General features: G+C 70.4%; 55 protein-coding genes and 2 tRNA genes (2 of these 57 only partly in view). 24 read left to right on the plus strand and 33 right to left on the minus strand.

Going from position 1 to position 56,966, the window contains the following annotated elements; all coding sequences use genetic code 11:
- Together OG570_RS11000 and OG570_RS11005 are read right to left on the minus strand one after the other, a co-directional pair.
- Positions 1–701, minus strand: partial view of an ABC transporter ATP-binding protein gene (locus tag OG570_RS11000; protein ID WP_326956437.1) — the 5' portion only. The gene continues 100 nt to the left of window position 1, outside the view; only the first 701 of its 801 coding nucleotides appear in the window; the start codon lies at positions 699–701; the stop codon falls past the left edge of the window.
- Entirely contained in the window at positions 698–1,342 is a 645-nt protein-coding gene (locus OG570_RS11005; protein ID WP_247059691.1) for an aminodeoxychorismate/anthranilate synthase component II, read from the minus strand. Before OG570_RS11005 ends, OG570_RS11000 begins: the two co-directional genes overlap by 4 nt.
- Before the next feature lie 111 nt (positions 1,343–1,453).
- On the opposite strand from OG570_RS11005, the gene OG570_RS11010 reads away from it, so the two are divergent.
- Entirely contained in the window at positions 1,454–2,773 is a 1,320-nt protein-coding gene (locus OG570_RS11010) for an FAD-dependent oxidoreductase (RefSeq protein WP_326959975.1), read from the plus strand.
- 218 nt (positions 2,774–2,991) lie between these two features.
- Here the strand turns inward: OG570_RS11010 and OG570_RS11015 are convergent, their stop codons facing one another.
- A complete protein-coding gene (locus OG570_RS11015) occupies positions 2,992–3,648 on the minus strand; it encodes a response regulator transcription factor (protein WP_326956438.1) in 657 nt (218 codons plus the stop codon).
- Positions 3,588–5,435 (minus strand): sensor histidine kinase, encoded by a 1,848-nt coding sequence (locus tag OG570_RS11020; protein WP_326956439.1) that lies wholly within the window; start codon positions 5,433–5,435, stop codon positions 3,588–3,590. Before OG570_RS11020 ends, OG570_RS11015 begins: the two co-directional genes overlap by 61 nt.
- 168 nt (positions 5,436–5,603) lie before the next feature.
- On the opposite strand from OG570_RS11020, the gene OG570_RS11025 reads away from it, so the two are divergent.
- From OG570_RS11025 to OG570_RS11035, 3 genes are all read left to right on the plus strand, one after another.
- Positions 5,604–6,314, plus strand: a complete 711-nt coding sequence (locus OG570_RS11025; RefSeq protein ID WP_326956440.1) for an ABC transporter ATP-binding protein — start codon at positions 5,604–5,606, stop codon at positions 6,312–6,314.
- Positions 6,315–6,327: 13 nt separating this feature from the next.
- Entirely contained in the window at positions 6,328–7,062 is a 735-nt protein-coding gene (locus tag OG570_RS11030) for an ABC transporter permease (protein ID WP_326956441.1), read from the plus strand.
- A gap of 100 nt (positions 7,063–7,162) precedes the next feature.
- A complete protein-coding gene (locus OG570_RS11035; protein ID WP_247059684.1) occupies positions 7,163–7,555 on the plus strand; it encodes an SCO5389 family protein in 393 nt (130 codons plus the stop codon).
- 172 nt (positions 7,556–7,727) lie between these two features.
- Here OG570_RS11035 and OG570_RS11040 read toward each other — a convergent pair whose 3' ends face one another.
- Positions 7,728–7,883 carry a hypothetical protein gene (locus tag OG570_RS11040; protein ID WP_247059681.1) on the minus strand — a complete coding sequence of 52 codons (156 nt, stop codon included), beginning with the start codon at positions 7,881–7,883 and terminating at the stop codon, positions 7,728–7,730.
- Positions 7,883–8,941: a class E sortase gene (locus OG570_RS11045; RefSeq protein ID WP_328645564.1), complete on the minus strand. Its 1,059-nt coding sequence runs from the start codon at positions 8,939–8,941 to the stop codon at positions 7,883–7,885. The genes OG570_RS11040 and OG570_RS11045 overlap by 1 nt, the downstream gene beginning before the upstream one ends.
- A 186-nt stretch (positions 8,942–9,127) precedes the next feature.
- Between OG570_RS11045 and crgA the strand changes: the two genes are divergently transcribed.
- A complete protein-coding gene (crgA, locus tag OG570_RS11050; RefSeq protein ID WP_176173814.1) occupies positions 9,128–9,394 on the plus strand; it encodes a cell division protein CrgA in 267 nt (88 codons plus the stop codon).
- Positions 9,395–9,506: 112 nt separating this feature from the next.
- On the plus strand, positions 9,507–9,884 hold the full coding sequence (locus tag OG570_RS11055) for a PH domain-containing protein (protein ID WP_326956442.1): 378 nt from the start codon (positions 9,507–9,509) through the stop codon (positions 9,882–9,884).
- Here OG570_RS11055 and OG570_RS11060 read toward each other — a convergent pair.
- Entirely contained in the window at positions 9,881–10,675 is a 795-nt protein-coding gene (locus OG570_RS11060; RefSeq protein WP_326945454.1) for a rhomboid family intramembrane serine protease, read from the minus strand. The genes OG570_RS11055 and OG570_RS11060 overlap by 4 nt on opposite strands.
- A gap of 195 nt (positions 10,676–10,870) precedes the next feature.
- A complete protein-coding gene (locus tag OG570_RS11065; protein WP_247059678.1) occupies positions 10,871–11,395 on the minus strand; it encodes a peptidylprolyl isomerase in 525 nt (174 codons plus the stop codon).
- A gap of 89 nt (positions 11,396–11,484) precedes the next feature.
- On the opposite strand from OG570_RS11065, the gene OG570_RS11070 reads away from it, so the two are divergent.
- Positions 11,485–12,048, plus strand: a complete 564-nt coding sequence (locus tag OG570_RS11070) for a hypothetical protein (protein WP_326951722.1) — start codon at positions 11,485–11,487, stop codon at positions 12,046–12,048.
- 63 nt (positions 12,049–12,111) lie between these two features.
- Here the strand turns inward: OG570_RS11070 and OG570_RS11075 are convergent, their stop codons facing one another.
- A complete protein-coding gene (locus OG570_RS11075) occupies positions 12,112–12,564 on the minus strand; it encodes a DUF6918 family protein (protein WP_247059677.1) in 453 nt (150 codons plus the stop codon).
- Between the two features lie 147 nt (positions 12,565–12,711).
- A complete protein-coding gene (locus tag OG570_RS11080) occupies positions 12,712–13,245 on the minus strand; it encodes a DUF2020 domain-containing protein (protein WP_247059676.1) in 534 nt (177 codons plus the stop codon).
- A gap of 162 nt (positions 13,246–13,407) precedes the next feature.
- On the opposite strand from OG570_RS11080, the gene OG570_RS11085 reads away from it, so the two are divergent.
- The 5 genes from OG570_RS11085 to OG570_RS11105 all read left to right on the plus strand — a co-directional run bounded on the left by OG570_RS11085 (position 13,408) and on the right by OG570_RS11105 (position 17,804).
- Complete coding sequence (locus OG570_RS11085) at positions 13,408–13,818, plus strand: DoxX family protein (protein ID WP_326945451.1); 411 nt, start codon at positions 13,408–13,410, stop codon at positions 13,816–13,818.
- A 94-nt stretch (positions 13,819–13,912) separates the two neighbouring features.
- Complete coding sequence (locus OG570_RS11090; RefSeq protein WP_326956443.1) at positions 13,913–14,539, plus strand: hypothetical protein; 627 nt, start codon at positions 13,913–13,915, stop codon at positions 14,537–14,539.
- 1 nt (position 14,540) lies between these two features.
- Complete coding sequence (locus OG570_RS11095) at positions 14,541–15,179, plus strand: pyridoxine/pyridoxamine 5'-phosphate oxidase (protein ID WP_326956444.1); 639 nt, start codon at positions 14,541–14,543, stop codon at positions 15,177–15,179.
- 52 nt (positions 15,180–15,231) lie between these two features.
- Complete coding sequence (locus OG570_RS11100; RefSeq protein WP_326956445.1) at positions 15,232–16,359, plus strand: SMP-30/gluconolactonase/LRE family protein; 1,128 nt, start codon at positions 15,232–15,234, stop codon at positions 16,357–16,359.
- A 53-nt stretch (positions 16,360–16,412) separates the two neighbouring features.
- Complete coding sequence (locus OG570_RS11105) at positions 16,413–17,804, plus strand: alpha/beta fold hydrolase (RefSeq protein ID WP_326956446.1); 1,392 nt, start codon at positions 16,413–16,415, stop codon at positions 17,802–17,804.
- A 46-nt stretch (positions 17,805–17,850) separates the two neighbouring features.
- Here the strand turns inward: OG570_RS11105 and OG570_RS11110 are convergent.
- Together OG570_RS11110 and OG570_RS11115 are read right to left on the minus strand one after the other, a co-directional pair.
- Positions 17,851–17,923, minus strand: a tRNA-Ala gene (locus tag OG570_RS11110).
- A 32-nt stretch (positions 17,924–17,955) separates the two neighbouring features.
- A complete protein-coding gene (locus tag OG570_RS11115; protein WP_086679331.1) occupies positions 17,956–18,123 on the minus strand; it encodes a DLW-39 family protein in 168 nt (55 codons plus the stop codon).
- A gap of 341 nt (positions 18,124–18,464) precedes the next feature.
- On the opposite strand from OG570_RS11115, the gene OG570_RS11120 reads away from it, so the two are divergent.
- Both OG570_RS11120 and OG570_RS11125 read left to right on the plus strand, forming a co-directional pair.
- A complete protein-coding gene (locus tag OG570_RS11120) occupies positions 18,465–19,268 on the plus strand; it encodes an SDR family oxidoreductase (RefSeq protein ID WP_326956447.1) in 804 nt (267 codons plus the stop codon).
- A gap of 58 nt (positions 19,269–19,326) precedes the next feature.
- The gene (locus tag OG570_RS11125; RefSeq protein WP_326956448.1) at positions 19,327–20,205 is read left to right on the plus strand and encodes an MmyB family transcriptional regulator; all 879 of its coding nucleotides are present in this window, start codon (positions 19,327–19,329) and stop codon (positions 20,203–20,205) included.
- Between the two features lie 76 nt (positions 20,206–20,281).
- Here OG570_RS11125 and OG570_RS11130 read toward each other — a convergent pair.
- The 9 genes from OG570_RS11130 to dnaA all read right to left on the minus strand — a co-directional run bounded on the left by OG570_RS11130 (position 20,282) and on the right by dnaA (position 32,444).
- A tRNA-Ile gene (locus tag OG570_RS11130) sits at positions 20,282–20,355 on the minus strand.
- A gap of 49 nt (positions 20,356–20,404) precedes the next feature.
- Positions 20,405–21,079 (minus strand): DUF3566 domain-containing protein, encoded by a 675-nt coding sequence (locus tag OG570_RS11135; protein WP_247059658.1) that lies wholly within the window; start codon positions 21,077–21,079, stop codon positions 20,405–20,407.
- 38 nt (positions 21,080–21,117) lie between these two features.
- Positions 21,118–23,712, minus strand: a complete 2,595-nt coding sequence (gene gyrA, locus OG570_RS11140; RefSeq protein WP_326945431.1) for a DNA gyrase subunit A — start codon at positions 23,710–23,712, stop codon at positions 21,118–21,120.
- A 51-nt stretch (positions 23,713–23,763) separates the two neighbouring features.
- Positions 23,764–25,731, minus strand: coding sequence for a DNA topoisomerase (ATP-hydrolyzing) subunit B (gene gyrB / locus OG570_RS11145; protein ID WP_326945430.1), 1,968 nt, complete (start codon positions 25,729–25,731; stop codon positions 23,764–23,766).
- Between the two features lie 197 nt (positions 25,732–25,928).
- Positions 25,929–26,432 carry a DciA family protein gene (locus tag OG570_RS11150; protein WP_247059652.1) on the minus strand — a complete coding sequence of 168 codons (504 nt, stop codon included), beginning with the start codon at positions 26,430–26,432 and terminating at the stop codon, positions 25,929–25,931.
- A 244-nt stretch (positions 26,433–26,676) separates the two neighbouring features.
- Positions 26,677–27,831 (minus strand): DNA replication/repair protein RecF, encoded by a 1,155-nt coding sequence (gene recF, locus OG570_RS11155; protein ID WP_326945429.1) that lies wholly within the window; start codon positions 27,829–27,831, stop codon positions 26,677–26,679.
- A gap of 22 nt (positions 27,832–27,853) precedes the next feature.
- Positions 27,854–28,744 carry a phosphogluconate dehydrogenase (NAD(+)-dependent, decarboxylating) gene (gene gnd / locus OG570_RS11160; protein ID WP_247059649.1) on the minus strand — a complete coding sequence of 297 codons (891 nt, stop codon included), beginning with the start codon at positions 28,742–28,744 and terminating at the stop codon, positions 27,854–27,856.
- Between the two features lie 89 nt (positions 28,745–28,833).
- Positions 28,834–29,967: a DNA polymerase III subunit beta gene (gene dnaN, locus OG570_RS11165; protein WP_247059647.1), complete on the minus strand. Its 1,134-nt coding sequence runs from the start codon at positions 29,965–29,967 to the stop codon at positions 28,834–28,836.
- Between the two features lie 866 nt (positions 29,968–30,833).
- Positions 30,834–32,444, minus strand: a complete 1,611-nt coding sequence (gene dnaA / locus OG570_RS11170; protein ID WP_247059645.1) for a chromosomal replication initiator protein DnaA — start codon at positions 32,442–32,444, stop codon at positions 30,834–30,836.
- A gap of 606 nt (positions 32,445–33,050) precedes the next feature.
- Here dnaA and rpmH point away from each other — a divergent pair.
- From rpmH to OG570_RS11195, 5 genes are read left to right on the plus strand one after another with little or no spacing between them, the layout of a single operon-like run.
- Positions 33,051–33,194, plus strand: a complete 144-nt coding sequence (rpmH, locus tag OG570_RS11175; protein ID WP_247059643.1) for a 50S ribosomal protein L34 — start codon at positions 33,051–33,053, stop codon at positions 33,192–33,194.
- 21 nt (positions 33,195–33,215) lie between these two features.
- On the plus strand, positions 33,216–33,650 hold the full coding sequence (gene rnpA, locus OG570_RS11180; protein ID WP_247059642.1) for a ribonuclease P protein component: 435 nt from the start codon (positions 33,216–33,218) through the stop codon (positions 33,648–33,650).
- A gap of 5 nt (positions 33,651–33,655) precedes the next feature.
- The gene (yidD, locus tag OG570_RS11185; protein ID WP_326956449.1) at positions 33,656–33,991 is read left to right on the plus strand and encodes a membrane protein insertion efficiency factor YidD; all 336 of its coding nucleotides are present in this window, start codon (positions 33,656–33,658) and stop codon (positions 33,989–33,991) included.
- 5 nt (positions 33,992–33,996) lie between these two features.
- Positions 33,997–35,160 (plus strand): membrane protein insertase YidC, encoded by a 1,164-nt coding sequence (yidC, locus tag OG570_RS11190; protein ID WP_326956450.1) that lies wholly within the window; start codon positions 33,997–33,999, stop codon positions 35,158–35,160.
- Between the two features lie 30 nt (positions 35,161–35,190).
- Positions 35,191–35,751, plus strand: coding sequence for a Jag family protein (locus OG570_RS11195; RefSeq protein ID WP_326956451.1), 561 nt, complete (start codon positions 35,191–35,193; stop codon positions 35,749–35,751).
- A 426-nt stretch (positions 35,752–36,177) separates the two neighbouring features.
- On the opposite strand, the gene OG570_RS11200 is transcribed toward OG570_RS11195, so the two are convergent.
- Positions 36,178–36,441, minus strand: coding sequence for a hypothetical protein (locus tag OG570_RS11200; RefSeq protein WP_326956452.1), 264 nt, complete (start codon positions 36,439–36,441; stop codon positions 36,178–36,180).
- A gap of 2,534 nt (positions 36,442–38,975) precedes the next feature.
- On the opposite strand from OG570_RS11200, the gene rsmG reads away from it, so the two are divergent.
- The 3 genes from rsmG (at position 38,976) to OG570_RS11215 (ending at position 41,661) form a co-directional block, all read left to right on the plus strand.
- Entirely contained in the window at positions 38,976–39,656 is a 681-nt protein-coding gene (gene rsmG / locus OG570_RS11205; RefSeq protein WP_247059638.1) for a 16S rRNA (guanine(527)-N(7))-methyltransferase RsmG, read from the plus strand.
- 86 nt (positions 39,657–39,742) lie between these two features.
- Positions 39,743–40,666 carry a ParA family protein gene (locus tag OG570_RS11210; protein WP_442788264.1) on the plus strand — a complete coding sequence of 308 codons (924 nt, stop codon included), beginning with the start codon at positions 39,743–39,745 and terminating at the stop codon, positions 40,664–40,666.
- Positions 40,663–41,661, plus strand: a complete 999-nt coding sequence (locus OG570_RS11215; protein ID WP_326945424.1) for a ParB/RepB/Spo0J family partition protein — start codon at positions 40,663–40,665, stop codon at positions 41,659–41,661. The genes OG570_RS11210 and OG570_RS11215 overlap by 4 nt, the downstream gene beginning before the upstream one ends.
- Before the next feature lie 177 nt (positions 41,662–41,838).
- On the opposite strand, the gene OG570_RS11220 is transcribed toward OG570_RS11215, so the two are convergent.
- Positions 41,839–42,783, minus strand: a complete 945-nt coding sequence (locus tag OG570_RS11220) for a D-alanine--D-alanine ligase family protein (protein WP_247059635.1) — start codon at positions 42,781–42,783, stop codon at positions 41,839–41,841.
- 32 nt (positions 42,784–42,815) lie between these two features.
- Positions 42,816–44,135, minus strand: a complete 1,320-nt coding sequence (locus OG570_RS11225) for an aminotransferase-like domain-containing protein (protein ID WP_326956453.1) — start codon at positions 44,133–44,135, stop codon at positions 42,816–42,818.
- A 212-nt stretch (positions 44,136–44,347) separates the two neighbouring features.
- On the opposite strand from OG570_RS11225, the gene OG570_RS11230 reads away from it, so the two are divergent.
- Positions 44,348–44,992, plus strand: coding sequence for a GNAT family N-acetyltransferase (locus OG570_RS11230; protein ID WP_326945422.1), 645 nt, complete (start codon positions 44,348–44,350; stop codon positions 44,990–44,992).
- Positions 44,993–45,208: 216 nt separating this feature from the next.
- Here the strand turns inward: OG570_RS11230 and OG570_RS11235 are convergent, their stop codons facing one another.
- The 9 genes from OG570_RS11235 to OG570_RS11275 all read right to left on the minus strand — a co-directional run bounded on the left by OG570_RS11235 (position 45,209) and on the right by OG570_RS11275 (position 56,611).
- Positions 45,209–46,357, minus strand: a complete 1,149-nt coding sequence (locus tag OG570_RS11235; protein ID WP_247059629.1) for an N-acetylmuramoyl-L-alanine amidase — start codon at positions 46,355–46,357, stop codon at positions 45,209–45,211.
- Positions 46,358–46,637: 280 nt separating this feature from the next.
- Positions 46,638–46,961 (minus strand): thioredoxin, encoded by a 324-nt coding sequence (gene trxA, locus OG570_RS11240; RefSeq protein ID WP_020642536.1) that lies wholly within the window; start codon positions 46,959–46,961, stop codon positions 46,638–46,640.
- A gap of 34 nt (positions 46,962–46,995) precedes the next feature.
- A complete protein-coding gene (gene trxB / locus OG570_RS11245) occupies positions 46,996–47,988 on the minus strand; it encodes a thioredoxin-disulfide reductase (RefSeq protein WP_247059627.1) in 993 nt (330 codons plus the stop codon).
- A 79-nt stretch (positions 47,989–48,067) separates the two neighbouring features.
- Positions 48,068–48,859, minus strand: coding sequence for a hypothetical protein (locus OG570_RS11250; protein WP_326956454.1), 792 nt, complete (start codon positions 48,857–48,859; stop codon positions 48,068–48,070).
- Positions 48,856–49,479 (minus strand): RNA polymerase sigma factor SigM, encoded by a 624-nt coding sequence (gene sigM / locus OG570_RS11255; protein WP_247059624.1) that lies wholly within the window; start codon positions 49,477–49,479, stop codon positions 48,856–48,858. The genes OG570_RS11250 and sigM overlap by 4 nt, the downstream gene beginning before the upstream one ends.
- 31 nt (positions 49,480–49,510) lie before the next feature.
- Entirely contained in the window at positions 49,511–51,103 is a 1,593-nt protein-coding gene (locus tag OG570_RS11260; RefSeq protein ID WP_442788265.1) for a protein kinase family protein, read from the minus strand.
- 79 nt (positions 51,104–51,182) lie between these two features.
- On the minus strand, positions 51,183–53,054 hold the full coding sequence (gene murJ / locus OG570_RS11265; RefSeq protein ID WP_326951721.1) for a murein biosynthesis integral membrane protein MurJ: 1,872 nt from the start codon (positions 53,052–53,054) through the stop codon (positions 51,183–51,185).
- Positions 53,055–53,918: 864 nt separating this feature from the next.
- Positions 53,919–56,072, minus strand: a complete 2,154-nt coding sequence (locus OG570_RS11270) for a DUF6049 family protein (RefSeq protein WP_326956456.1) — start codon at positions 56,070–56,072, stop codon at positions 53,919–53,921.
- Entirely contained in the window at positions 56,069–56,611 is a 543-nt protein-coding gene (locus tag OG570_RS11275; protein ID WP_247059621.1) for an NUDIX hydrolase, read from the minus strand. Before OG570_RS11275 ends, OG570_RS11270 begins: the two co-directional genes overlap by 4 nt.
- A 99-nt stretch (positions 56,612–56,710) precedes the next feature.
- Between OG570_RS11275 and OG570_RS11280 the strand changes: the two genes are divergently transcribed.
- Positions 56,711–56,966, plus strand: the beginning of a protein-coding gene (locus OG570_RS11280) for a CCA tRNA nucleotidyltransferase (protein ID WP_326956457.1). Its footprint extends 1,187 nt past the window's final position; the window shows 256 of its 1,443 coding nt (coding positions 1–256); the start codon lies at positions 56,711–56,713; the stop codon falls past the right edge of the window.

The following is a 56,966-nucleotide window of genomic DNA, read 5'->3' on the forward strand; positions in this document are numbered from 1 at the left end:
TGCGCGCCTTCGACGACCGCGTGCCGCACGCCGGGCTCGTCCGCCCAGTCGGTGCCGTGCCCGCGCAACACGATCCGGGTGGCCGGCGCGGCGGTTTCGGTGGTTTCTTCGGTGAGCCGGCCGGCGTCCATCAGGTGCACGACGTCGGCGTGGTCGTGCACCACCTGCGGCCGGTGGTCGGTGAACACGACACTCGCGCCGCGCGCCCGCGTCTCGTCGACGAGCTCGCCGAGGATCGCGTGCGTGGCGACGTCGAGCCCGGACCACGGCTCGTCGAGGATCAGCAGGTCCGGCCGTACCAGCACGGCCTGGGCGAGCCCGACCTTCTGCGCGTTGCCCTTGGACAGCGTGCGCAGCGGCGCCGTCGGACCGCCGACGAGCGCGAGCCGCTCGAGCAGCGGGTCGATCGCCGACAGGTCGGTGAGACCGCGGATGCGGCCCATGTGCCGCAGGTAGGCGCGCGCGCCCATCCGCTGGCCGGCCGGGAAGCGGTCCGGCAGGTAGCCGATCCGCGGGCTGCCGGTGACGGTGCCGGTGGTGGCGTGCGAGACGCCGGCCATGATCCGCAGCAGCGTCGACTTGCCGGAGCCGTTGGTGCCGAGGATGCCCACGACCCGCCCGGGTTCGACGCTCAGGTCGACGTCGTGGAGGACGAAGTCCCCGCGCCCGTACCGCTTACCGACGCCCTCGAGCCGGATCACGCAACGGCGGCCTTCTGCAGGGCCTTCGTCGCGCGCTCGAGCTCGGCCACGCGCTTCGGGTCGACGGGGTGCCCGGCCGTGGCCATCCAGTTGGCCAGCATCCGGTGGCCGCCTTCGGTGAGCACGGACTCGGGGTGGAACTGGACGCCTTCCAGCGGCAGCTCGCGGTGGCGCATGCCCATCACGATGCCGGTCGCGGTGCGGCCGGTGACCTCGAAGACGTCGTCCGGGATCGTCTCCGGGAGCACCGTCAAGGAGTGGTAGCGGGTGGCCGTGAATTCTTCCGGCAAGCCTTTCAGGACGCCGACGCCGGCGTGGCGCACCTGGCTCGTCTTGCCGTGCAGCAGTTCGGGAGCGCGGTCGACCGTCGCGCCGTAGACGACGCCGAGCGCCTGGTGGCCGAGGCAGACGCCGAGCATCGGGGTCGACGTCTCGGCGCACTTGCGGATGACGTCCATGCTCTGACCAGCGCGTTCGGGGGTACCGGGGCCGGGTGAGACGAGCACGGCGTCGAACTCGGAGACGCGGTCGAGGTCCACGACGTCGTTGCGCCAGACCGTGCAGTCCGCGCCGAGCTGGGCCAGGTACTGGACCAGGTTGTAGACGAAGCTGTCGTAGTTGTCGACGACCAAGACGCGCATGCGGCGAGCTTACCGGCTCCCACTGGCTGGACCGTACCGCAAATCACATTTTAGGTTAGGGCATCCTAACTTACCGTGGAGGGTGTGAGCCGATCCCTTCGCGTAGCCGTCGTGGGCGCTGGTCCCGCCGGCATCTACGCCGCCGACATCCTGGACAAGTCCGACGCCGACGTCACGATCGACCTGTTCGAGCGGATGCCCGCGCCCTTCGGGCTGATCCGCTACGGCGTCGCGCCCGACCACCCGCGCATCAAGGGCATCGTGACCGCGCTGCACAAGGTGCTGGACAAGCCGAACATCCGGCTGCTGGGCAACATCGACTACGGCACCGACATCAAGCTCGAAGAGCTGCGCGAGTTCTACGACGCGGTGATCTTCTCGACGGGCGCGTCCGCCGACCGCGCGCTGGACATCCCGGGCGTCGACCTCGACGGCAGCTACGGCGCCGCCGACTTCGTCTCCTGGTACGACGGCCACCCGGACGTCCCGCGCACCTGGCCGCTGAACGCGTCTTCGGTCGCGGTGCTCGGCGTCGGCAACGTCGCGCTGGACGTCGCCCGCATCCTCGCGAAGACGGCCGACGAGCTGCTGACCACGGACATCCCGGACAACGTCCACCAGGGCCTCAAGGCGAGCCCGGTGACGGACGTCCACGTGTTCGGCCGCCGCGGCCCGGCGCAGGCGAAGTTCACGCCGCTGGAGCTGCGCGAACTGGACCACTCCCCGAACGTCGAGGTCATCGTCCAGCCCGAGGACATCGAGTTCGACGAGGGCAGCATCACCGCGCTACGGGCGTCGAAGCAGATCGACATGGTCGTGAAGACGTTGCAGGAGTGGGCGATCCGCGACCCGGGTTCCCGCCCTCGCCGCTTGCACCTGCACTTCTTCCACTCGCCCTCAGAGGTCTTGGGCGCCGATGGCCACGTGACGGGCCTCCGCACGGAACGCACGGAACTGACGGGAGACGGAAACGTCCGTGGCACGGGCGAGTTCCACGACTGGGACGTCCAGGCGGTGTACCGCGCGGTGGGCTACCTGTCGTCGCACCTGCCGGAGCTGCCGTTCGACCACGTGAACGGCGTGGTCCCGAACCAGGCGGGCCGCGTGCTGGACCTGGACGAGAACCAGCTCCCGGGCGTCTACGTGACGGGCTGGATCAAGCGCGGCCCGATCGGCCTGATCGGCCACACGAAGGGCGACGCCGCGGAGACGATCACCAGTCTCCTGGCCGACGCCGACACCCTGACGGCCCCGAAGTATCAAGCACCGGACGCGATCCTGGACTTCCTGGCCGCCCGCGGAATCCCGTTCACGACCTGGCAAGGCTGGGCCAAGCTCGACGCCCACGAGAAGTCCCTGGGGCTCGCGGCCGGCCGAGAGCGGATCAAGGTGGTGGAGCGCGAGGAGATGACCCGGGTCTCGCGCGGCTGAGCTTCCCCCAACGCCGTGGCGGCCACCCCCGGGCAGGCCGGACCGGCCGCCACGGACCAGCCCCAACACCCCGATTTTCGGCCCACTCACCTCACAAGACAGCCCCCACCCATCCCTGGGGGGCGTCCCCTGTCCAGCGTATCGGGACCCGGTCGCTCAAAAGGGTGACGCGGGGAATCTGTGGACAACTTGCGCCCTGTGGATGGTCTTGTTGCGCGTCAGCTCGCGCCGAGGTAGGCGAGGACCGCCAGGACGCGGCGGTTCGTGTCGTCCGAAGCCGTGATGGTCAGCTTGGCGAAGATGTTCGCCGTGTGCTTGCCGACTGCTCCTTCGCTGAAGTGCAGCCGCGTGGCGATCGCCGCGTTCGAACAGCCTTCCGCCATCAGGCCCAGTACTTCGCGTTCGCGTGCGGTCAGGGCCGCCAGTGGGTCGGATGGGTTGCCCGCCAACAGCTTGGCGATCACCTCCGGGTCCATCACCGTGCCGCCGGCGGCGACGCGGCGGACCGCGTCGATGAACTGGTCCGCGTTGAACACGCGGTCCTTCAACAGGTAGCCGATCGCGCCGGTGCCGTCGGCCAGCAGCTCGCGCGCGTACAGCTGCTCGACGTGCTGGGACAGCACCAAGATCGGCAAACCCGGAATGTCGCGGCGGACCGCCAACGCCACCTGGATGCCTTCGTCCGTGTTCGTCGGCGGCATCCGAACGTCCACAATGGACACGTCGGGCCGGTGGGAACGCAACGCCGACTCCAGTTCCGGGCCGGTGCCGACCGCCGCTACGACGTCGAAGCCGTGGGCGGCCAAGAGGTGCGTCAGGCCGTCTCGGAGGAGGTACTGGTCTTCGGCGATGACGGCTCTGGGTCGAGCTGGCACGGGATCTCCACGGTCGCCCTCGTCGGCCCGCCGGTCGGGCTGGTCAGCGTCAACCTACCGTCGAAGCCGCCGAGCCGGCGCTCGATCCCGCGCAGGCCCGAGCCGCGCGCCGGGTTCGCGCCGCCCGGGCCGTCGTCAGTCACCGTCAGTGTCAGCACGCCGTCCTCGAACGCGACGTCGATGGTCGCGCGGCGCGAGCCGTGTTTGGCCGCGTTGCCCAGCAGTTCCGACACCGCGAAGTACGCGCACGCCTCCACCGGCTCCTCGACACGCCCGGGCAGCGAGCCGGTGACTTCCGCTTTCACCGGGCTGTCCAGCGCGATCGCGCGCACCGCGTCCAGCAGCCCGCGCTCGGACAGCACCGGCGGGTGGATGCCGCGGATCAGCACCCGCAGCTCGGCGAGCGCCTCCGCCGACGCCGACCTCAGCTCGGCCGCCAGCCGTTTCGCCGCCGCCGGGTCGTGGTCCACCAGCGCTTCGACCGCGCCGAGCTTCATCCCCATCGCGACCAGCCGTGACTGGATCCCGTCGTGCAGGTCGCGCTCGATCCGCCGCAGCTCCGCGGCCTGCGCGACCGTGACGTCCGAACGCGTCTGCTTCAGCCGTTCGACGCGCTGGGCGAGCCGGGACGCCTCGGTCGGCCCCAGCAGCAGGCGGACGAACTCGCCCGTGCGCCGCGCCAGGAACGTCGTCGGGACGAGCCCGAGGAAGAACGCGGCGAGCGCGAGCGGGGTCAAGGCCAGTGCGCCCGCGGTGTCCGACGGCTCCGGCAGGCCGACAATCGAGAACCAGGGCCAGGCCACGCCCCACGTCGCCATGGTCGGCCGCCAGATCCACAGGTCGAGCAGGCCGAGGAAGCCGCCGAACACCAGTACCGCCGTCGGCAGCGCCAGCAGTGCCGAGCTCAGCGGCAGGACGACGGCCGCGAGCACGTCGCGCCAGGTCGCGCGGTCGCGCAGCACCCACCGCGTCCGCGAGAGCTGCATCGGCCACCACGGCTCTTCGTAGAGTTGCTGGCCCACCTGGAAAAGCCCGTCGGGCCGCGGCGTCGGCAAGGGCGGCGGTGGCAGGTACGGGGACAGGATCCGCACACCGGTCCAGTTGCCGACTTCGCGGCGCAGGGTGTTCGCGATGTCCCGGCTCCACCGCACCATCCGCGCCGCCATCGGCGGAGCCACGAGGAACAGGGCCACCGGCCACACCGCGAACGCCGTGAACACCACCGAAAGCGCGAAGATCCCCAGCTGGTGCCCGAGCGAGTCCAGCCGCGCGTGCACCCACCGCAAGGCGCCGATCCTCGTCACCGCGCCGGGACGGCGGCCGAGCCACCAGTGCGTCCAGTGGCCGTAACCGCGCAGCGCCACCGGCCCGCCGAGCAGCGCGAACACCGGTAGCAGCAACGTGACCAGCGGGTTCACCAGCTGCCAGCTGAACTCGCGCTGCGCCGCCGGGTCTTCCATCACCCACGTGAGCCGGCGGCTCCAGCTGATCCAGAACGCGCGCTTGTAGAGCGTGTTGCCGTCGCGGTACCAGCCGTCGCGTTCCCGTTCCGGTGCCGGCGGCTCGGGTCGGTACGGCGGCTCGACCTCGACGCCGCACCAGCGCCCGGACAGCGTCCGGACCGTCGCCGAGCGGTGCCGGGCCCATTCGATCGCGGGGCCGAGGAAGAAGACCAGGCCGAGGCACAGCAACGCGAAGGCGACCAGCTCGACCAGGACGTCGAACCAGCTCAGCAACGCGAACGCCGCGAGCGCGAACGCCCGGCCGACCGCACGCACGTAGGCCATCTCCCACCTCCTGTCCCGTGATCCTCGCCGATCGACGCGCACCCGCGCACTGCCCGCAGCTCCCCGGCCGGGGTGGGCCCAGCCCCACCCCGGCGTCAGCAAAACCCTACTTGAGCTGGGGATTCAGCAGGATTCTCCGGACGCTCCCGAGTTCGTAGCGTTCGAGCCATGCCCCTCATCGAAGTCACCGACCTCCACAAGCGCTACGGCGACCGGGTCGCGGTCGACGGTGTTTCGTTCACCGTCGACCGCGGCGAAATCTTCGGCATCCTCGGCACGAACGGCGCCGGGAAGACCACCACGGTCGAATGCCTCCAGGGCCTGCGCCAGGCCGACGCCGGCACGCTGTCGGTGCTCGGCCTGAACCCCGCGACCGACCGGGCGGCGCTGACCCGCCGCGTCGGCGTCCAGCTCCAGGAGAGCCGGCTGCCCGCGAAGCTGCGGGTGCGCGAGGCGCTGGAGCTGTTCGCCTCCTTCTACGCCGAGCCGGCCGACGTCGACGTCCTGCTCGACCGGCTTGACCTGCGGGAGCACGCCCGCAGCTACTTCGGCAAGCTCTCCGGCGGCCAGAAGCAGCGCGTCTCGATCGCGCTCGCGTTGGTCGGGAACCCGGAGCTGGCGATCCTCGACGAGCTGACCACCGGCCTCGACCCGCACGCCCGCCGCGACACCTGGAAGCTCGTCGAAGCCATCCGCGACGCCGGGGTCACGGTCCTGCTCGTCACGCACTTCATGGACGAAGCCGAACGCCTCTGCGACCGCGTCGCGATCTTCGACGCCGGACGCGTGGTCGCCACCGGCACCCCCGCCGAACTCCGCGCCGCCGCCGGAGAATCCACTTTGGACGACGCGTTCGTGTCCCTGACCGGCCGCGCCTGAGGAGAACCAGATCATGCACACCTTCGCGAAGATCACCGCCACCGAAGCGAAACTGTTCCTGCGCACGCCGATGTGGGCCGTGACCGGGCTGCTGCTGCCGACGGGTGTCCTGCTCGCCGTCGGCCTCATCCCGGGCATGACCGAGCCGAGCGAGATCACCGGTGGGTACCGGTTCATCGACCTGTGGGTGCCGTCGCTGATCGTCATCAGCATCGGCATCCTGGCGCTGCAGTCCATCCCGGCCGCCGTCGCGACCTACCGCGAACAGGGCGTGCTGAGACGCCTGGCCACGACGCCGGTGCACCCGGCGTACCTGCTCGGCGCGCAACTGCTCGTCCACGTCGTGGTCGCGCTGGCCGGCATCGCGCTGACCCTGGGTCTCGCCGCCGCCGTGTTCGACGTCCCGCTGCCGAAGCACCCGCTGGCGTTCGCGGTGACCCTGCTCCTCGGCATCGTCTCGGTGTTCGCGCTCGGCCTGCTCGCCGCGGCGGTGGCCCGGACGGCGAAGAGCGCCGGCGGCATCGCGGCGATCGTGTTCCTGCCGATCATGTTCTTCGGCGGCGTCTACCTGCCGCGGCCGCTGCTGCCCGAGGTGCTGCGCCGGATCGGCGACTACCTCCCGCCGGGCGCCCAGCCGCTGCAGGACGCCTGGGTCGGCCCCGGCGTCCAGCCGCTGCAGCTGGTGGTGCTCGCGGCGTTCGCCGTAATCGGGACGGCATCGGCCGCACGGCTCTTCCGCTGGGAGTGACCGGCCCTTCCGCCATAATGGTGATGATCATCGTTTTCTCTTGTGGCCGGGCCACCCGGCCGGTAGCCAAGAGGGTGGCCCTGCTCAAACTGGAGGTTCGATGTCCCTGGACGTGTCACCCGCGCTGCTGGAGAAGGCCGAGCGCGGGGAGGTCTCCGACGCCGAGTTCGTCACCTGCGTCAAGGAATCCCTGCCCTACGCCTGGGAAGTCATCACCGGCGTCATCGCCGACGCCGAGGGCGCCGCGGACGGCTTCGCCGACAACGAGACGCCGCCGCCGAGCGAGGCCGCCCGCGGCCAGCTGCTGCGGGCGCTGGCGTCGGACGCGATCCGTGGCGGCCTGGAGCGGCACTTCGGCGTCAAGCTGGCGTTCCAGAACTGCCACCGGATCGCCGTGTTCAAGAACTCCGAGCTTGACGGCGACCGCTACCGCGCGTTCGTCTCACCGCGCGGGCAGCTGCTCAACCAGAGCCCGGAGCTGCGGGACTGCTAGCCCGCAGCGCGGGCAGCACCTCGGTGCCGATCCGCGCGCAAGTCCCCTCCGGCGCGCCGGCCGCCTCCACGAGCATCAGCACGTGGGCGACGCCGGTGCGCCGGAGGCTCGGCGCAGCACGTCGCCGTCCGCCTGGCCCGGGAACCGGCCGCTGACCAGGAAGATCCCGAACTCAGTTGACCGCGACCTCGTTGAACCACAGCCGCGGCTCGAGCCACGGGAACACGATGAACATCAGCAGGGCGACCACACCGAGCGCGAGGACGACGGACACCGTCAGCTTCGCCGCGAACGGGCCCGGCAGCTTCCGCCAGAGCCAGCCGTACATCAGGCCTCCCCGATCTTCGAGAGCAGGTCGCCGTAGTCCTTGACCTGGTTCTTCGGCACCTGCTGGGTGAGCACCGAGGTGATGATGAGCCGCTGCTGGGCGGAGAACTGCGGGTGGCACGTCGTGAGCGTGAGCAGCGCGGCCTGCTGGGCCTTCGGCAGCGTCTCGGCGTCCTTGTACGGGACCGGGTTCACCGCGGTGCCCTGGCTGGGCAGCACGACCTTGCGACCGAAGGTCTCGCTGTACGCGCCGCCCTCTTCGGCGTTCGTGTCGCGCAGCGTCGAGACGCCCTTGCACCGCGGGTCGGCGCCCTTGCCGCCGGCCCAGTCCTTCATCTCGTCGTCGTACGGGAGGACCTTGTAGATGTAGAAGTCGGTCGAAGTCTCGATCACGATCTGGTCACAAGATGAGAGGTTGTCCAGATCGTTGAACGGGGCGCCCTTGCCGACGCGGTGGCCGGCGACGGCGAAGTTGCCGGGCTCGCCGGGCAGCGCCGTGCCCTTGTAGTGGCCGGGACCGACTTCGAGCGAGGCGTCGTCGGTGCCTTCCTGGATGGTGAAGTTGTAGTCGACGCCGAACGTCGGGATGTGGATCCGGGCGAACGCCTTGCCGTCGACCAGCTCGGGGTGCAGCGTCCGGTCGTGCTCCCACTCGCCGTTGAGCTGGTCGCTCGCCTCGGACTGCTTGCCCGCCGAGAACAGGTCGGTCACGTACAGCTCGTAGACCATGAACAGCAGCACGACCAGGCCGAGCGTGATGAGGATTTCGCCGGCCGTGCGGATGGCGACGCCGCCCTTGCCCAGCGGGGCCGGGGCGGGTTTCTCCTTGGTCGCGGTGCCGCCCTTCCCGACCGGGGCGAAGACGACGGTCTCTTCGGCCGAGCCAGGCGGTGGGACGGGGCCGGTGTAGCGGCGGGGCGGCGGGCCCTGCGGACGCCGTGGCGGGGGGCCCTGCGGGGCCTGGCCGCGCGGCGGCGTCGGGGGCTGGCGGCGTTGGGGCACCGGCCGCTGTCCGGGGTGTCTGCGCCGGTCGTCATCCGGTCCTTCGCGCGTAGCCACGCAAGCTCCTCTCAAGCCGCGTCGAACCCTGGGTGACGCATGCGTCACGGTCCGGGAAATCCGACCACTCCTGGACGCTGCTTTACTGCGGTCGTTTACGTTAACGTGTGCGGGTGGCGCTGGTTGCGCACCCTAAGCGGGACAGCGCCACCAGACGAGCCCGAAGAGCACCGCGAGGAACACACGATGCCCAAGTCCAAGGTCCGCAAGAAGACCGCTTACACCCCGCCTGCCGACCGGCGTACGCCGGTGAAGGTGCGGGCCGCAGGCCCTACCGGCCTCGCCTGGAAGATCCCGATGTTCGGGTTGATGATCCTGGGCCTGGTGTGGCTGCTGGTGAACTACATCGCCGGGGACAAGATCTCCTGGATGGCCGACCTCGGCAACTGGAACTTCGCCGGCGGGTTCGCGCTGATGATCGCGGGTCTGCTGATGACGATGCGCTGGCGCTGATTATTACTCCGAATGGCGGCTTGACGCCGAATTACACCGGTGTGACTCATCCCCAGTGTGGATAACCCCTGTGGATAACTACCCCACCTCGTGGGCGCCACGGCGAGCCCTTGTGGTATCCGCGTGGGCCGTCACGGCGTTGCTGGTGCTCGGCGTGGTCGTCGACGCCTTGACCGACGACCGCGGCGGCCTGGTGCTGTTCGCCCTGGCGGCGGTGGCCGTCGGCGCCTTCGCGACGCACGCCACGCTCGTCCGGCCCCGGCTGGCCGCCGACGCCGACGGCCTGCTGACCAGGACGCTCGGCGGCACGCAGCGGCTGCCGTGGGCCCAGACCCGCACCCGGCTGCGCACCACGCGCCGGCTGGGCCGCGACGGTGTCACCCTCGAGATCGAGCACGACGACCAGCTGTACGTCTTCGGGTGGCTGGAGCTCGGCGAGGACCCGCGGGACGTCCTGGACGTCCTCAGCTCCCTGCGTGCGCGCGGCTAGACGCAGTTGTAGAGCTGCAACCCGCGGTACGGGACGAGGCCGCACGTCTGGGCGGCGAACTGGCTGTCCTTGTAGACCAGCAGGCCGACGATCGCGACGACGATGATCGCGAGCCCGGTGATCTGCCAGCGCCGCTGGTCGGCCTCCGGCGCGTAGAGCAGCGCGACGGCCACCAGCGCCCCGGTCACCAGGCCGCCGACGTGCGCGTAGATCGAGATGCCCGGGATGCCGAACGTGATGAAGGCGTTCAGGGCGAGGGTGATGATCAGCCCGGTCGGGTTCAGCCGCAGTTTCAGCACGATCACCGCGTACGCGCCCATCAGGCCGAACAGCGCGCCGGACGCGCCGGCGGTCGACTTCTGCGGGTCGTCGAACAGCAGCACCGCGGCGGACGCGCCGAGCATCGAGATGAAGTAGAGCGCCAGGTAGCGGCCGCGGCCGCAGACCTGCTCCAGGGACCGGCCCATCATCCAGAGCGAGAACATGTTGACCGCGACGTGGATCGGCCCGAAGTGCAGGAACCCGCTGGTCAGGACCCGCCACCACTCGCCGCCGCCGAGCGTCGCGCTGCCGTAGAGCTCGCCGTACTGGAAGAAGCTCGAGTAGTCGTTGTTCGTGAGGCTCTTCGCCTGGAACGCCGTGAACAGGAAGACCAGGACGTTCACCGCGAGGATGACCTGCGTGACGAGCACCGACTGGGACAGCCGCGCGCCGAAGACGGTGCGCTGGCCGAAGCCGGCTTCCTGGTAGCCGCGTTGCTGGCGGCGCTGCTGCTGGCTGCCGGCGTGCACGCAGTCGGTGCACTGGAAGCCGACCGGGGCCTCCTGGAGGCAATCCGGGCATGCCGGACGCCCGCACCGGGAACAGCTCAGCCCGGTCGGGCGGTTCGGGTGCCACCAGCACCCGGGCAGTGCGGCCTGGGGATTTGCGGCGGGGTTCGGCGGTTGGCTCACGATAGGAACCAACCTACCGAAACTCCCCGCAGCTCAGCCCTCGTGGTCGATCGTGACCTTCTCGATGACGACGTCGGACAGCGGACGGTCCGCCGGCCCGGTCGAGGCACGGCCGATCGCGTCGACGACGTTGCGCGACTCCTGGTCGGCCACCTCGCCGAAGATCGTGTGCTTGAAGTTCAGGTGGGTGGTCGGCGCCACGGTGATGAAGAACTGCGAGCCGTTGGTGCCGGGCCCGGCGTTCGCCATGGCCAGCAGGTACGGCTTGCTGAACTGCAGCTCCGGGTGGAACTCGTCGCCGAACTTGTAGCCCGGGCCGCCGCGGCCGGTCCCGGTCGGGTCGCCGCCCTGCAGCATGAAGCCGTCGATGACGCGGTGGAAGATCGAGCCGTCGTAGAACGGGCCGGAGTTCGTGCCCGCCGCGTTCGGCTGGGTGTACTCCTTGGTGCCCTCCGCGAGACCGACGAAGTTCGCGACCGTCTTGGGCGCGTGGTCGGGGAGCAGGATCAGGTTGATGTCACCCTGGTTGGTGTGCAGCGTCGCTTTCACGCGCTTCATCGTGCCATCTGCGGCGGCGCGCGGGGAAAAGGGGCACGATAGGTTACGGGCAACAGAGCAGTGTCAAAACGATTGATGAGGTGAAGGCCATGTCCCGGGCGACAGCCCAGGCCGTCGATGCCGCCGACAAGCTTGTCTCCGAAGGAGCCAAGACCGGCCGCCGCGTGCAGAAGCAGCTCGCGAAGAAGACGGAACTGACCCGCAAGGAGCTCAAGAAGAGCTCGAAGGCCGCCCGCAAGGAGGCCCTCGCCCGGCTCTCCGAGCTGCGCAAGCCTGGTCGCAAGGCGAAGAGGGCCGCCATCAAGGCCGCGAAGGCGGCCGGTGACTCGAAGCGTCGCGGCAAGAAGGACTTCAAGTCCGCGAAGAAGGACTTCGCCGCTGCCGTCGTCGAGGCGAAGGCTGCTGCCAAGGGCACCCGCAGCCGTCGTCGCTGGCCGTGGCTGCTCGGGCTGGTCGTGGTCGGCGCCGGTGCCGCCTACGTGCTGCGCTCGAAGCAGGAGCCGCCGGTCGCCCCGGCGCCGCCGAAGGCCACTCCGCCTGCTCCGCCGAAGCCGGCTGAAGCAGTGAAGCCCGCCGCGGCTCCGGCTCCCAAGCCGGCTCCGCAGGCGAACGGCAAGGCGCCGTCCTCGTCGCCTGCCGAAAAGAAGAACTGAAGACGACGCGAAGAGGCCCCCGGGGGTGCACCGGGGGCCTCTTCAGTCGTGCTCAGGTGTTGCTCAGACCGCGGCGGCGTGCTTGTCGACCAGCTGGCCGAGACGGGGCAGCGCCTCTTCGACGTTCTTCTTGCCGTTCGGGCGGAGCTTGCCGTAGACCTTCTTGATGCTGTCGCGGCTGCTGCGCTCCGCGCGCGAGTCGGTGACGCTCAGCAGCGCGTCGGACGCCTCGTCCGAGCGGCTGGTCAGGTAGGCACCGAAGTCGCTGCCGCCCTTGGCGCGGAAGTCGCCGTAGAACGGCTCGAGCGCGCCGACGAAGTCGGGCAGCAGCGTGTCGACGGCCGAGGGGATGATGCCCGGCTTGATCTTCTTGACCGCGGCGAAGCCGGTCTTGACGACGGCACCCGAAACGCCGCCCTTGTCCGAGACCTCAGCGTCCACGAGGCCTTCGAAGTCGCTCACGACAGCCGGGCGACGGCTGGAGTCGAGCAGGATGTCCTTGAGGGTGTCAGCCACGAATCTAGTCCTTTGTCGTTGCAGAGTTGGTGCCCCGCCCCGGGGTGGGGATTCCCCGGCGGCTGCGGTGCGCGAGTCCACGAAGCCTGCGCGTGACGCACAGGGTAATACAAGATCAACTTCACTCACCCGTGTGGCTACGACTACCTAGAGCTTCAGGGCCGTGATGGCCTTCCTCACCACGGAGCGTGCCTTCACGCTCTGCTTCTGGTTGGTCGTCGCGACGATGGCCGCGGTCCCTTTCGAGACCGCGTAGACGGCGCCGTCGTCGGTCGACTGGTAGCCGCCCTTCCACCCCGTCGGGTCGTTGGCCGGGTTGGACGTCTCGACCGGCGCAGCCCTGTTGACCAGCGCCGTTGCGACGCTCGCCGCCCCGACGTACACCTGGACGGTCAGCTGGACCTTGCCGTCCGGGCGGTAGAAGAAGCACGCCGGATGGGGCTGGTCGGCGGACACGCGTACCTTCGAAACGTGCTGCCCGTTCGCGTCGGCCACGAACTGGCTGTCGAGGTACGGGCAGTCCTCGGTCGCCCCCGGCTGGGGATCCGGTGGCAGTTCGGTGCCCGCCGCCGCACCGGCGGACTTGGACGGCGGACTGGGAGTCGCGGTCCCGGACACGATGGTGGCGCTGCAGCCGGCGAGGAGAGCCACGGCGGGCGCGAGAAGTACGAGTCGTCGCATAGCGCGCTCAGTCAATCATGTCCAGTCACACGAGTGAGTGCGGTCGAAAGTTCAAGTACCGCTCAGTATTGGACCAATCACACATTGTGTTCCCTGGAGGCTTAGGGTCTCCTAACCTGGCTGTCACGTTTCTTTCCAACAGCCAGCCCGGGAGACGACGAAATGAAGCTGTTCGACAAGGGTCGAGACCACGTGATGGCGCTCTTCCGCATTGTGTTCGGTTTTCTGTTCCTGTGCCACGGCGCTTCACGGCTTTTCGGCCTCTTCGGGGCCAAAGCGGCGGAATTCGGGTCCTGGCCGACGTGGTGGGCCTCGCTGATCCAGGTGGCGGGCGGGGTGCTGGTGACGATCGGGGTCGCCACCCGGCCCGCCGCGGTGCTCTGCTCCGGTTCGATGGCGTTCGCGTACTTCACCGTGCACCAGAGCGGCGGCCTGCTGCCGGTCGAGAACGGCGGCGAAGCGGCCGTGCTGTTCTGCTGGGGCTTCCTGGTCATCGCGTTCGCCGACCGCGGCCTCTGGTCGGTCGCGGGCGCGTTCCGCCGGGCCCCCGCCCAGCTGGAACCCGCAGCTTGACGCGACCGGCCTGACGGCGTCGGCACCGCCCGGCATGGGAGCATGACCGGGCGGTGTCCGGCCGTGTCCGTCTTCGGCGAGGGAGGTCTCCCGCGTGCTCACCTCCGAGCAGTACCTCGGTGCGGTGGCCGAGCGCATCCAGCGCTCCGGTGGCCGGCTGAACTCCGTGCAGTTCGGGCCCGCGGTCGCCGTGGTCGGCCTGTTCACCGAGTCGGTGATGCTCTCGACGATGAACTACTGCGTGGTCGCCTGCGCCGTCCCGGAGGTCACCGCCGCCGCGCTGTACGACTTCACCAGCCGCGCGACCCAGCACGCCCGCGCGAACGTCATGGGCACCGTCGGCTGGACGGCGGCTTCGGTCGTCATCGCCGGGCTGATCGGCCAGCGCGTCTACCCGGACGCCGCGCAGGCCGCGTCGGCGAAGTCGGGCAACCAGTTCGGCGGCGAGACGCGGATGGTCGCCGTCGACGTCTCGGCCGGGCAGATGTACGCGTTCGTCGGCGGGAAGTTCTGGGGCGCCGCGGTGCAGGGCTCGGTCAACGCGAAGCTGACGTACTGCTTCCCGCAGCCCGCCGAGGTCTACCAGCAGGTGCAGTGGCAAGCGCAGCAACAACAACAGCAGCAACTGCCGCCCGCGCAGCCGGGCCAGCTGCCGCCGCCGGGCTGGCAGCAGCAACAGCCGCACCAGCCGCCGCAGCACCAGCCCCCGTACGGTTACTGACATGGTCGCGTTGCGCGGATGGCCGTCGTTCCCCGAAGAGCTCCCGGCGTTCACGCCGGAAACGGCGTCGCCAGAGCCCCGGGAGCTGTTCCTGGAGTGGCTGACCGAAGCCGGTGAGCACGTGCTGGCGCCGCACGCCGTCACACTGTCCACTGTGGACGCCGATGGTGCGCCGGACGCCCGCGTGGTGATCCTCAAGGACGTCGGCCCCGGCGGCTGGGCGGTCGCCACCAGCTCGGAAAGCCCGAAAGGCCTGCAGCTGCGCAAGGATCCGCGCGCGGCGCTGACGTTCTTCTGGCCCGGCCGCGGCCGGCAGGTGCGGCTGCGCGGGCCGGTCTCCCCCGCCGCGCCCGAGGTGTCCGCCGAGGACTTCCTGGCGCGGCCGCCGGCGTCGCGCGTCGAGGCGTTCATCGGGCACCAGTCGCAGGTGCTGCGCGACCCGGCCGAACTCGACACAGCGGCCGCGGAAGCCGAGCGTTGGGTGGCAGAAAACCCCGGCGTCGCCCCGGAAACCTGGACGCGCTACCTCGTCGACCCGGACGAAGTCGAGTTCTGGCAAGCGAGCCACGACCGCCGGCACGTGCGGTTGCGGTACCGGAAGGCCGACGGCGAATGGGTCCGCGAACGCCTCTGGCCTTGACGCACCAGGGGCGGCGCGGGTAGGCAGGAAATCCGACAAAACGGAGGCCCTGATGCGCCGAACCGTCGTCCTTGCCGCCACCGCCGCGTTGTCCGCCGGGCTGTTGTCCGGCGCGTCCGCCGGTGAAGTGTCCTCATCGCAGCGTCCCGCCGTCTTCGAGACGGTGTTCGCGTCACCGCTCGGCCTCGAAGGCCTCACCACCGACGGCCGCGGAAACCTCTACACACCCGCGCGCGGGGCCGATCCCTGCCCGGTCTACCGCGTCGCGGCCACCGGCGGCCCGGCCGCGGTCGTCGGCACGATCCCCGCGCCGTGCGGCCCGGCCGGGCTGACCTTCGACCGCCGCGGCCGGCTGTACGTCGCGAACGCCGACACCGTCGTGTCGTTCGTGCCGGACGCCGCGAACCCGCCGGCCGCGACGGTGTTCGCCCGCGGCGTCCCCGGCGCGAACGGCCTGGCGTTCGACCGCGCCGGCGCGCTGTGGATCTCCGACGGCGGCACCGGCCAGGGCCGCGTGTGGCGGGCGGGCAGCGACGGCGTCGCCGCCGAGATGTTCCGCGTCCAGCCGCTGGTCAGCGACGTCATCGCGGGTGGCGTCGGCCGGGACGTGCGCGGCTTGCCGCCCGGCACCGTGACGATCACCCCGGCCGGCCGGACCGCCGCGGACACCGCCGGCTCGCAGCACATCGTCGCGAACGGCCTGGCGTTCACCGAGGACGGCACGCTCCTGGTCGCGGACACCGCACGCGGCGCGCTCTGGCGCGTCCCGATGGACCGCGCGGGCCGGCCGCGCGCGGCGACCGGCTGCGACGCCGCGTTCCCCGCGAACACGCTCTGCCTGGACGACCTCGACGTCCAGCACCCGTACCTCGAGGGCGCCGACGGGATCGTCCTCGACCGCGCGGGCAACGTCTGGACGGCGGCGAACGAGCGCAACGCGATCGTGCTGGCCCGGCGCGACGGCCGCGTCGTCGAGTACTTCCGCAACCCGGCCGACGCGGCGACGAAGCTGCGCAACGGCGGGCCGCTGGAGTTCCCGACCAGCCCGGTGCTGCTGCCGGACGGCCGGCTGTGCGTCACGCAGTCCGACGGCAACCGGCGGGACAACTCGTCGAACACGGCGGGCGAGGCCGGCCCCGGGAAAGCCGCGCTGGCGAAGGTTTCCTGCGTCAGCCGGTGAGACGGTCCGTTCGGGGGTTTACGGCGCCGGGGCCGGTGGGGCCATGATGGATCATGCGTTCGAAACTGCTGACCGCCGGGCTGGTCCTGGCGCTGACCGCCGCACTCGGGGGTGTGGCCGCGGCCGACACGCGTCCCGGGGGACGACCGACGCTGACGGACTCGCACCCGTGCCCGGGCCAACCGGGCTTCACGTGCTCGACCCTGACCGTCCCGCTCGACCACACCGGCCGCGTCCCGGGCACGCTGAAGCTGCCGATCGCGGCCGCGGACAACGTCGACGCGCCGAAGGGCGTGCTCCTGTTCCTCACCGGCGGCCCCGGCCAGGGCGGCGTCGGCACCATCACGCGGATCGCCACCCAGCGGCTGCCGGAGGTCGCGAAGGACTACCGGTTCGTCATGCTGGACCAGCGCGGCACCGGCCCGTCGGGGGCGCTCCTGTGCCCGGGCCTGCAAGCGCAGATGGGCAGTTCGGACATCGCGACGCCGACGCCGGACGCCGTCACCGAATGCGCCCGCATCCTCGGTGACACGGCACCGCTCTATTCGACGGACCAGACCGTCGCGGACTTCGACCAGCTGCGGCAGGCGTTGAACGTGCCGAAAATGGTCGTCGACGGCGTCTCGTACGGCTCCTTCACGGCGGCGCGGTACGCGATCGCGCACCCGGGCAACGTCAGCAAGGTCGTGCTGGACTCGGTGCTCCCGCACCACGCGACGGCGTCGGCCTCGCTGTACCTGACCGGCCTCCAGGCCGAGGCCCGCGTCCTGCGGCTGGCCTGCGCGACGCCCCCGGCGTGCGGCTACGACCCGGCCGAGGACCTCGCCTGGGTGGTCCGCCACCGGAGCACGGCGGACGGCGTGAAGATCTTCGACACGATCGTCTCGTACGAGTTCAGCGACCCGTCGTACCGAAACCCGGAGGCTGGCGACATCATCGGCGCCCTCCACCAGGCCCGCGGCGGTTCGAGCGGGCAGCTGGACGACCTGCTGGAGGCGTACAAGTCGGGCGGCGACAACCCGGCGTCGTTCAGCGCGGGCCTCCACGCGGCGACGCTGTGCGCGGACCAGCGCTTCCCTTGGGGCTCGGCGGCGACCCCGGTCTCCCTGCGCCAACCCCTGCTTTCGCTGACGGCGCGGGCGTTGCCACCGCAGGCGACGTGGCCGTACACCACGGCGGTGGCGACGCAGCAGGGGTTCATCCAGAGCTGCCTGCCGTGGCCGGCCGAGCGGCCGGGCTCGAACCCGTCGTCAAGGCTGCCGAACGTCCCGGTGCTGCTGCTGAACGGCGACCACGACCTGTCGACGCCGCTGGAGTGGGCGAAGGAGGAGGCTCGCCAGGCACCGCGGGGGAAGCTGGTGGTGGTCCCGGGAGCATCGCACTCGATCCAGAACCGCGAGCTGGGCCACGCGGGCCGCGACGCGGTGATCGCCTTCCTCGGCTGAACGACCTCAGGGCCAGGTCAATGGATGACCTGGCCCTGAGGGGTTGTGGAGCTGAGGGGAATCGAACCCCTGACCCCCGCCTTGCAAAGGCGGTGCTCTACCAATTGAGCTACAGCCCCGGGTGCGGGCGGCGGACCGCCCGCACGAAGACTCAGTTGTGGGACGCGCCCGCCGGCTTGGCCGGGGTGGTTCCGTTGTTGGAGGGGACCGGAGCGGTCGCCTCGCGCCAGAGGTCGGCCTCGGCCTTCGCCGCCTTGTTGCGCTTGACCACGAACAGGACGCCGCCCGCGATAACCGCGAGTGCCAGCAGCTTCTTCACCGAAGCCCCCTTCTCAGCTTGCTTCCCTTACCCCGCGATGTTACCGGACCGGCCGGGCACGAGATCGACCGGTGCCGCAGCGCCGTGTTCCACGTGGAACCACCGGAACCACCAGTAACCCACGTCACACCCGGCCGGAAATACCGCACCGAGCGCCGTCGTTGTACAAGGTGGTCGACCACCAACTCAGCCCTGCCGGCACTTCTCTTCCCGGCAGGGCTGACCTGTACCCAGGGTCGTGGCTCTCGCAGTACCTGGATCACCAGGATCTCCCAGCCGTCCAGAACGCCTGCCAACCTGGTTGAGCACTGCGGTTTCCACGACAAAAGGAATGACGACCAATGGCGGACGGCCGATTCACCACTCACGCAGACCTTTTCGATCTGAGTGGGAAGCACGCACTTGTCACTGGTGGCACCAGGGGCATCGGGATGATGATCGCGCGCGGCCTTCTGCGGGCGGGCGCCCGCGTCGTCATCAGCTCACGCAATGCGGATTCGTGCGCGGAGGCCCAGGATCTGCTGTCCGAATTCGGCGACGTCAAAGCAATTCCCGCCGACCTTTCCAGGCACGACGAGTGTCGGCGCCTCGCCGATCTTGTCACGGCCGGCTCGGAGCGCTTGGACATCCTCGTCAACAACGCGGGAGCGATGTGGCGCGAGCCGCTGGAGACGTTCCCGGACGAGGCCTGGGACTCAGTGATCGACCTCAATCTCAAGTCGCCGTTCTGGCTGGTGCAGGCGCTGCTCCCCGCACTTCGCCGGGCGGGCACCGCCGACGATCCCGCGCGGGTCGTCAACATCGGCAGTATCGCCGCCATCCACGTCGCCGCGTCGCCCAACTACTCCTACGCCAGCAGCAAAGCGGGACTCCACCAGCTCACCAGGGTGCTCGCCAGGGAACTGGGCCCGCAGCACGTCACCGTGAACGCGGTGGCCCCAGGACCGTTCCCGTCGCAGATGATGGCGTCCACGCTCGACGCCATCGGCGACACGATCGCGGCGAAGGCCCCGCTGCGCCGGCTCGGCCGCGACGACGACATGGCGGGTATCGCCGTGTTCCTCGCCAGCCGGGCCGCGTCCTACCTCACGGGCACCATCATCCCGGTCGACGGCGGTATCGCCACGACCGCAACAGGTACCTAGGCGTCGGGGGTACCAGCAGAACCTCCCTCCGCCTGCGGACAAGGCCTACCGTGACGAGGTGGCCACGATCGATCTGCGCACCGAGATCAAGGAATTCCTGAGCTCCCGCCGCGCGCGGATCACGCCCGAGCGAGCCGGACTGCCCGCCTACGGCGGCAACCGCCGGGTCAAAGGCCTGCGTCGCGAAGAGGTAGCTCTGCTGGCCGGAGTATCGGTCGACTACTACGTGCGCATGGAGCGCGGCGGCCTCGCCGGCACTTCCGACGGAGTGCTCGACGCGTTGGCCGCCGCCCTGCAGCTCGACGAGGCCGAGCGCGATCACCTGCTCCACCTCGCGCGGCAGTCCAGGGCGCCCAGCGTTCCACGCCGCCGGCGACCCGCCTTGACGGTGCGTCCGGCGCTTCACCAGGTGCTCGACGCCATCACCGATGCGCCGGCGTGGATTTGCAACGGCCGTTATGACGTACTGGCCGTGAATCACCTCGCCCGCGCGCTGTATTCACCGGTACTGGCCGACACGCGACGACCGGCGAACACCGCGCGGTTCTTGTACCTGGATCCCGAATCGGCGAGAAAGTTCTTCGTCGACTACGACCGAATCGCCCGCGATACGGCCGCGAAGCTCCGCATGGAAGCCGGCCGCAATCCGCACGACGAGGAGCTGATCGCCCTGGTCGGCGAATTGTCGACGCGCAGTGAACTATTCCGCCAGCGATGGGCTTCCCAGGACGTTCGGCTCCACCGGTCCGGACGCAAGCGTCTGCACCACCCGGTAGTGGGCCAGCTAGACCTGGACGTCGAGTCGATGGAGCTGCCTGCCGAACCGGGCTTGCACCTGACCGTCTACACCGCGCCCACCGGCACGCCGACCGCGGACGGTCTGGCCCTATTGGCGTCGTGGGCGGCCAGCCAGGAGAACCTGGTGCGGCGACAGTGAGTTCGTAGTCAGGCTGTTAGTCACTCAGGTCACGCAAAAGCCCGGCTCGCACATCGCGAACCGGGCTTGACTTGCGTGGGCCTACCAGGACTTGAACCTGGGACCTCTTCGTTATCAGCGAAGCGCTCTAACCACCTGAGCTATAGGCCCTTGAACGAGGAGAACTTTACAGGACCCCCGAGGGGGCCCTGCAACCGGGTTACTCCCGTTCCGACAGCGTGACTTCCAGGCCTCCGGCGAGGTCGGCCGACACGTTGTAGATGAACGCGCTGACCGTGGCCAGTGCCGACACCAGGACGATGTTGATCGCGCCCAGGATGGCCGCGATGCCGAAGACGCGGCCCGCGCTGATCAGCGGTTCGGAGGACGCGTTCGCGCCTTCGCCGCCGACCAGGGAGGAGTACGTGCCGTTCAGCTTGTCCCAGACGCCCATGCCGTCGAGGACCGTGTAGAGGACGCCGACCGCGACCAGCCAGACGAAGAACATTGCGACGCCCAGCACCAGCGACAGCTTCAGGACCGACCACGGGTCGAACCGCTTGACCTGCAGGCTCGCCCGCCGCGGGCCTCGGCCCGGGCGGCGGAGGGCGCTCGGGCGGGCGCGCTGGGTCGACGCCGACGGGATGGCGGCCGCGGACGGCTCGCCTCCCGGCGGGGTGTCGCCGCCGCCGAAGAGGCGGGGGGCGGCGCTGCCGGTCACCACCGGGTGCTCGGCCGGCGAGACGGTTTGCGTCTCGCCGGCCGGGCGCACCTCGTCCGTGGCCAGCCCGACCGTCGCCTCGGCGTCGCCGCCGTCCTTGCCGACCCGCTGCCAGGGCGGGCTCGACGGAGTCCCGTTCGAACCCGCTGCCTCGGGATTCTCGGATGGTGTCACGAAGAGTCAGTCCTTATCCGTGCCGTGGTGGCGCCGTCTCACTGCTCCGGCGGCGCCGTCGTTTCTTCATCCGCGTCTGTGGTTTCGGCCACTGCTTCCGACACTGCTTCCGCAGTGTCGTCCACCGTGACGTCCGCTTCCACGGTGTCGTCACCGTTGGCGACGTCCGAGGGCTCGTCCGCGTTGCGTGCGACCGCGAGAAGAGTGGTGCCTTCGCCGAGATTCATCAGCCGCACCCCCTTCGTCTGCCGACCCGCCTTGCGCACGTCGACCGCCGGCGTGCGGATCACGCCGCCGCTCGAGGTGATCGCGTACAGCTCGTCCTCGGCGTCGACGATGAGCGCCCCCACCAGCCTCCCACGTTTGCGGTCGTGCTGGATGGTGAGCACACCCTTGCCACCGCGACCCTGCACCGGGTAGTCCTCGATCGGCGTGCGCTTCGAGTATCCGCCGTCGGTCGCGACCAGCAGGAACTTGTCCGGCTTGACCACACTGATGCCGAGCAGCTCGTCGCCGTCGTTGAACCGCATGCCGAGCACGCCGGACGTCGGGCGGCCCATCGGCCGCAGCGCCTCGTCGGTCGCGTGGAAGCGGATCGACTGGCCCTCGGCCGACACCAGGAGCAGGTCGTCCTCGGCCGCCGCCAGCACCGCGCCGACCAGTTCGTCGCCCTCGCGCAGGTTGATCGCGATGAGGCCGCCGGAGCGGTTGGAGTCGAAGTCGGTGAGCTTGGTCTTCTTCACCAGGCCGCGCTTGGTGGCGAGCACCAGGTACGGCGCGACCTCGTAGTTCTTGATCTCGATGACCTGGGCGATCTTCTCGTCCGGCTGGAACGCCATGAGGTTCGCCACGTGCTGGCCGCGCGCGTTGCGGTTGGCCTCGGGCAGGTCGTACGTCTTGGTCCGGTAGACGCGGCCCTTGTTCGTGAAGAACAGGATCCAGTCGTGCGTCGAGCAGACGAAGAAGTGCTGGACGATGTCGTCCTGCTTCAGCGTCGCGCCCTGCACGCCCTTGCCGCCGCGCTTCTGCGAGCGGTACAGATCCGTCTTCGTCCGCTTCGCGTACCCCGTGCGGGTGATCGTGACGACGACGTCCTCGACCGCGATGAGCTCTTCGTCGGTGACGTCGCCGTTGAAGGCGATGATCTTCGTGCGCCGGTCGTCGCCGTACTTCTCGACGATCGCCATCAGCTCGTCGCGGATGATCGAGCGCTGCCGCTCGGGCTTCTCGAGGATGTCCTTGAGGTCGGCGATCTCCAGCTCGATCTCGGCCAGCTGGTCGATGATCCGCTGCCGCTCGAGGGCGGCCAGGCGCCGCAGCTGCATGTCGAGGATCGCGGTGGCCTGGATCTCGTCGACGTCCAGGAGCTCCATCAGGGCCGGCCGGGCCTCGTCCGCGGACGGCGACCGCCGGATCAGCGCGATGACCTCGTCGAGCGCGTCGAGCGCCTTGACGTAACCACGCAGGATGTGGGCCCGTTCCTCGGCCTTGCGCAGGCGGAAGCGGGTCCGCCGGACGATGACCTCGACCTGGTGCTTCACGTAGTGCCGGATGATCTGGTCGAGCCGCAGCGTGCGCGGCACGCCGTCGACCAGCGCCAGCATGTTGACACCGAAGTTCTGCTGCAGCTGGGTGTGCTTGAACAGGTTGTTCAGCACGACCTTCGCGACGGCGTCCCGCTTGACCGTGACGACGATCCGCATGCCGGAGCGGCTGTTGGACTCGTCGGCGATGTCGGAGATGCCGGTGAGCTTGCCGTCGCGAACCAGGTTCGCGATGTTCTCGACCAGGTTGTCCGGGTTGACCTGGTACGGCAGCTCGGACACGACCAGGATCGTGCGGCCCTTGACGTCTTCCTCGACCTCGACGACCGCGCGCATCCGGACCGAGCCGCGGCCGGTGCGGTAGGCGTCCTCGATGCCGGACGTGCCGAGGATCATCGCCTTGGTCGGGAAGTCCGGGCCCTTGATCCGCACCAGGAGCGCGGCCAGCAGCTCGTCGTCGTCCGCCTCGGGGTTCTCGAGCGCCCAGACGACGCCCTCGGACACCTCGCGCAGGTTGTGCGGCGGGATGTTCGTCGCCATCCCGACCGCGATCCCGGAACCGCCGTTGACCAGCAGGTTCGGGAAGCGCGACGGCAGGACGTCGGGCTCCTGCGTGCGGCCGTCGTAGTTGTCGCGGAAGTCGACGGTGTCTTCTTCGATGTCCGCCAGCATCTGCATGGCCAGCGGAGCGAGCCGGGACTCGGTGTACCGCATCGCGGCGGCGGGGTCGTTGCCCGACGAGCCGAAGTTGCCCTGGCCGTCGATCAGCGGGTACCGCAGCGACCACGGCTGGGCGAGCCGGACGAGCGCGTCGTAGATCGCCGAGTCGCCGTGCGGGTGGTAGTTGCCCATGACGTCGCCGACGACGCGGGAGCACTTGTTGTACCCGCGGTCCGGCCGGAAGCCGGAGTCGAACATCGAGTAGAGGATCCGGCGGGCGACCGGCTTGAGGCCGTCGCGCACGTCCGGCAGCGCGCGCGACACGATCACGCTCATCGCGTAGTCGATGTACGAGCGCTGCATCTCCTGCTGGATGTCGACCGGTTCGATCCGGTCGTGGTCCGGAGCCGGCGGCAGAGTTTCCGTCATGGGTCCTTCTCGAGTGCGGGGGTCCTAGCGGGACAAACGAACGGGGGACGCCTACACGTCCAAGAAGCGCACGTCCTTGGCGTTGCGCGTGATGAACGAGCGGCGGGCCTCGACGTCCTCGCCCATCAGGACGGAGAACAGGTCGTCGGCCTGGGCGGCGTCGTCCATCGTGACGCGCCCCAGCAGCCGGTTGGCCGGGTCCATCGTGGTCTCCCACAGCTCTTCGGCGTTCATTTCGCCGAGACCCTTGTACCGCTGGATCGCGTCGTCCTTCGGCAGCCGCTTGCCGGCCTCGACGCCCGCGCGGATGACGGCGTCGCGCTCGTTGTCGGAGTACACGTACTCCGGTTCGGCCCGCGGCCACTTGATCTTGTACAGCGGCGGCCGCGACAGGAAGACGTGGCCGTGCTCGATCAGCGGCTTCATGAACCGGAACAGCAGGGTGAGCAGCAGCGTGGTGATGTGCTGGCCGTCGACGTCGGCGTCGGCCATCAGCACGATCTTGTGGTACCGCAGCTTCTCGAGGTCGAACTCGTCGTGGATGCCGGTGCCCAGCGCGGTGATCAGCGACTGGACCTCGGTGTTCTTGAGGACGCGGTCGATGCGGGCCTTCTCGACGTTGATGATCTTGCCGCGGATCGGCAGGATCGCCTGGTACATCGAGTCCCGGCCCTCCTTGGCCGAGCCGCCGGCCGAGTCACCCTCGACGATGTAGAGCTCGCACTCCTCCGGCTTGGTGGAGCGGCAGTCCTTCAGCTTGCCGGGCAGGCCGCCGATGTCGAGCGCGCCCTTGCGGCGGACGAGGTCACGCGCCTTGCGCGCGGCCATCCGGGCCTGCGCCGAGGAGATCGACTTGTTGATGATCGTCTTCGCCTCGGCCGGGTTGCGCTCGAACCAGTCGGCCAGCCACTCGTTCGACTGCTGCTGCACGAACGTCTTCGCCTCGCTGTTGCCCAGCTTGGTCTTCGTCTGGCCCTCGAACTGCGGCTCGCTCAGCTTGATCGAGACGATCGCGGCGAGACCCTCGCGCACGTCGTCACCGGTCAGGTTGGTGTCCTTCTCCTTGAGCAGCTTCTTGTCGCGCGCGTACGTGTTGACGACGCGGGTCAGCGCGGCGCGGAAGCCCTCTTCGTGGGTGCCGCCCTCGTGGGTGTTGATCGTGTTGGCGAACGTGTAGACCGACGGCGTGAACCCGGTGTTCCACTGCATCGCGACCTCGACCTCGAGGCCGGGGCCCTTGGCGTCGAAGGAGATCACGCTGGCGTGGATCGGGTCCTTGCTGCCGTTGATGTGCTTGACGAAGTCCTCGAGCCCACCCGGGTAGCAGTAGACCTTCTCCTTGACCCGGGCGACCTTGCCTTCGGCGTCCGCCTCGGCCTCCTCGTCGGCGACGCGCTCGTCGCGCAGGGACAGCGTCAGTCCCTTGTTGAGGAACGCCATCTCCTGGAGGCGGCGCGAGATCGTCTCGAAGTTGAAGGTGGTGGTCTCGAAGATGCCGCCGTCGGGCCAGAAGGTGATCGTGGTGCCGGTCTCGGACGCCGGCCCGAGGTCGTCGAGCGACCCCGGGATCTGGTCCGTGTACAGCTGGCGCCAGTCGCGGCCGCCGTACTTGACCTCCGCCAGCAGCCGCGTCGACAGCGCGTTGACCACGGAGATGCCGACGCCGTGCAGGCCGCCGGACACCGCGTAGGAGTCGCTGTCGAACTTGCCGCCCGCGTGCAGCTGGGTGAGCACGACCTCGATGGTCGGCTTGTGCTCCTTGGGGTGCATGTCGACCGGGATGCCGCGGCCGTCGTCGACTACCCGCACCCCACCGTCGGCGAGGAGGGTAACCTCGACCTTGGTGGCGTGGCCCGCCATCGCTTCGTCGACCGAGTTGTCGACGACCTCCTGGACGAGGTGGTGCAGCCCGCGTTCACCGGTGGAACCGATGTACATACCGGGGCGCTTGCGGACCGCTTCAAGGCCTTCGAGCACCGTGATCGATGACGCGTTGTACTCGCTCTTGTTCTCGGTCACAGGCCTTGTTTCTCCTCGTCTCGCCCGAGCGGACGCTCGCTCCCCTCCAGTGTACTTGGCCGTGTCCGCTGACATGCGGCAAGGACACCCCTGAACGCGTCACAGACGGACGAAATCGGTCCGAGCCGAGTCTTGACGTATTTCAGCGCGTCTGGATGCGTTCTCGGGGCATTCAACCGAGCAACGCGCAACCCGGGTCAGCCGTACGTGTCACGCGGGCCACGACCCGACACGTGCCGGGGCCCTTTCCGCCAGCTCGGGGCCATCGGACCCTGGATCCGCATGCGCTTGACCACGCCGTTTCCGACTCCCGCCGCGATCTTGGCCAGCAGCTTTCCCTGCAGCAACCGCAGCTGGGTGGCCCACGCCGTGGAGCTGGCGCGGACCGTGAGCTCGCCGTCTTTCAGCGCGACCGGCTGGGCGTGTTCCGCGACGTCTTCGCCGACCAGGCGCGCCCACTGCGCGAAGACGCGCGCGCCGGAGACGCTCTCGTTCCAGCCGCGGTCGCTGACGAGCCGCGAAACGAGCCGGCCGAGGGGCTGGGGATCACGCGCGTCCGCACCCGGTCCCGACCAGCGGCGGCGCCGGGGGTTCTGTCCGCTACTGGCCACGCGGCGGCGCTGCCCCGGCGGGACGCCCCGCTCCTTGGCCTTGGCTTTCGCGGCCTCGAGCGCGGCGTGCGCGAGGTCCCGGCCCGTCATCGCCGCCCCGTTCGGAGCAGTGGAGTTCTCACTCTGCGTACTCGGCGTGGCGTTCCCGGCCGGGTTAACCCCCTTGAGGGGGGTGTCAAGCGGCCGATCCGGCCTTTTGGTCACGCGCGGCGATAACCCGGGTACGGGTTTATCCACACTGTCCACAGGTTTGTCCCCAGATCGGTGGGTAACTCCTGTGTCAGCGGTCACACCGGGTGGTCGAGTCGATCTTGGAGCGCCTTTTTTGCGCTGTTCAGCCACGCGTGACCTCACCATCCGCCACAACGAACCGGCTCCCCGCCAGCTCGCTGGGCACGTCTTCGTCGACGGCGGCCGTCACCAGCACCTGCTCGGCGCTCGCGGCCACCTCGGCCAGCCGGGCCCGGCGCTTGCGGTCCAGCTCGGCGAACACGTCGTCGAGCAGGAGCACCGGCTCACCCGCCTCCCCGCGCAGCAGCTCGTAGCTGCCGAGCCGGAGAGCGAGCGCGAACGACCACGACTCGCCGTGGCTCGCGTACCCCTTGGCCGGCGCCTCGCCCAGGATCAGCTCCAGCTCGTCCCGGTGCGGGCCGACCAAGCTGATCCCCCGCTCCAGCTCGGCTTTGCGAGATTCCCCGAGCGCTTTGAGCAAGACGTCCTTCAAGACATCGGGTTGCGCCCGCTCGCCGTCCGGTACGCCGTACGTCTCCGGCAGCCCTTCACCCAGCGAAGACTTGTACGAGATCTTCGCCGGCCGGGAGTCCGGAGCGACGCCCATGTACGCCGCCGCAGCGTACGGCCCGAGGTCGGCGACGAGGTTCAGGCGCGCGGCCAGCAGCTCCGCGCCGGCCACCGCGAGGTGGTCGTCCCAGACTTCGAGCGTCGACAGCGCGTACGGGTCCTCACGTCCGGTCCGGCGCTTGCCGGCGGTCTTGAGCAGGGCGTTGCGCTGCTTCAGCACCTTCTCGTAGTCCGCACGAACCCCGGCGTACCGCGGCGCGCGCAGCACCAGCAGCTCATCGAGGAACCGGCGTCGCTCGCCAGGGTCACCCCGCACCAGCGCCAGGTCCTCCGGGGAGAACAGCACCGTGCGCAGGATGCCCAGCACGTCCCGCGGCCGGCCGACCGCGCCGCGGTTGACCCGGGCGCGGTTCGCCCGGCCGGCGGTGATCTCGAGCTCGACGGTCAGCTCGCGGTCGTCGTTGACCACCGCGACCCGCACCAGCGCGCGCTCACAGCCGTGCCGGATGAGCGGCGCGTCCGTCGCGACGCGGTGCGAGCCCAGCGTCGCGACGTACCCGATCGCTTCCAGCAGGTTGGTCTTGCCGCGACCGTTCTGGCCGACCAGCACGGTCGGCCCCGGTTCGAGGGCGAGATCGGCCTGGGGCCAGGAGCGGAAGTCGGTGACCTGCAAATGGCGCAGATACACGTGGTTCCTTCCCGGACGGGACCTACCCGCCGACCTTCTTCACGGCGTGCCCGCCGAACTGGTTGCGCAACGCGGCGACCGCGCGCATCGCGGCCGAGTGCTCCTGGCGGGAGGCGAACCGGGCGAACAACGCGGCCGAGATGACCGGCGCCGGCACCGCGTTGTTGATCGCCTCTTCGAGCGTCCACCGGCCTTCGCCGGAGTCCTCGACGTACCCCTCGAGGTCGTCCAGCTCCGGGTCCTCGTCGAGCGCGCGCACGAGCAGGTCGAGCAGCCAGGACCGGACGACGGTGCCACGCTGCCAGCCCTTGATCACGGCGGGCACGTCGTCGACGACCTTCGCGGCCTCGAGCAGCTCGAAGCCTTCGGCGAAGGCCTGCATCATGCCGTACTCGATGCCGTTGTGGATCATCTTCGCGTAGTGGCCGGCACCGACGCTGCCCGCGTGCGAGAAACCTTCCTCGCGCGGGCCTTCCGGGCGCAGCGCGTCGAAGATCGGCATCGCGCGCTCGACGTCGGCGGCCGTGCCACCGACCATCAGGCCGTAGCCGTTTTCCTTGCCCCACACGCCACCGGAGACACCGCAGTCGGCGTAGCCGATCTTCTTCGCGGCGAGCAGCTCGGCGTTCAGCTTGTCGTCGGTGTACTTCGAGTTGCCGCCGTCGATGACCATGTCACCTTCGGCGAGCAGGTTGCCCAGCTCGGTGATGGTCTGCCGCGTCGGGTCGCCGGCCGGGACCATGATCCAGACGATCCGCGGAGCGTCCAGTTTGGACACCAGGTCCTCGAGCGACGTCGTGTCGCTGACGTCCGGGTTGCGGTCGTAGCCGACCACTTCGTGACCAGCCGCGCGCAGCCGCTCACGCATGTTGAAGCCCATCTTGCCCAGGCCGATCAGACCGAGCTGAACCATGAGATCCCCTTACGTACTAACAGTGACATGTGGGGCTTCGCCCCAGCCGGGGGCTCCGCCACCCGGACCCCCTGAAAACGTGTGGTGGGTCAGCCCGGCAGACGGACGGGCATCAGGAGGTAGAGGTAGCCGGGGATGAGGTTGCCCTCGGCGTCGGCCGGCTTGATGAGGGCGGGGCGGTTCGGCGTGGTGAACGTCAGCTCCGCCCGGTCGCTGTGGAGGGCACCGAGACCGTCGACGAGGTAACCCGGGTTGAACGCGATCGTCACCGGCTCACCTTCGTAGTCGACCTGGAGCTCTTCCTCGGCGCTTCCCTCGTCGTCGCCGCCCGCGGACAGCCGCAGCGTGTTGTCCCCGAACTCCAGTCGTACCTGAGTCCCCCGCTCCGCGACCAGCGAAACTCGCTTGATCGACTCCGTGAGAGCGGACACCTCGATGACCGCGCGCGACGTGTGCGTCGCGGGCAGCAGCTGGCGGTAGGGCGGGAACTCGGCGTCGAGCAGCCGGGTCGTCGTGTAGCGCCCGGAGCCGGACAGGCCGAGCAGGCCCTCGCCGCTGGCGAGCGCGAGCCGGATCGTGGCACCGCTCGCGCCGAGCGTCTTGGCCGCCTCGGCGAGCGTGCGCGCCGGGACGAGCACCGCGGCGTCGGCCAGGCCCTCGGCGGGCTGCCAGGTGAACTCGCGCATGGCGAGCCGGAACCGGTCGGTCGCGACGAGGGTCAGCGAGCTACCGGAGATCTCGAGCCGCATGCCGGTCAGCATCGGCAGCGTGTCGTCCTTGCCCGCGGCGACGACGACCTGGGTGACGGCCTGGCCGAACGCGTCGCCGGCGAGCTCACCCGCGAAGGCGGGCTGGGACGGCAGCTGCGGGTAGTCCTCGACCGGCATGGTCGGCAGGGAGAAGCGCGCGCTGCCGCACGTGATCGTGGCGCGGGCGCCGTCGACGGCGATCTCGACCGGCTGGTTCGGCAGGGACTTGGTGATGTCGGCGAGGAGCCTGCCGGACACCAGCAGGCGGCCGCCGTCGGCGATCGTCGCCGGGACGCCCACGGTCGCGGACACCTCGTAGTCGAAACCCGACACGGTCAGCGCGTCGGAGTCGCCGTCGGAACCGGCGTCGAGCAGGACTCCGCCCAGTACCGGCACGGGAGGCCGGGAGGGGAGGCTTCTCGCCACCCACGCGACGGCGTCGGCGAGCCCGTCACGCTCGACGCGGATCTTCATGCGCGCATCCTTTCGACGACCCGAGCCACTCGGCTCGGACAGGGCGACGGGGCCGGCCCGGCCTCGCTCTGGCTTGGGGCAGTGACCGGCTGCCCGCTCCGGCCGGTCCGCCCTCCGCGTCAGCGGCCGGAGCACGGACCAGGTGCAGACATCCACGGTAGGCCGTCGCGGGGGCAGCCGTCACTTCGGCCTCCCCTTGACTTTGTCGACTTGACGACAGTCTCTCGCGGTTGTCCCCAGATTCGTCCTCCGCCTGTTTTTATCTTTTTCTCTCTTAGAAGAGATCTAAAAGGCAGTAGCAGTAGTAAGTCCTGTGGATTGTGTGGATTGAGGTCGTTCGCGCAGGTGGGAGTGCTTGCGGGCATGTGGAGAACCATGGTGGTGGATCTGGGGACAGATCGGGCCGTCCGTGGACAACTTCGAGCGGCCCCGGATCCGTCCACAGTTGTCCCCAGTTATCCCCACGGTTGTCCCCAGGTGTGGGGCCTTCTGTACCCAGGGTCTGGGGGTGCCCGGCACGGTCCGGACCGCTCTTCCGGGTGACTGGGCCCTCCTGTGCACACAATGTGGGCAACCTGTGGAATCAGCGTGGACAACGGTGTGGATTTCTTGTGGATCACCTGTGGGCGGGGTGTGGACGGATTCCGGGTCGTCGCTGGTGGGAGATCCGCGGACGTTGTGGGCAAACTGCCCACACCATGGGGAAACTTCCTTGTGTACAAACAATTTTCGCGACTTTGCGAAGCGCGCGTACGGACGCTTCGCTGCTTCGCGGGCGTAGGCGTGCTTCAGGCAGTCCAAAGACGACTCAGGGGCGCCCACATCGCGTGGACGCCCCTGAGTCGTTGGGAGGTAAGGAAAGACGGCTACTGGCGGGCGCGCTGCTTGATGCGCGACGTCAGCTCCTGCACCTGGTCGTAGATGCGCCGGCGCTCGGCCATCTCCTTGCGGATCTTCTTGTCCGCGTGCATGACGGTCGTGTGGTCGCGGCCGCCGAACGTCTGCCCGATCTTCGGCAGCGACATGTCGGTCAGCTCGCGGCAGAGGTACATCGCGATCTGGCGGGACGTGGCGAGCGCCTTCGTCTTGCCCGGGCCGCACAGGTCGTCGAGCGAGACGTCGAAGAACTCGGAGATGACGCCCATGATGGTGGGCGCGGTGATCTCCGGGGCGTGCGAGTCGGGGATGAGGTCGCGCAGCACGATCTCGGCCAGCCCGGCGTCGACCGGCTGCTGGTTCAGCGACGCGAACGCCGTGACCCGGATCAGCGCGCCTTCGAGCTCCCGGATGTTCGCCTCGACGCGCGAGGCGATGAACTCCAGGACGTCACCCGGTACCGCGAGCCGGTCCTGCGCCGCCTTCTTGCGGAGGATCGCGATGCGCGTCTCCAGCTCGGGCGGCTGGATGTCGGTGATCAGGCCCCACTCGAACCGCGTCCGCAGCCGGTCCTCCAGCGTTTCGAGGCGCTTGGGCGGGCGGTCGGAGCTGACGACGATCTGCTTGTTCGCGTTGTGGAGGGTGTTGAAGGTGTGGAAGAACTCTTCCTGCGTACCTTCTTTACCCTCCAGGAACTGGATGTCGTCGACGAGCAGGATGTCGATGTCGCGGTAGCGGCGCTGGAAGGCGACCTTGCGGTCGTCGCGCAGCGAGTTGATGAAGTCGTTCGTGAACTCTTCGGTCGAGACGTACCGCACGCGCATGCCCGGGAAGAGCCGTTGCGCGTAGTGGCCGACCGCGTGCAGCAGGTGCGTCTTGCCGAGCCCGGACTCGCCCCAGATGAAGAGCGGGTTGTACGCGCGGGCCGGCGCTTCGGCGACGGCGACCGCGGCCGCGTGCGCGAACCGGTTGGACGCGCCGATGACGAACGTGTCGAACGTGTACTTCTCGTTCAGCTTCGTCTTCGACGTCTGCGGCTGCGCCGGCGCGGTGTAGGGCTGGCCGGCGATCGGCTGCCCGGAGAACGTGGGCCAGATCTCGTGGACGGCAGCGAGCGCTTCGCCCTCTTCGTCGACTTCCTCGTCGGTGTCGTCACCGTCGTCGGGCTTCGGCCCGGCGGACTGGTGGGCCGGCATCGGCGGAGCAGGCTCGGGACGCTGCGGCGGCATCATCGGGCCGGGGCCCGGCATCGGCGCGGGGGCCGGCTCGGCGCTCACGCCGTTTTCCACCCGGGCGGGTGACGGGACGTAGCGCGGCGCGGCGACCGGGGCGAGGGTCTCGGCGGTGTCGACCTTCACGGCCAGCGAGATGGCGCGGCCGAGCCGGCGGGAGAGCGCGTCGGTGATCGCGCCGCGGAGACCGCGTTCGATCGCTTCCTTCGCGAAGTCACTGGGGGCCGCGAGCAGCGCGGTGCCGTCGAGCAGACCGATGGGGCGGGTCACGCGCATCCAGGCACGCTGCTGGGGGGACAGGGTCCCGTCGGACAGTTCGCGTACCACCTGTTCCCAGATGACACCCAGGTTGTGCTGGTGCTCCGACACCTGGCTGGCTCCCCTCCCCTCGACGGCGCGTACGGCCGGATCGGCCCGGGAACGCCCCTGGTCACACCGCCCTATGACCCCCTGCGGACCTGACCGGGTACCGGCACAGCGAATATCCACATAGTTGTCCACAGCTGTGCACTAATGTACGGCGACCCGCGGCGACGCCACCTGCGGGCTCGTCGTAAGCCGGTGGGCACTCCACCACCCGGATACTCGTGCACCTCGACCGGTGACCCGAGAGAGGCACGCTAACAAGCCCCGCTCGCTGCCACAAGGCATCCTGGGCCGCCAGCATTTCATGGTGTACGGCGTGTTGCCATTCGATGCCGCGGCGTCGACGAACGGGCCTCGCGCGGCCCGTCACCGGCGGTGGCGGAGGGGGTGCTTATCGGGCTCCAGGCGGGGGTGCGTACCCTCGTAAGGTCTCCCGTATGCGACGGGCGCGTTTCGCGTGCCCTAGTTGTCGTCGCTCGTCGTGACGAGGCCACACGTTGGTAGGAGACACCAGAGACTGCCGTGCGCCCGCACGACACGCCAGGTGAGAGGGATGACCGTCCCTCTCCGGCAGGTGGGCAGACGACACAGCGACACACAGGAGAAGCAGTGAGCAAGGGTAAGCGGACCTTCCAGCCGAACAACCGCCGTCGCGCGAAGACCCACGGGTTCCGGCTGCGCATGCGGACCCGGGCAGGCCGGGGCATCCTGGCGGCTCGCCGTCGCAAGGGCCGCGAAGCGCTGTCGGCCTGATCCGGCACGTCGGGGCGCGCCGTGCTGCCGGCTGCCGCACGTTTGCGGCGGAGTGAGGATTTCCGCGTGGTTCTCCGTCGCGGATCCAAGGCAGGCAGGCGCCGCCTCGTCGTCCACGCGTTGACCACGGACCCGTCCATGGCCGCCGATGCTTCGTCGGCGACCAGGGCGGGTTTTGTGGTGAGCAAGGCCGTGGGGAACTCGGTGGTCCGCCACCGGGTGTCCCGCAAGTTGCGTCATCTCGTTTCGGCCCGGCTCGGAACCCTGCCCGCCGGCAGTGCGTTGGTCGTACGGGCATTGCCGCCGTCCGCGTCCGCGTCCAGCGCGGAGCTCGGGGCCGATCTCGACGCCGCGCTGCGGCGGCTCGGACTACTGTCGTCGCGCCGTCCGGCCGGGGATGTCCCCAGCCCGACGCGTCCCGCGGACGCGGCCCCCGACCACGGATCAGCGGTGTGACCGGTATGCGAGCCACCCCCGAGCACTCAGTGCACGACGAGCACGACCACGACGACGAGCCCGGGCCCACCCGGCCCGGTCCGGTCGCGTGGGTCCTGTTGCTCCCCATCAAGCTCTACCGCAAGGCGATTTCGCCCTTCCTGCCACCGGCGTGCCGGTTCTACCCGAGCTGCAGCGCGTACGCCGTCGAGGCCCTCACCCGGCACGGCGCCGGCCGCGGCTCCTACCTCGCGGCGCGCCGCCTGCTGCGTTGCGGCCCGTGGACCATGCCCGGCCGCGACCCCGTGCCCGAGACGTTCTCGTGGCGGCACCGACGACCTGAAACACCGATCGAGGAGTAGCAGCAGTGCTCGATTTCATCTACTACCCCGTGTCCTTCATCCTCTGGTGTTGGCACAAGGTCTTCGGGCTCGTCTTCGGGGAGTCGACGGCGATCGCCTGGATCCTCGGCATCATCTTCCTGACGTTCACGGTCCGCGGCATCATGTTCAAGCCGTTCGTGAACCAGGTCCGGTCGATGAAGAAGATGCAGGACTTCGCGCCGGAGATGAAGAAGCTCCAGAAGAAGTACGCGAACGACAAGCAGCGCCAGGCGCAGGAGATGCAGAAGCTCCAGAAGGAGCACGGCGTCAACCCGCTGGGCAGCTGCCTGCCGATGCTGCTGCAGATCCCGGTGTTCATCGGCCTGAACCACGTCCTGCGCGCGTTCTCGATCATGCCGGCGGACGGCAAGCCGAAGACCGAGAACTACTTCTTCACCCAGCACGACGTCGAGTCCTACGTCAACGCGAAGCTCTTCGGCGTCAACCTCGGCGAGGCCGTCTACAACGGCGTCGGCGTCGTCAGCGGGGGCAACGCCGCGAACGTCGGCTTCCACTGGAGCGTGCTCCCGGTCGCCCTGCCCCTCATGATCATCGCGTCGATCGCCACGCACCTCACCGCGCGGCACTCGGTGGCCCGCCAGAACGCCGCGTCGGCCACCTCGCAGACCGCGATCATGAACAAGCTGACGATGTACATCTTCCCGCTCGGTGTCCTCGTCTTCGGTGCGCTGTTCCCGCTCGGCCTCCTCTTCTACTGGCTGGCGAACAACGGCTGGACCCTGATGCAGCAGCGCCTCGTCTACACGAAGATCGACAAGGAAGAGGCGGCTCGCAAGGCGGAGGCCGCGGAGAAGCGCGCGACGCTCGGCCCGAAGCCCGGGCAGAAGCCGACCGCGCCGAAGGTGGGCCAGAAGCCCGTCCAGCAGAAGAAGAACCAGCCCGCCCAGACCGGCTCGCAGAAGAAGGTCACCAAGGCCGGCTCGGCCCACGGCTTCGCGCAGACCACGCCGGCGGAGGCCGCCGCGGCCAAGGCCGCCGAGGCCGCTGCGGCCAAGGCGGACGGCGCGACGGTGGCGGAGGCCACCCCGGTCGCCACGAACGGCCAGAACGGCTCATCGGAGAACGGCACGGGAGTGCCCGGGCTCCTCAAAGACTCGACCAGGAAGTCGGGCCGGAAGCGCCGCTGAGGCGCGACCGGTTCGGAGAGGAGACGAATGATGTCGGAGACGATCGACACGATCGACGCCGATCAGGACGACGCGGCCGCGGGCGCGACCACCGAAGAGGAGACCGAGCAGAAGGCGGGAGGTGGCGACGACGTCCTCGTCCAGGAGGGCGACATCGCCGGCGACTACCTCGAGCGGCTGCTGGACCTGCTCGACTACGACGGTGACATCGACCTGGACGTGGAGGCTGGCCGCGCGATCGTGAGCATCGACGGCGGCGAGGACCTCGAAAAGCTCGTCGGCCCCCGCGGCACGGTGCTCGAAGCGCTGCAGGAACTGACCCGCCTGGCGGTCCAGCAGGAGACGGGCTCGCGCAGCCGCCTCATGCTGGACATCGCGGGCTGGCGCGCGGACCGCCGCGAGGAACTCCGCGAACTCGGCCGTTCGACGGCGGAGTCGGTCCTCTCGAGCGGCGAGCGGGTGCGGCTGCAGCCGATGAGCCCGTTCGAACGCAAGGTGGTCCACGACGCGGTGGCGACGGTCTCGGGCGTCACGAGCGAGAGCGAGGGCGAAGACCCCAAGCGTCGCGTGGTGATCTTCCCGGAGTCCTGACGGACTTCGTTTCAGCGGCCCGCCGGACTTCGGTCCGGCGGGCCGCTTTTGTTTCCGGACGGAGGGCAGGCCTGGGTGGAGCGGACCTGCCTTGGCGGAGGCAGCGGGTGCTGCCCGGCTCGGCATCGGCTGCAGTGGGACGCGGAGGCGGTCATCCTGTCGTGGGTGGGGCACGCCCCGACTTCAACGGGATCCGTCTCCTGAGGGCCGCACCCGCGCTGACGTTCGAGAGGCGCGGCGCCTTCGTCCTTCGGCACGACTCGCCCGCGGCCTCCGCCGGGCGGTCGACCGCCCGGCAGGCGAGCCGACGAAGTCGGCGCTCGCCGGTGACTCGCGATTACAGCCTTCCCGGACGGACAATGAGGCCGGCCGTTCGGCCTGCCTCACGGCTACCAGTCCTCTGGCCCCAGCCCAGCCCAGCCCAGCTCAGCCCAGCTCGGCCCGGCCCGGCCCGGCCCGGCTCGGCCCGGCTCGGCCCGGCTCGGCTCGGCCCAGCTCAGCCCAGCTCGGCTCGGCCCAGCTCAGCCCAGCTCGGCTCGGCCCGGCTCGGCTCGGCTCAGCCCAGCCCAGCCCAGCCCAGCTCGGCTCGGCCCAGCCCAGCCCAGCCCAGCTCGGCTCGGCCCAGCCCAGCCCAGCTCGGCCCAGCCCAGCCCAGCCCAGCTCGGCCTGGCCCGGCCCGGCTCGGCTCAACCCGGCTGAGCCGACCCAGCTCGGCCAGCACCGCCTGCCCCGCACCGCCCGCGCCGCTGGAGCCGTACCGTCCTGCCCTACCGCCACTTGCTGCGGTGGCCTCCGCTTCACCTGCTGCGGCCGTCGCGGTCGCGGAAGGGCCGCCGTTCCGTTCTCCGTGCGCCCGCGGGCAAGCTGACCGGCGGACAACACGCCCAGCTGACCCTCGGCCTCGCGCTGGCACCGTTCCGCTGCCGCGCACCGTGACCACCACCGTGCACTTCGCCACGGCGCGGCCCCCGCCTAACACGACGGTCAGGCGCTGCCGCTGTGGGCGGCTCCCGCCTGCTTGGCGCGACCGCCGCGGTCGCGGCGACCGCGGCGGGCCGTTACCGCGAGGCTGCGGGGCGCCGTGTGCCAGCATCGGGCGCGACCACCACTCCCACCGGCTGCTGCCGCGGCAGCTATGGCCGCCACCTCTTGCCGCGGCAGCCACGCCCTCCACCTCATAGCGCAGCAACCACGCTTGCCGCCTGCCGCAGCGACATCTCGCTCTGCCCGGTGCCGCCGTGGCGTCTCGCTCCGCCCTGCGGCCTCGGCAGCGACCGCCTTACCGTGCACCATGCGTCGGCACCGGCCGCCGCGATCGCCGTCCCGGCACCCCGAGGCCACGGTCTCCCGCTTCGCGTCACAGTCGCGCGAGCGACTGTGACCGTTCATGTGCCGGTCCCCTCCGCCGCTGCTGTTTGCCGTGACCATCGCTGGGGCTCAATCACCCTGCCGCTGTGACCATCGCCGCGGCTGCAGTCACCCGCTGCCGTATGGGCTGCCGTTGCCGCAGCGGTAGGTCGCTGCGCGGCTGTCGTCGCCCCAGGATCGCCCTGCTTAGCCTCGCCCGTTGTGCTGTCGTGTCTGGACGCTCGACGTGGCTGGCCCACCAGTCGCACCCGCCAGACCGCGACCTCCCTGACCGGCTGCGCGCGACCGTCTCATCTGCCGCGGCTGCCGCCGTGCCCCGGCGCGTCACCCTGCCGCCACGTCGTCCCCTCGGGCTGGTTCTTCGCCAGCATGGCCGCTGCCGCCGTGGCTGCCGCTGCTGTGGTGGAGCGCGGCCTTCGCCGGCCTTGACCCGCCTGCCTTCACCACGGTGACTTGACTGTGTGGCTGTCGCATTGGCTGGGGCCTGCGGTCAGGCCACGCCGCCGCGTGGTTGCCGCCGCCGGGAGTGCAGTCAGCCGTCGCCGCTGCCCATCTCTATCGCCATGGCCGCACCCGATCGTGGCCGCAGCCGGCTTGCCTTTCCGGTCGCTCCGCTGCCCTGGCTGGTCGCTTGCGTGGCTGCGACCGTCGCGGACGTGTGCTGCCGCGCAGCGGCTGCGGTCATCCCGCCACCGTGCGATCCATCGCCCACCATTGCCGCCGCCGTGGTGAGTGTGCAGACTGTCGGCCTTCGACGGTCGCGGCTGCGCCCTGACTGATCGCGTGCTGCGGCGATCGCATCTGCTGTAGGCGCCGTGGTCGCCGCGCCACGGGCTGCCGTCCCGCCGCTGTGGTGTGCCTCGCCATCCACGGCCGCACTGCCGCCGTTGCGGCGACACGGCTGTCGCCGGCGTACCTCGCCAGTCGCGCCTCCGCTCTGGCGGCCGTGCGCCGCGACCGCGGGCCCCGTCGCCGCAGTCTTGCCGCGGCGGCCGCCACTCCGCTGCCGCGCCTCAGTGTGGCTCGTCACCGCCTCGCTGTCACTGCCCTTCCGTCGTTGCCTCGGCTCCCGCTCCGCCCCGCCGCGGCGCACCCCGCCGGGCCAGACCGCGCCCCGCCCCGCCGCACCCCGCCGCACCGCGCCCCGCCGCCCCGCCCCGCGCCGCACCGAGCCCCTGCCCCGCCGCCCCGCACTGCGTCCCGCCGCATCGCACCGCGCCTTGCCGCGCCCCGCCCTGCCGCCCCGCGCCCTGCCGCGGCAGGGCGCACGGCCACCGCCGCCACCGCTGCCGCCACCGCTGCCGCTGCGGGGGACGGCCGCTGGCCCGCGACCCGCTCGCCTCGCCCCGCCGCCGCTTTGGGGCGTCGGCTGCTGTGGCTGACAGGCCGCCGTGACTGTGGCCGTGTGCTGTCGTGGCTGGCTGGGCGACGTTGCCGATGCTGTCGTGGTCGGTCACTGTCGCGGCTCCTGCGGGCCGCGTGCTGCGCAGCCGCTATCCGTGGCTGGGCGCCTGCCGAGGCTGGCGTCGGAGCGCAGCGTCGGTTGCCGCGCTGCCGTGGCTGGTCGTCGTCACGGGGTGATCGTTGAGACGGTCACCGTCCTGTCCTCGGTCGCTTGGCGCCTTGCTGGGTGCGGTTGTGGCGCGGTGGTGGTGCGGGGCGAATTTCAGCCGTGATGTTTCACGTGGAACGCGCACCGGGGCCGGCGGTGGCGGGGTGGTGTTTCACGTGGAACGCGCCGCTGGGTGAGTGGAGTTGTCCACATCTGCGGTCTGTCGGCTCGTTTTCGCGTCGACATCAGGGACAATCGCTGGAGCGTCGTTTCACGTGAAACGCGCGGACTAGGAGTAGCCGGAGTGAGCTTGGAGCAGGCCGCGGGTGCGGTGCGGACCGCGGCGGAGCGAGTGTTCGGTGCTCACGTCGACCAAGCGGCTGGGTATGTCGAGCTCCTGGCGAGCCATGGGGTCGAGCGTGGGCTGATCGGTCCGCGGGAGGTCGAACGGCTTTGGGAACGGCACGTGCTCAACTCGGCGGTGATCGGCGAGCAGATGCCTGAGGGGGCTCGCGTTGTCGACGTCGGGTCGGGGGCGGGGCTTCCGGGTGTGCCGCTCGCGATCGCTCGGCCGGACCTCGATATCGTCTTGCTCGAACCTATGGCCCGCCGGGTGGACTGGCTGGCCGAGGTGGCCGAGAAGCTGGAACTCCCGATCACCATCGTCCGTGGACGCGCGGAGGAGCGGCCTGTGCGTGAGCAGCTCGGTGGCGCTGACATCGTCACCGCTCGCGCGGTTGCCCCGCTGGCCCGGCTTGCGGACTGGTGCTTGCCGCTGGTTCGTCCCGACGGCTTCCTGGTCGCTCTCAAGGGCGCCAGTGCGGCGGACGAGATCGAGCGGGACGGTGCTGCCATCAGGAAGGCGGGCGGCGCCGACCCGATGATCGTGGAGTGCGGTGTGGCAGTACTAGAGGTCCCCAGCACGGTCGTGAAGATCCGTCGCCAGTCGTCGAAGACGGCTCAGGCGCGGAGCAGGAAGCGCTAGCGCAGACAACGGGCCGCGGTGTTCCACGTGAAACGACGCGACTCGTCCATCGACCAGACGTCTATATGGAGGAGGTGTCGAGACCGGTGAATCCCCCGCCGTCCGACTCCACGGAGACCAGCCACGACGTGGGCTGGACGCCGATCGCCGAAGAAGCCACCCGCGCCGCTCGGCTGTTGCACCCGGATGGGTCGCTGCCGCGGCCCGGTCGTCGCCGCGTGATGACCGTGGCCAACCAGAAGGGCGGCGTCGGCAAAACCACCAGCACGGTCAACCTCGCCGCCGCGCTTGCCGTTCACGGGCTCAAGACCCTCGTCGTCGACCTCGACCCGCAGGGCAACGCGAGCACCGCGCTCGACGTCGACCACCGGTCCGGAACGCCCTCCATCTACGAAGTGCTCATCGGCGAGGTGACGCTCGCCGAGGCGGCGCAGCCGACCGAGCAGTCCCCCAACCTCTTCTGCGTCCCCGCCACGATCGACCTCGCCGGCGCCGAGATCGAGCTCGTCTCGATGGCGTCGCGCGAGTCGCGGCTCAAGGAGGCCATCTCTTCGGAGATCCTCGACGAGATCGGCGTCGACTACGTCTTCATCGACTGCCCGCCGTCGCTCGGCCTTCTGACGGTCAACGCGATGGTCGCCGCGCAGGAGGTGCTCATCCCGATCCAGTGCGAGTACTACGCGCTGGAAGGGCTCGGGCAGCTGCTGAGCAACATCGAGCTCGTGCAGCAGCACCTCAACCGCGAACTCCGCGTCACGACGATCCTGCTCACCATGTACGACGGCCGGACCAAGCTGGCCGACCAGGTGACGAACGAGGTGCGGAACCACTTCGGCGACACCGTCCTGAAGACCGTCATCCCCCGCAGCGTGAAGGTGTCGGAGGCGCCCGGGTACGGCCAGACCGTGCTCGCCTACGACCCCGGTTCGCGCGGGGCACTGAGCTACGTCGACGCGGCGAAGGAGATCGCCGAGCGAGGTGCACTCATGGAAAGGGGTAGTTCCACATGACCGAGCGCAGAGGAGGGCTGGGGCGCGGCCTCGCCGCCCTCATCCCCACCGGGCCCACCGGCGGCGCCCTCCCCGCGCCCAGTGACGGGTCGGCGGCGGACAAGAAGGCGGCCGACGAGAAGGGCTGGTTCGCGGCGAACGGCCAAGCGAAGCAGCACAGCGGCGAGGTCGCCGGAGCGGTCTACCGCGAGATCCCGGTCGGCTCGATCAAGCCCAACCCGAAGCAGCCGCGGCTGGCCTTCGACGAAGAGGCGCTCGCCGAACTCGAGCACTCGATCCGCGAGTTCGGGCTCATGCAGCCCATCGTGGTCCGCGAGCTCGGGAACGACGAGTACGAGCTCGTCATGGGCGAGCGGCGGCTCCGGGCGTCGCAGCAGGCGGAGCTCGAAGCGATCCCGGCGATCGTCCGGCAGACCGCCGACGAGTCGATGCTGCGCGACGCGCTCCTGGAGAACATCCACCGCGTCCAGCTGAACCCGCTCGAAGAGGCGGCGGCGTACCAGCAGCTGCTCGACGAGTTCGCGGTCACGCACGAGGAGCTGGCGAGCCGGATCGGCCGCAGCCGGCCGGTCATCACCAACACCATCCGGCTCCTCAAGCTCCCCCTGCCGGTGCAGCGCCGGGTCGCCGCGGGCGTCCTGTCCGCCGGGCACGCGCGTGCGTTGCTCTCGCTGGAGGACGCCGACAGCCAGGAAGAGCTCGCCGCGCGCATCATCGCGGAGGGTATGTCGGTCCGGGCGACCGAGGAAGCCGTCACGCTCAAGAAGAGCGAGAAGCCGGCCAAGCCGAAGCCCGCGCCGCGCAAGCCGATCCAGGCGCCCGGACTCCAGGATCTCGCCAACCGGCTTTCGGACCGGTTCGACACCCGCGTGAAGGTCGACCTCGGCCGGCGCAAGGGGCGGATCGTGCTCGAGTTCGGCTCGGTCGACGATCTCGAGCGCATCGTCTCGATCATCGATGCGAATGGGGCGAATCAGACACCGGAAACCGATTAGGGATCACCCCAGGGTGTTTCGTCACGGTGATGATTGCTCCACGCGGTTGCGGCGACCACGTCCGGTGATGATCGCTCGCGACACCAAAAGGCTGTGACAGTCGGGGCTCCGCCACCCGGAGCCCCCGCGAAAAAGGCCACCACGGAAAATCCGTAGTGGCCTTTCGCGTACGAGGAGTCAGCGGGAGATCGCGCGCCCGATCAGGTCGGCGAACACCGTGCCGAGCGACTTGCCCGCCGCGTCGATCGCCATCGGGACCGTCGACGTCTCGGTGAGCCCGGGTGACGGGTTCACCTCGAGGAAGTGGACCGTGCCGTCTTCGGCGACGATCGCGTCGGTCCGCGAGATGTCCCGCAGTCCGAGGACGCGGTGTGCGGCGACGGCGAGTTCGGCCGCCGCCTTGGCCGCGGCGTCGTCGAGGCGGGCCGGGGTGAAGAAGTCCGTCAGGCCGGCGGTGTAGCGGGCCGTGTAGTCGTAGACGCCGCTCTCCGGCACGATCTCGACGGCGGGCAGGGCCTCGGGACCGTTCTCGCCCTCGATGACCGTCACGGCCACCTCGACGCCGGCCACGAACCGCTCGGCGAGAACCGTGTCGCCGTAGGCGAAGCAGCCGACCATCGCCGCGGGCAGTTCCGCCGCTTCGCGCACCACCTGCGTGCCTAGCGCCGAGCCACCCTGGTCCGGCTTGAGGATCAGCGGCAGGCCGAGCTGTTCCACCATCGCGTCGAGCACCGCCTGGGCGCCGAGCTCGCGGAACGTGCTGTGCGGCAACACGACCCAGCCCGGCGTCACGAAGCCGGCGTTCTCGATGAGCGCCTTGGCCGTCGGCTTGTCCCACGCGCGGCGGCAGCCCTGGGAACCGGTGCCGACGAACGGCACGTCCAGCATTTCCAGCACCGTCTGCACCGAGCCGTTTTCGCCCTCACCGCCGTGCAGCGCGACGACCACGGCGTCCGGGCGCTGCGTGCGCAGGCGCTCCAGCAACCCCGCGTCGGTGTCCCACTCCTCGATCCCGAGGCCTTCGGACTTGAGCGCCGCGGAGAGCCGTCGCCCGGACCTCAGCGAGACGTCGCGTTCGTGCGAAAGCCCGCCGGCGAGCACGGCAACGGTACGGTCGACCACCGTGGAAACTCCTTAGCTGGTTAAAGAAAGACTCAGATCGTGTCGGGGGACGGGTTCGGCGGCCCCTGGATCTGGCGCGCGCTCACGTTACCGAAAGTGCGCGCGAGGTCCATTTCGGACTCCAGCACGGCGGCCAGCCGCCGGACGCCTTCCCGGATGCGCTCCGGTGTCGGGTAGCAGTAGGACAACCGCATCTGGCGGCTGCCGAAACCGTCGGCGTAGAAGCCGGTTCCGGACGCGTACGCCACCCGCGCGGTCACCGCGCGCGGCAGCATCGCCTTGGTGTCGACGCCCTCCGGCACCGTCACCCAGACGTAGAACCCGCCGTCCGGCTTCGTCCACGAGCAGCCCGGGGGCAGGTACTGGTCGAGCGCGGACAGGATCGCGTCACGCCGCTCGCGGTAGTTCTCGCGGAACTTCTTGATCTGGCCCTTCCAGTCGTGCGTGGCCAGGTAGCGCGACACGATCAGCTGGTTGAGGGTCGGCGGGCACAGCGTCGCCGACTCCGCGGCCAGCACGAGCTTTTCGCGGACGGCGTGCGGCGCCAGCACCCAGCCGACGCGCAGACCGGACGCGAACGTCTTCGAGAACGAGCCGAGGTACACGACGTTGTCCGGGTCCGTCGAGCGCAGCGCCGGGTAGGTCTGCCCGTCGAAACCGAGTAACCCGTACGGGTTGTCTTCGACGACCAGGACGCCGTGCTCGCGGCAGATCTCCAGGATCTCCGCGCGGCGCTCGACGGCCAGCGTGACGCCGGCGGGGTTGTGGAAGTTCGGGATCGTGTAGAGGAACTTGACGCGCCGGCCGGCCTTCTCCGTCTGGTTCAGCGCCTCGCGCAGCAGTTCCGGCACCAGGCCGTTTTCGTCCATCGCCACGTGCACGACCTGCGCTTGGTACGCGGCGAAGGAGCCCAGGGCACCGACGTAGGACGGGCCCTCGGCGATGACGACGTCACCCGGGTCGCAGAACAGCCGCGTGACCATGTCCAGGCCCATCTGGGAGCCGACGGTCACCACGACGTCGTCCGGGTGCGCCTTGATGCCCTCCAGTGCCATGATTTCGCAGATCTGCTCGCGCAGCGCCGGGACGCCGTGCGCCGAGCCGTACTGCAGGGCCACCAGGCCGTCTTCGGCGATGATCTCCGCCACCTGCGCCGAGAGCGTGTCGAGCGGGAGCGCGGCCAGGTTCGGCATGCCACCGGCGAGGGAAACCACCTCGGGCCGGCTGGCGACCGCGAACAGGGCCCGGATCTCGGAGGCGGTCATCCCGGCGGTGCGCGCGGCATACCGCTCGAGGTGCGGGTCGAGGTTCTGACGGCCGCTGTGCGGCTTGCTGGGGCGGTTCTCGGTCATCGACGATTCACCCGGGGGTCGGTGGACACGGTCCGCTCCCGCGCGGGAGCGGTAGATCCATCGAGTGTAACCGGGGCCTGTCGAGGACCCCTGACCTTTCGGTGCTTCTCACATCGGCCTACCATCGACCATGGCTCCCGGGTTCGTGCTGTGGTTCCGCGCGGCTTGACGGCGGAGGAGCCCACCGGGAGCGCAGGTCAGGGAGGTCGCGGGTGTCGCGTCGCGTCGTGGGCGTCACACTGGACAACCTCGAGCATCTGCCGAAGAGCTGTCGCAGGTGCGTGTACTGGGAGCTGGCTCCGCACCTGAAGAACCAGGCCGAGGAGTTCGGCGCCACCGAGGTCGAGAAGGAAGCCTGGGTTTCGAGCGTGCTGCTCGAGTGGGGCTCCTGCGGCCGCATCGTCTACAGCGACACGCTGCCGGTCGGGTTCGTGCTGTACGCCCCGCCGAACGCCGTCCCGCGCTCGCTGGCCTTCCCGACGTCCCCGCCGAGCGCGGACGCGGTGTTGCTGACGGCCTTCCAGATCCTCCCGGAGTTCCGCGGCGGCGGCCTCGGCCGGATGCTCGTCCAGGCGGTCGCGAAGGACCTCACCAAGCGCGGCGTCCGCGCCATCGAGGCGTTCGGCGACGCGCGTCCCGACGAGTCGGACCCGGACGGCGGCCACAGCTGCGTGCTGCCGTCGGCCTTCCTGCAGAGCGTCGGCTTCAAGACCGTCCGTCCCCACCAGAAGTGGCCGCGCCTGCGCCTCGAGCTGCGTTCGGCGATCACCTGGAAGGAAGACGTCGAGGCGGCGCTGGAGCGGCTGCTCGGCCAGGTCACGATCACCACGGCCGAGCCGATCCTCGGCCGCGCCTGACCTGCCGCAAACGTTTGCGCCGGAGCTCCGGCGCGCCTGGAACACGGATTCCGTCGCGTGTGCACAGCTGTGGAAGAAGTGCCGAGTTATCCACAGAGCCCTGATAGGCGCGGTGGAAAAGCTGTGGATGACTGCACCGAAACCTGGGGACGGCGCGTGCGCGTCCCCAGGTGTGGTGGAGCAGGTGAAGATGAGCCGCTAGGGGTTGTGGTCGCCCTACTCGGCCTTCGCGAGTTCGTGCGCGAGGACGTCCGCGAACGTGAACGTGCCCGTCGGCTGGTCGCCCTCGCCGAGCAGGTACAGGCGCTTGACGGCGATCAGGATGCCCTCGGCGACGATGTCGCGGAAGGCCGGGTCGCCCAGCTTGCGGCTGTCGTCCGGGTTCGTCAGGTAGCCGATCTCGACCCGGACGGCCGGGCAGCGGGTGCGGGTGAAGATGTCCCACGACTTGTAGTGCGTGCGGTTGTCCTGCAGGCCCGTACGGGCCGCGACCTCGCGCTGGATGAAGCCGGCCAGCAGCTCGCCCACGGTCGACGTCGTGCCGTTGCCGTTGCCGAAGTGGAAGCTCGCGACACCCTGCGCGCGCGGCGACGGGTTCTTGTCGCTGTGCAGCGAGAGGAACAGGTCGGCGCCCGCGTCGTTCGCGAACTTCGCGCGCTCCAGCTCGGTGGGGCTGTGGTTCGGGCCGCGGGAGATCAGCGCCTCCATGCCGGTGGCCTTCATCCGGCCTTCCAGGCGGCGCGCGAGGTCCCACGCGATGTCGGCCTCGCGGAGCCCGCCGGCGACCACGCCGAGGTCGTCGCCGCCGTGGCCGGGGTCGATCACGATGCGCTTGCCGCGCAGCCGGGGACCGGCCTGGCGCACCTGCTCCTGCTCGCGCAGGAACACGGGGCGGCCGCCCCGGGCCCGCGGCGAGGACAGGCGGTGCAGCTCTCGGATGGTCGCGGGGCCGCACATGCCGTCCGGCGTCAGGCGCATGTCGCGCTGGAACGTCTTGAGGGCGCGCTCGGTCGCCGCGCCGAAGTAGCCGTCCGGGCGGCCGGCGTCGAAGCCGAGTTCGGTCAGCCGCTCCTGCAGCGTGAAGACGTCGTCACCCTGGATCGGGGCCGCGATCGTGTACGACAGCAGCCGGCTGCCCAGGTGGTAGCTGGCGCCCTTGAGCGCCTGGAAGGTGGCCTGACCCACGATGCCGTCGGTCATCAGCCCACGGCTCTGCTGGAAGGCCCGTACGGCGTTCTCGACGGCGACATCGAACGTGTCGTAGGCGTCGGTACCGGTGACCGGCGGGAGCAGGTCCATCCCGGCCAGGATCGACCTGATCTCGGCGACGTCCGGACCGGCGTCACCGCGGCGGAGTACCCGCATGCACTCCTCGCTCTTCCTCAGGCACCGATTGGGGGTTCGGTGCGTGGCAAAACTTCGGGGAAAACCATCACTGGGACGGGCCCAGGTCCTCTATTGTGCCTTGCGAACTCTCGGTGACACCGCAGGCCCGGTCGGTTCGTCAAGAGCCCGTTCGTGGCGTCCCGGTGGTGGCCCTCGTCACCCAGGATTCACCCACACCGGTGAGATTCCCCCGAACGACGAGAACCCGGAGCCCACGGGAGGGTTCCCGCAGGCCCCGGGTTCGCCGGGCTTGTTCGGTTCAGAGAACGTCGGCGAGGTCCGACAGCAGCGCGGCCTTCGGCTTGGCGCCCACGATCTGCTTCACCGGCTTGCCGCCCTGGAACAGGATCAGCGTCGGGATGGACATCACCTGGTAGTCACGCGGCGTGTTCGGGTTCTCGTCGATGTCGATCTTGGCGATGGTCAGCTTCTCGCCGTTCTCCGCCGCGATCTCCTCGAGCACCGGGGCGACCATCTTGCACGGCCCGCACCAGGTGGCCCAGAAGTCGACCAGAACGGGCTTCTCGCTGGTCAGGACCTCGTCGACGAACGTCGCGTCGGTCACCTTCACGGTGTTGGACATGGTTTCTCCTTCAGGTGGGTGTTACGCCGAAAAGTCAGTTGGTGCCCGCGCCGTAGCCGCCGCCGACCAGCTCGGCCGCCTCGTGCGCATCCGAATCGCCGTGCTCCGCGAGCCAGCGTTCCGCGTCGATCGCCGCGCTGCAGCCGGAGCCGGACGCGGTGATCGCCTGCCGGTAGGTGCGGTCCACCAGGTCGCCAGCGGCGAAGACGCCGTCCAGGTTCGTGTAGGAGCTGCGGCCCTGCGTGATGACGTAGCCGTCCTCGTCCAGGTCGACCTGCCCGCGCACCAGCGCGCTGCGGGGGTCGTGCCCGATCGCGACGAAGAAGCCCGACACGTCCAGGGTCGACTCGGAGCCGTCCTGGGTGTCCTTCAGCTTCAGGCCCTCGACCTTGTTGTCCCCGACGACGCCGGTGATCTGCGAGTTCAGCTTCCACTTGATCTTCTCGTTCGCGCGGGCGCGCTCGAGCATGATCTTCGACGCGCGGAACTCCTCACGCCGGTGCACCACGGTGACGGACTTCGCGAACTTCGTCAGGAAGGTCGCTTCCTCCATCGCCGAGTCGCCGCCGCCGGCGACCACGATGTCGTGGTCGCGGAAGAAGAAACCGTCACAGGTCGCACAGGCCGACACCCCGCGCCCGAGCAGCTCCTGCTCACCGGGCACGTTGAGGTACCGCGCCGCGGCACCCATCGCGAGGACGACCGCGCGGGCGGCGTAGCGCTTGCCGTTCGCGGTCACGTACTTGACCTCGCCGGTCAGCTCGACCGACTCGACGTCCTCCGCGCGCAGCTCGGCGCCGAAGCGCTCGGCCTGCTTGCGCATCTCCTCCATCAGGTCCGGACCCATGATGCCGTCGCGGAAACCGGGGAAGTTCTCGACCTCGGTCGTCGTCATCAGCGCGCCACCGAACTGCGTCCCCTCGAACACCAGCGGTTCGAGTTGCGCCCGCGCCGCGTAAACGGCAGCGGTGTATCCGGCAGGACCCGATCCGACGATGATCAGGTTCCTGATGTCTTCGGCAGCCACCCGTGACCTCCGCTCGTAGTGACCCGTGTACCAGGCTCAACACGATCGTAGGTGGCCATGTTCCCAGTGGTGACAGCCGCTACTTCTCCCCGACTACCTTGTCGAACAGGACGGCCGGATTTCCCGGTCCGCAGTCCGCGCCGAAGGCGACCAAGCGGAACTGGGCCAGCTTGCCCGTGGTCAGGATGATCAGCACCCCGGCCTTGCCGCCGACGTTCACCGGGCGGATGCCTTCGGGCCGCACCTTGGGGTCCAGTCCGGCGGCTTCGACGCAGGCGTCGAGCCGGTCCTCGGTGCCCAGCGGGCCGAAGTCGCGGACGCCGACCGCCTTGCCGACCAGGGCCTGGGCGCCGCTGCCGTCGGCGCCGACCGTCGGGCCGGACGGTGCCGGGGCCGCGACGTTCGGGGTGCCGCTCTGCTGGGACGTGCTCGGGATCGCGACCGTCACCGCGACGACCGCCGCGGCGGCCGCGGTCAGGACGCCGGCGGCCCAGCCGAGCCGCTTGTTCCGGCGCCGCCGGGCGGCCGCGAGGTCCACCACTTGGGCGTCCCCGGCCCCGGTCTGCTCCGGTGCCGGCGCGGTCCGCTGCTTCGGAAAGGTGGCGGCCACTTCCGCGGCCAGGGCCGCGTCGAGCCGTGCCGCGAACTCCGCCGGCATCGGCGGCGCGGGTGCCTCGGCGAGCGAGGCCAGGTCGGCCTGCGTCGCGTCGAGGGCGTCCAGGATCGCGCGGGCCTCCGGGTCGGCGTTGACGACCGGCCACAGCTGCGCGGCCCGGTCGTCGTCCAGCACGCCGGCGTGGAGATCGGCGAGCACGTCGACAGACCAGGGCGGACCGACGGTCCCCCCGATCCCCCGGCTTTCGTCCGTCATCGTCCCTCCCCGCTACCCGGCTGGCGCCCGGCCCGTTTGCTTTCGTGAGTTGGGACGTTCGCAATCGCATCGGGGTTCCGCAGGTGTCCGAGAACCTTCGCGAGTTTTCCGCGCCCCCGGGCACATCGGCTCTTCACCGTGCCCTCGGCGATGCCGAGCATCTTCGCCGTCTCGGCCACGGAATAGCCCTCGACGTCGACGAGCAGGATGGGCGCGCGCTGGTCTTCCGGCAGCTGGGCGAGCGCTTCGCGCACCAGCAAGCTGGTCTCGCGCTCGGCCATCGAATCGCGCGGGGTGGCCGGCTCGTTGAAGCCGGTTTCCGGCAGCGGGACGGTCGGGCGGGCTTGGCGGCGGCGGATCCGGTCGAGGCAGGCGTTCACCACGATCCGGTGCAGCCACGTCGTGACCTGCGACTCGGCGCGGAACTTGCCGGCGGCCCGGAACGCCGAGATGAACGCGTCCTGCAACGCGTCGGCGGCTTCCTCCGGGTCGCGGACCGTGCGCAGGGCGACCGCCCACATGCGGTCGCGATGTCGCTGGACGAGTTCGCTGAACGCATGAGGGTCCCCCGCGGCGTGAGCCGCTATCAGATCCGCATCCGTGGGAGCTGCAGCTGTCACCCGCGAGAGCCTACTGACCCTGTCGGGTGCGTCACCCCGCAGGCAGGAAGGACAGGTCCGCGATCTGGGTCAGGAACTGGCCGTCCTGGCCGCCCAGCTGGGTGATCCAGACGATGAAGTACTCACCCTGGGTGGGCTGAGCCAGCGGGATCGTCGTGTCGCCGTCCTGCAGGTCGCCGTTGCCGACCACCTTCGTGTCGGCCAGGTCCGGGTTCTTCTCGGTCGCCGAGCGGATCTCGACCTTGGTGCCCGCGGTGCCCCCGGAGACCTTGACCTGGCTCAGGTTGATCGGGTCCTTGAAGGTGACGACCAGCCCGACGCCCGACTTGATGACGGGGAACTGCTGCTTGTACTTCTCGGTCCGCCAGGCCGTCTCGGGCTTGCCGTCGGTCGCGTACCGCGCCCGGGCGGTGTTGTCGCCCTTGCCGTCCGGGTTGTAGACGGCGATCGCCTGCGGGGCCACCGCGGCACCGACCGTCGGCGACGGCGGGGGCGCGGGCTGGCTCGACGCCGGCGGCTGCCCGGCCGGCTGGCTCGACGCGGGCGGCGCCGCGACGTTGATCGTCGGCCCGGTCGCCTTCGAGTCGCCCTGGAAGACGTTGATCAGCATCAGCCCGCCCCAGGCGAGGATGACGACCGTGGCGACCACCAGCACGGTGACGCCGAGCGCGAGCTTGCGCCGCCGGGCGACGTCCTTGACCGGCTTCTTCGTGGTCCAGACGGTGCCCTCGGTCTCGGCGGCCGGGTCACCGCCGACGGCCTTGATCAGCTGGGTGCGCTCTTCCTCCTCGGCCACCTGCTCGAGCATGCGGAGGATGGCCGCGCTGGTGCGGATGCCGCCGTTGCCGCCGTCCTCGATCGTGCGGACGGCCAGCGACGACAGGTCGGCGGGCACGGTCGGGATGAGCTGGCGCGGGGGGACGATCCGGCCCTGCGGGTTCAGCGGCGCCGCCGGGATGGCGGGCGGGCCGCCGGGCAGCGCCCAGCGGCCGGTGAGCAGCAGGTACAGCACCGCGCCGAGCGCCTTGACGTCGTCGCGCAGCGTCGCCTCCGGCAGCGGGCCGGGGAACGCGAGCTTCAGCGCGCCGTTCGGCGTCAGCCGGAGCCGCTGGGGGTGGTCGAGGCCGAGGACCAGCCCGTTCTGGTGGGCCTGCTCGACCGCTTCGGCCAGCGCCTGCACCATCCGGGCCGCCGCACCGGGCGCCACCGGGCGCTGCGCGACGAGGTCGACCAGATCGCTGCCCTTGGTCCATTCCGCGACGACGACGCCGAGCAGGCCCTCGCTCGACGTGATGCCGCTGCCGAGCGCGAGCACGTCGAGCACGCGGGCGACGCCGCCGTGGCCGAACTTCGACGCGTGCGTCGCGCGTTCGAGGGTGCGCCGCGCGAGCCGCGCGGCTTCCGGGTCCGCCGGGTCGCCGACCAGCAGGGTCAGCGCGACGTCCCGCTTCAGCTGGCCGTCCCGCGCGCGCCACAGGTGCGCGTCACCCCGCTCGTCCACGCCGAACTGTGCGAGGAGGCGGTAGCGGCCGTCGCCGACCACACGTCCGGGGGCCAGCGATCCGACCTGGGCCTTGCCCACGTGGTTCGCACCCCCTGCCTGTTCGCTGCGCCTCGTATCCACCCGCACTCTCCCGTTAGCTCCCCGCGTCGAGGGTACCCAGAATACGACGCGGGAGTCGTAGGCAGCCGTACCGGAATCGTTACCCCCGCTTGATCAACCGGGTGAACCTGCTCGTGGCCGGCTGCAGCTCCTCCACCTTGAGCGCCATCAGGACGCCGAACGAGACCACGATGCCGACGACGCTTTGCAGCAGAAGCTTCACCCAGGCCCCGAAAGTCGGCCCGAACGAGTCCGGGACGACCTTGCCCACGACCCACGCCGCGGCCACCCCGAGCCCGCTCGCCACGACCGTGAACAGGATCACGCCGATGATGCGCTTGCTCCGCAGGTTGCCCAGCGTCACCCAGAGCCACACCTGGCCGAGGATCGCGCCGACGACGAACGTCAGCGCGTTGACCATCATGACGCCCAGCACGACGTTGTCCGGCGTCAGCAGCACCGGGCACAGGTACAGCAGCGGCACCTTGACCAGCGTCATCACGATCATGATCAGCGTCGGCGTCCGCGCGTCCTTCATCGCGTAGAACACCCGCATCTGGAGCATGACCAACGCGTACGGCAGCAGCGCGAACGCCGAGATGGCCAGCGCGTCGCCGAGCCGCTCGGCGGTCTCGACCGTGCCCTTGCCGAACGTGAACAGCGCGATGCCGATCGAGCCGCCGACCACGGTCATCACCGCGGAGATCGGCACGAGCATCACCGTCGAGATCCGCGACGCGTAGGACAGGTCGCCGATCAGCTTCTTGTGGTCGCCGTCGGCGGCCGCGCGGCTCATCCGCGGCATGATCGCCGTCAGCAGCGAGACGCCGATGACGCCGTACGGCAGCTGGAAGAGCAGCCACGCGTTGCTGTACGCCGTCACACCGCCGGGAGAACCGCTGGTCAGGACGCGGGTGTTGATCGTGTAGCCGATCTGGCTGACCGCGACGTAGCCGAGGATCCAGAGCGCGAGACCGCCGAACTCCTTCATCTGCTTGTCGAAGCCCCAGCGCCACTTGAACCGGAACCCCGACCGCAGCAGCGGCGGGACCAGCAGGATCGCCTGGGCGACGATGCCGGCGGTGACGCCGATGCCCAGCGTCAGCACCTTCGGGTCGGTGAGCGACGGGTGCGCGGTGTCGATGTCGCCCGGCATGACCCAGACGACCATGATCGTGAAGATGACCACCAGGTTGTTGATCACCGGTGCCCAGGCCGTCGGCCCGAAGATCTGCTTGGCGTTCAGCACCGCCGAGAGCAGCGCGAACACGCCGTAGAAGAAGATCTCCGGCAGCAGCAGGTAGGCGAACGCCGTGGTCAGCCCGGAGCTGGCCTTGCCGGAACCGTCGACGTAGAGGCTCGTGAACGCCGGCGCCGCGACGACCGCGACCGCCGTGCCGACCAGCAGCAGCGAGAACGCGACCGTGATCAGCCGCTGGGTGTAGGCCGCGCCGCCGTCGGGCTCGTCCTGCGCGCGCACCAGCAGCGGCACCACCACGCTGGCGAGCACGCCACCCATCAGCAGCTCGAAGATGATGTTCGGCATCGTGTTCGCGACGTTGAACGAGTCGTTCGCGATGCCCTGGCCGATCGCGCCGACCAGCAGCAGCTTCCACAGGAAGCCGGTGATCCGGCTGATCAGCGACGCGATGGCCATCCGGCCGGACGCCTTCGCGAGCGACGGCGCCTTCGCCGGGGCCGCGGCCTCCGTGCCGGGTTCGACCGGCTTGACGAGCGGCGTCTTGATCGCCGGCATGACCTGGGTGGCCAGGGCGTCGTAGGGCCGCATGACGTCGGGGTCGGCGACCGGCCAGCGGGAGGCCATCGGGACGCCGGCGGTGCGCGGGATGAACCGCGTCGCCTCCGGGTCGACGGGCCGCTGGGCCTCCTCCTGCCACGGCCGGACCGGCGCCGGACGGCGGGGCGCGCGGCCGCGCGGCGGCACCGGGATGCCCGGGGGCGGGGTGCCCATGGCCGGGTTGCCCGCGGCCGGCGTGCCTGGCGGCGGGGTCGCCGGCGGTACGGCGACCGGCGGCGTCACCGGCGGGGCCGGCTGCGGCAGCCGCCCCTGGTGCGACGGCGGGCCCTGCGGTGGCGGCGGGCCCGGCGGGTTCTGCGGCGGTAGCGGCGGCACCGGCTGGACGCGGGTGGGCGCCGGACCGGCGGCGGCGCGCGGCGGTTGCCCACCACGCGGCGGCTGGGGCGGTGGCCCCTGCGGGGGCGGGCCCTGCGGCGGCGGGACGCGGCGCGGCGGCCGGTCGTCCCGCGGCGGGTGGTCGTCGCGCGGCGGACGCTCGCGGACCGGGCGCTCGTCGTGGACCGGCCGGTCGTCCCGTGGCGGGCGCTGGCGGTCGTCCTGGACCGGCGGCTTGCCGCGGGCCGGGCGCCCCTCGCGCGGTTCCTCGCGCAGGGCGCGGTCGTCCCGGGGCGGACGGCCGTCGCGTGGTTCGTCACGCGGCGGGCGGCCTTCGCGGACCGGCCGGTCGTCGCGCGGCGGACGCCCCTCGCGGACCGGCTGGTCCTCGCGGGGCATCTGGCGGGTCTGGCCGTTGCGGGGCGGCTGACGGCGGCCGCGCTCCGGAGGCGGAGGCGGCTGCTGCTTCGGCGGCGGCTGCCGGCGGCCCGGTTGCGCCGCTCGTGGCGGCCCGTCTCCCCGCTGCGGGGGCGGGGCGCCTTCGCGCCGAGGACGACTCGCACGCTCGGGGGGTAAGCCCGGCTCTCTCTCCAACGCGTGCCCAATCCTCAGTGCTCGGTCCCCGGTGCCGCGGCCCGTTCGCCGCGCACGTGCGGACCCAGGGTAATCGGGAACCGCCCGGAACACTCGAAGGCCGAGAGATCAGTCCACTGCGTCCCGGCCGGCCTTCGCGTCCTTCACCCGCCGGTAGATGCGCCGGGAGGCGAGCAGAAGCAGGGCCGCACCTGCGGCGACGGTCGCGATGATGGTGATCGCGCCGTACTCCGTGGACGTCAGTTCGAACCGCGCGGATGACCCGAGCGGGGTATCCGTGGGGGTGCGCAACGACACATCCACGCTGAACCGGCCGGCCCGCAGCGCCTCGACGGGCAGGAAGTAGTTCTTGCCGCCGCCCGCCGGGAAGAACCAGGCCTTGGCGTCGTCGGAGCGCAGGCCGGTGTTGTTGGTCAGGACGAACCGGGCGTTGATCCCGACCGGCAGGTCGTTGCTGACGTACACCGGCAGCGGCGAGTTGCCCGAGGCCAGCGCGATCGTCTGCTTCGGCTGCGAGACGGACACCTGCTCGCTGATCGCGGCCAGGTCGGCGCGCGCGTTCGCGGTCGCCGCGTCGGCGGGCAGGCCCCGCCACGCGGTCGACGCGCCCCGCAGCTCGGCCAGCCGGACCGGCGCGACGACGTCGTCCGGTTTCACCCGTTTGGTGGGATCCAGCTGCATCGCGGCGGCCAGGCCGGTGGTCTTGTCGTCGAGGGTCGACAGCGTCGAGACGAGGGCGGGGTCGGCCGCCGCGGCCGGGTCCTGGCCGCCGTCGCCGACCGGGCCGGAGCCCTCCGGGTCGGCGGCCAGCAGCGTCGGGAGCGAGGTCGCCGTGACGAGCCCGGCGTCGAGGTAGTTGCCGACCTGCAGCAGGTACGCGGTGAGCTCGGCGGCCGGGGCGGCCCAGCGGCGCGGCGGCGCGACCAGCAGGTGGTCCGGCCGCTGCTGCCCGGCGGGCAGGCCGAGGCCGGCGCGGAAGGCGAGCGCGCCGAGGCCGTTCTGGCTCGCGACGGCCGCTTCGGTGGTGGCCGGCATGGTGACCGAGTCGGGCACGGTCGGCACGCCCGTCATGGCCGAGGAGACGAGCGAGTCGGTCGGCTGCGCGCGGACGGTGCTGCCCTGCACGGTGACGCCGCCGCCGGCCGCGGCGGGCGCGAGCTTGCCGGCGTCGGTGAGCACCGTGCGGATCCCGGCCTGCGACAGCGCGGTGAGGACGGCGTCGCCCGGCGTGCCGTCCGGCCAGAGCACGCCGGTCTGCGGCGTGGCGCCGGTCAGCTGCTGGATCACGGCCGCGCCGGAAGCCGCCTTGGTGACCAGCGCGGGGTCGCCCGGGCGGATCCGCGAGACGGCGTTCAGGTCGGCGTCGGCGAAGGGCAGGGCCACCACGCACCGGCTGCCGACCAGCGAGCGCAGCGCGGCCAGCCACGTCTGCGCGGTCCCTGCGCCCTTGCCGTCGACGTTCCCGGCGTCGGTGTGCACCTGGTAGCCGCGGCTCATCGCGTCGACGGTCGCCAGCAGATCCGGGTCGAGTGCGAAACACATCGACCTGGCCAGGTTCGAGTCGCCCTGCACGGCCGTGTGCGCGGCCGTGACCAGCGCGTTCAGCCGGCCGTCCGGGCCGATCTCGTCGGCCAGGCGGTCGTCGGCCAGCACCGGCCTGCCGCCGAGCGGCGCCGCGTAGACGTGCGGGACGCTGCTGGTCAGCGGCCAGAGCAGCGTCATGCTCGGCGCGCCGGACGCGTGCGTCGCCTGCTTGCCCGGGCCGGCCAGCACCGGCATCAGCATGCTGACCGCGCCCAGCCGGGCCGGCCCGCCGAACTCGGGCGTGCCGTTGACGTTCACCAGCAGCGGGTAGACGCCGGGCTTGCCGAACTGCGCCGCGCGCTGGCCGGTCAGGGTCACCGAGATGTTCAGCGGCGCGGTCTGCCCGGGCTCCAGCGCGTCGGCGACGGCGGTGAAGTCCGTCAGCGGGCTGTCCTTGATGACCGCGCCCGACAGGACCTCGCCGATCCCGCGTTCGGTCGTCTGCCGCTCGCCGACCTGCAGCCGCACCTGCGGCCGGTTGACCTTGCGGTCGCCGGTGTTGGTGACGCTGCCGGCGACGGTCAGCGTCGTCGTCGAGCCGGTGATCACCCGCGGGTTGAGCTCGTCGAGCTCCACGCGCAGGCGGGCGCCCTCTTCCGCGTGGGCCACCGTGGCGCCGGCCAGGGCGGGGACGGCCAGGAAGAGGACGGAAAGGAAGGCTGCGGCGAACCGCTTCACTCGGGGGCTCCCTCAGGGGCGTGCTCGTCTCGTCCGTGGACGTCCGGGCGCGCTAAAAGTTCCTTGGCTTTCCGGACGAGCTTCCGCTCGTCGGAATACGCGAGTTTGGTCTCCAGCTCGGCCAGCGGGACCCAGGCCACCTCGGTGACCTCGACGTCTTCGTCGGACAGCTCACCGCCGAGCGCTTCGAGCAGGAAGTGGTGCACGGTCTTGTGGATCCGCCGCTTCTCGGCGACGAACCAGTAGTCGATGGTCCCCAGTGGCCGCAGGACCCGCGCGGAGATGCCGGTCTCCTCCTTCACCTCGCGCACGGCCGTCTGTTCCACTGTCTCACCGTCCTCGATGTGGCCCTTGGGCAGCGACCAGAGCAGTCTGCCGTGCCGGTCGAGCCGGCCGATCAGCGCCGCCTGTTCGCGCGCCGCGTCCAGCACGAGGCCACCGGCCGACGTCTCGTCGACCGTGGTCAGGCGCCTGCCGCGCTGCCGCCTCCGCCGCCTCCGCGGCTTCGAGGCGCCGGGGCGGCCGGCTGATCCAGACATGCTGCGATGCTAGAGCAAACGGTTGCCCCGGTAGGCTGGCTCTCCGTGTCCTGTCCGGTGGTGCCTGTAGTAATCGCACCCGAAAGTAGTGGGTTTTCCGTGAACGACGTGGTCGCCAAGCAGAACGCGGTGGTGGAGCGGATGCAGGTCCCGCCCCTGGCGGAAGAGCTGGCGGAAAGGTTCGCCAGGTCCGGTCACCGGCTGTACCTCGTCGGTGGCAGCGTGCGCGACGCGCTGCTCGACCGGCCCTCCGGCGACCTCGACTTCACGACGGACGCGCGGCCGGACCGCGTGCTCAAGATCGTCAGCGACTGGGGCGACGCCGTCTGGGACGTCGGGATCGCCTTCGGCACGG

Origin of the sequence: Amycolatopsis sp. NBC_01286 (assembly GCF_035982555.1) — a bacterium.
Taxonomy (GTDB): Bacteria; Actinomycetota; Actinomycetes; order Mycobacteriales; family Pseudonocardiaceae; genus Amycolatopsis.

Bases quoted from the DNA above. Each gene is read 5' to 3' on its own strand.
- OG570_RS11005 (WP_247059691.1), bottom strand. From the start codon at position 1,342: ATGCGCGTCTTGGTCGTCGACAACTACGACAGCTTCGTCTACAACCTG.
- OG570_RS11020 (WP_326956439.1), bottom strand. From the start codon at position 5,435: ATGGCCTACGTGCGTGCGGTCGGCCGGGCGTTCGCGCTCGCGGCGTTC.
- OG570_RS11025 (WP_326956440.1), top strand. From the start codon at position 5,604: ATGCCCCTCATCGAAGTCACCGACCTCCACAAGCGCTACGGCGACCGG.
- OG570_RS11030 (WP_326956441.1), top strand. From the start codon at position 6,328: ATGCACACCTTCGCGAAGATCACCGCCACCGAAGCGAAACTGTTCCTG.
- OG570_RS11035 (WP_247059684.1), top strand. From the start codon at position 7,163: ATGTCCCTGGACGTGTCACCCGCGCTGCTGGAGAAGGCCGAGCGCGGG.
- OG570_RS11040 (WP_247059681.1), bottom strand. From the start codon at position 7,883: ATGTACGGCTGGCTCTGGCGGAAGCTGCCGGGCCCGTTCGCGGCGAAG.
- crgA (WP_176173814.1), top strand. From the start codon at position 9,128: ATGCCCAAGTCCAAGGTCCGCAAGAAGACCGCTTACACCCCGCCTGCC.
- OG570_RS11065 (WP_247059678.1), bottom strand. From the start codon at position 11,395: ATGAAGCGCGTGAAAGCGACGCTGCACACCAACCAGGGTGACATCAAC.
- OG570_RS11070 (WP_326951722.1), top strand. From the start codon at position 11,485: ATGTCCCGGGCGACAGCCCAGGCCGTCGATGCCGCCGACAAGCTTGTC.
- OG570_RS11080 (WP_247059676.1), bottom strand. From the start codon at position 13,245: ATGCGACGACTCGTACTTCTCGCGCCCGCCGTGGCTCTCCTCGCCGGC.
- OG570_RS11085 (WP_326945451.1), top strand. From the start codon at position 13,408: ATGAAGCTGTTCGACAAGGGTCGAGACCACGTGATGGCGCTCTTCCGC.
- OG570_RS11095 (WP_326956444.1), top strand. From the start codon at position 14,541: ATGGTCGCGTTGCGCGGATGGCCGTCGTTCCCCGAAGAGCTCCCGGCG.
- OG570_RS11100 (WP_326956445.1), top strand. From the start codon at position 15,232: ATGCGCCGAACCGTCGTCCTTGCCGCCACCGCCGCGTTGTCCGCCGGG.
- OG570_RS11105 (WP_326956446.1), top strand. From the start codon at position 16,413: ATGCGTTCGAAACTGCTGACCGCCGGGCTGGTCCTGGCGCTGACCGCC.
- OG570_RS11120 (WP_326956447.1), top strand. From the start codon at position 18,465: ATGGCGGACGGCCGATTCACCACTCACGCAGACCTTTTCGATCTGAGT.
- gyrA (WP_326945431.1), bottom strand. From the start codon at position 23,712: ATGACGGAAACTCTGCCGCCGGCTCCGGACCACGACCGGATCGAACCG.
- OG570_RS11150 (WP_247059652.1), bottom strand. From the start codon at position 26,432: ATGACGGGCCGGGACCTCGCGCACGCCGCGCTCGAGGCCGCGAAAGCC.
- gnd (WP_247059649.1), bottom strand. From the start codon at position 28,744: ATGGTTCAGCTCGGTCTGATCGGCCTGGGCAAGATGGGCTTCAACATG.
- dnaN (WP_247059647.1), bottom strand. From the start codon at position 29,967: ATGAAGATCCGCGTCGAGCGTGACGGGCTCGCCGACGCCGTCGCGTGG.
- yidD (WP_326956449.1), top strand. From the start codon at position 33,656: ATGCGAGCCACCCCCGAGCACTCAGTGCACGACGAGCACGACCACGAC.
- OG570_RS11195 (WP_326956451.1), top strand. From the start codon at position 35,191: ATGTCGGAGACGATCGACACGATCGACGCCGATCAGGACGACGCGGCC.
- OG570_RS11215 (WP_326945424.1), top strand. From the start codon at position 40,663: ATGACCGAGCGCAGAGGAGGGCTGGGGCGCGGCCTCGCCGCCCTCATC.
- OG570_RS11225 (WP_326956453.1), bottom strand. From the start codon at position 44,135: ATGACCGAGAACCGCCCCAGCAAGCCGCACAGCGGCCGTCAGAACCTC.
- OG570_RS11235 (WP_247059629.1), bottom strand. From the start codon at position 46,357: ATGCGGGTACTCCGCCGCGGTGACGCCGGTCCGGACGTCGCCGAGATC.
- trxA (WP_020642536.1), bottom strand. From the start codon at position 46,961: ATGTCCAACACCGTGAAGGTGACCGACGCGACGTTCGTCGACGAGGTC.
- OG570_RS11250 (WP_326956454.1), bottom strand. From the start codon at position 48,859: ATGACGGACGAAAGCCGGGGGATCGGGGGGACCGTCGGTCCGCCCTGG.
- murJ (WP_326951721.1), bottom strand. From the start codon at position 53,054: ATGGGCACCCCGCCCCCGGGCATCCCGGTGCCGCCGCGCGGCCGCGCG.
- OG570_RS11275 (WP_247059621.1), bottom strand. From the start codon at position 56,611: ATGTCTGGATCAGCCGGCCGCCCCGGCGCCTCGAAGCCGCGGAGGCGG.